At 73.5% G+C, this 46,339-nt stretch carries 43 protein-coding genes and 1 tRNA gene; 17 read left to right on the top strand and 27 right to left on the bottom strand.

Translation table 11 applies throughout. The annotated features are described in order from the left end of the window. Positions 1–176: 176 nt before the first annotated feature. Complete coding sequence (locus ABT014_RS31535) at positions 177–1,343, bottom strand: serine hydrolase domain-containing protein (RefSeq protein ID WP_350642784.1); 1,167 nt, start codon at positions 1,341–1,343, stop codon at positions 177–179. A gap of 468 nt (positions 1,344–1,811) precedes the next feature. On the opposite strand from ABT014_RS31535, the gene nhaA reads away from it, so the two are divergent. The 3 genes from nhaA to ABT014_RS31520 all read left to right on the top strand — a co-directional run bounded on the left by nhaA (position 1,812) and on the right by ABT014_RS31520 (position 4,840). Continuing rightward, on the top strand, positions 1,812–3,104 hold the full coding sequence (nhaA, locus tag ABT014_RS31530) for a Na+/H+ antiporter NhaA (protein WP_350642783.1): 1,293 nt from the start codon (positions 1,812–1,814) through the stop codon (positions 3,102–3,104). A gap of 175 nt (positions 3,105–3,279) precedes the next feature. Next, complete coding sequence (locus ABT014_RS31525) at positions 3,280–3,753, top strand: phage holin family protein (RefSeq protein WP_350642781.1); 474 nt, start codon at positions 3,280–3,282, stop codon at positions 3,751–3,753. Between the two features lie 121 nt (positions 3,754–3,874). Further along, the gene (locus ABT014_RS31520; protein ID WP_350642780.1) at positions 3,875–4,840 is read left to right on the top strand and encodes an alpha/beta fold hydrolase; all 966 of its coding nucleotides are present in this window, start codon (positions 3,875–3,877) and stop codon (positions 4,838–4,840) included. A gap of 473 nt (positions 4,841–5,313) precedes the next feature. Here the strand turns inward: ABT014_RS31520 and ABT014_RS31515 are convergent, their stop codons facing one another. Further along, positions 5,314–6,012, bottom strand: coding sequence for a metal-dependent hydrolase (locus tag ABT014_RS31515; RefSeq protein ID WP_350642792.1), 699 nt, complete (start codon positions 6,010–6,012; stop codon positions 5,314–5,316). A gap of 202 nt (positions 6,013–6,214) precedes the next feature. Beyond that, on the bottom strand, positions 6,215–7,399 hold the full coding sequence (locus ABT014_RS31510) for a MarP family serine protease (RefSeq protein ID WP_350642778.1): 1,185 nt from the start codon (positions 7,397–7,399) through the stop codon (positions 6,215–6,217). Positions 7,400–7,563: 164 nt separating this feature from the next. Here ABT014_RS31510 and ABT014_RS34630 point away from each other — a divergent pair, with 164 nt between their 5' ends. Beyond that, positions 7,564–8,607, top strand: a complete 1,044-nt coding sequence (locus tag ABT014_RS34630) for a DUF4389 domain-containing protein (RefSeq protein WP_502895134.1) — start codon at positions 7,564–7,566, stop codon at positions 8,605–8,607. A 25-nt stretch (positions 8,608–8,632) separates the two neighbouring features. On the opposite strand, the gene ABT014_RS31500 is transcribed toward ABT014_RS34630, so the two are convergent. Together ABT014_RS31500 and nth are read right to left on the bottom strand one after the other, a co-directional pair. Continuing rightward, a complete protein-coding gene (locus ABT014_RS31500; protein ID WP_350642776.1) occupies positions 8,633–9,358 on the bottom strand; it encodes an NUDIX hydrolase in 726 nt (241 codons plus the stop codon). Continuing rightward, on the bottom strand, positions 9,355–10,242 hold the full coding sequence (gene nth / locus ABT014_RS31495) for an endonuclease III (protein WP_350642775.1): 888 nt from the start codon (positions 10,240–10,242) through the stop codon (positions 9,355–9,357). The genes ABT014_RS31500 and nth overlap by 4 nt, the downstream gene beginning before the upstream one ends. Before the next feature lie 380 nt (positions 10,243–10,622). On the opposite strand from nth, the gene ABT014_RS31490 reads away from it, so the two are divergent. Continuing rightward, the gene (locus ABT014_RS31490; protein WP_033818547.1) at positions 10,623–11,297 is read left to right on the top strand and encodes a Crp/Fnr family transcriptional regulator; all 675 of its coding nucleotides are present in this window, start codon (positions 10,623–10,625) and stop codon (positions 11,295–11,297) included. A gap of 98 nt (positions 11,298–11,395) precedes the next feature. On the opposite strand, the gene ABT014_RS31485 is transcribed toward ABT014_RS31490, so the two are convergent. From ABT014_RS31485 to sp36, 5 genes are all read right to left on the bottom strand, one after another. After that, complete coding sequence (locus ABT014_RS31485; protein ID WP_350642773.1) at positions 11,396–12,217, bottom strand: MBL fold metallo-hydrolase; 822 nt, start codon at positions 12,215–12,217, stop codon at positions 11,396–11,398. Then, positions 12,214–12,405, bottom strand: a complete 192-nt coding sequence (locus ABT014_RS31480) for a hypothetical protein (RefSeq protein ID WP_350642772.1) — start codon at positions 12,403–12,405, stop codon at positions 12,214–12,216. The genes ABT014_RS31485 and ABT014_RS31480 overlap by 4 nt, the downstream gene beginning before the upstream one ends. A 106-nt stretch (positions 12,406–12,511) precedes the next feature. Then, positions 12,512–13,384, bottom strand: a complete 873-nt coding sequence (locus tag ABT014_RS31475; protein ID WP_350642770.1) for an NUDIX hydrolase — start codon at positions 13,382–13,384, stop codon at positions 12,512–12,514. Positions 13,385–13,472: 88 nt separating this feature from the next. Next, on the bottom strand, positions 13,473–13,943 hold the full coding sequence (locus ABT014_RS31470) for a RidA family protein (protein ID WP_350642768.1): 471 nt from the start codon (positions 13,941–13,943) through the stop codon (positions 13,473–13,475). Beyond that, the gene (gene sp36, locus ABT014_RS31465; protein WP_095874066.1) at positions 13,943–14,101 is read right to left on the bottom strand and encodes a Sp36 family protein; all 159 of its coding nucleotides are present in this window, start codon (positions 14,099–14,101) and stop codon (positions 13,943–13,945) included. Before sp36 ends, ABT014_RS31470 begins: the two co-directional genes overlap by 1 nt. A 160-nt stretch (positions 14,102–14,261) precedes the next feature. Between sp36 and bagA the strand changes: the two genes are divergently transcribed. Both bagA and bagB read left to right on the top strand, forming a co-directional pair. Next, positions 14,262–15,335, top strand: coding sequence for an ATPase BagA (gene bagA / locus ABT014_RS31460; RefSeq protein ID WP_350642766.1), 1,074 nt, complete (start codon positions 14,262–14,264; stop codon positions 15,333–15,335). Then, a complete protein-coding gene (gene bagB / locus ABT014_RS31455) occupies positions 15,332–16,507 on the top strand; it encodes an ATPase BagB (protein WP_350642764.1) in 1,176 nt (391 codons plus the stop codon). The genes bagA and bagB overlap by 4 nt, the downstream gene beginning before the upstream one ends. A gap of 157 nt (positions 16,508–16,664) precedes the next feature. Here bagB and ABT014_RS31450 read toward each other — a convergent pair whose 3' ends face one another. Beyond that, positions 16,665–16,988 (bottom strand): WhiB family transcriptional regulator, encoded by a 324-nt coding sequence (locus ABT014_RS31450; RefSeq protein WP_033817598.1) that lies wholly within the window; start codon positions 16,986–16,988, stop codon positions 16,665–16,667. Between the two features lie 400 nt (positions 16,989–17,388). On the opposite strand from ABT014_RS31450, the gene ABT014_RS31445 reads away from it, so the two are divergent. Next, positions 17,389–19,647, top strand: a complete 2,259-nt coding sequence (locus ABT014_RS31445) for a transglycosylase domain-containing protein (RefSeq protein ID WP_350642762.1) — start codon at positions 17,389–17,391, stop codon at positions 19,645–19,647. Between the two features lie 77 nt (positions 19,648–19,724). Here ABT014_RS31445 and ABT014_RS31440 read toward each other — a convergent pair whose 3' ends face one another. Then, positions 19,725–20,180 (bottom strand): GatB/YqeY domain-containing protein, encoded by a 456-nt coding sequence (locus ABT014_RS31440; RefSeq protein ID WP_350642761.1) that lies wholly within the window; start codon positions 20,178–20,180, stop codon positions 19,725–19,727. A 180-nt stretch (positions 20,181–20,360) separates the two neighbouring features. Here ABT014_RS31440 and ABT014_RS31435 point away from each other — a divergent pair, with 180 nt between their 5' ends. After that, positions 20,361–21,305 carry a metallophosphoesterase gene (locus ABT014_RS31435; RefSeq protein WP_350642760.1) on the top strand — a complete coding sequence of 315 codons (945 nt, stop codon included), beginning with the start codon at positions 20,361–20,363 and terminating at the stop codon, positions 21,303–21,305. Between the two features lie 111 nt (positions 21,306–21,416). After that, positions 21,417–21,490, top strand: a tRNA-Pro gene (locus ABT014_RS31430). A 115-nt stretch (positions 21,491–21,605) separates the two neighbouring features. On the opposite strand, the gene ABT014_RS31425 is transcribed toward ABT014_RS31430, so the two are convergent. Both ABT014_RS31425 and ABT014_RS31420 read right to left on the bottom strand, forming a co-directional pair. After that, positions 21,606–22,445: a nuclease-related domain-containing protein gene (locus tag ABT014_RS31425; protein ID WP_350642758.1), complete on the bottom strand. Its 840-nt coding sequence runs from the start codon at positions 22,443–22,445 to the stop codon at positions 21,606–21,608. 67 nt (positions 22,446–22,512) lie between these two features. After that, positions 22,513–23,463: a hypothetical protein gene (locus ABT014_RS31420; RefSeq protein WP_350642757.1), complete on the bottom strand. Its 951-nt coding sequence runs from the start codon at positions 23,461–23,463 to the stop codon at positions 22,513–22,515. 283 nt (positions 23,464–23,746) lie between these two features. Between ABT014_RS31420 and ABT014_RS31415 the strand changes: the two genes are divergently transcribed. Together ABT014_RS31415 and ABT014_RS31410 are read left to right on the top strand one after the other, a co-directional pair. Beyond that, positions 23,747–25,003 (top strand): SLC13 family permease, encoded by a 1,257-nt coding sequence (locus ABT014_RS31415; protein WP_350642790.1) that lies wholly within the window; start codon positions 23,747–23,749, stop codon positions 25,001–25,003. A 4-nt stretch (positions 25,004–25,007) separates the two neighbouring features. Continuing rightward, complete coding sequence (locus ABT014_RS31410) at positions 25,008–25,526, top strand: universal stress protein (RefSeq protein WP_350642755.1); 519 nt, start codon at positions 25,008–25,010, stop codon at positions 25,524–25,526. Positions 25,527–25,601: 75 nt separating this feature from the next. Here the strand turns inward: ABT014_RS31410 and ABT014_RS31405 are convergent, their stop codons facing one another. Then, positions 25,602–28,034 (bottom strand): PKD domain-containing protein, encoded by a 2,433-nt coding sequence (locus ABT014_RS31405; RefSeq protein ID WP_350642753.1) that lies wholly within the window; start codon positions 28,032–28,034, stop codon positions 25,602–25,604. A 369-nt stretch (positions 28,035–28,403) separates the two neighbouring features. Between ABT014_RS31405 and ABT014_RS31400 the strand changes: the two genes are divergently transcribed. Together ABT014_RS31400 and ABT014_RS31395 are read left to right on the top strand one after the other, a co-directional pair. Then, positions 28,404–29,465: a right-handed parallel beta-helix repeat-containing protein gene (locus ABT014_RS31400; protein ID WP_350642752.1), complete on the top strand. Its 1,062-nt coding sequence runs from the start codon at positions 28,404–28,406 to the stop codon at positions 29,463–29,465. Positions 29,466–29,511: 46 nt separating this feature from the next. Next, positions 29,512–30,597 carry a methyltransferase gene (locus tag ABT014_RS31395; RefSeq protein WP_502895133.1) on the top strand — a complete coding sequence of 362 codons (1,086 nt, stop codon included), beginning with the start codon at positions 29,512–29,514 and terminating at the stop codon, positions 30,595–30,597. Between the two features lie 73 nt (positions 30,598–30,670). On the opposite strand, the gene ABT014_RS31390 is transcribed toward ABT014_RS31395, so the two are convergent. The 8 genes from ABT014_RS31390 to ABT014_RS31355 all read right to left on the bottom strand — a co-directional run bounded on the left by ABT014_RS31390 (position 30,671) and on the right by ABT014_RS31355 (position 36,517). Then, positions 30,671–31,072 carry a hypothetical protein gene (locus ABT014_RS31390; RefSeq protein ID WP_350642750.1) on the bottom strand — a complete coding sequence of 134 codons (402 nt, stop codon included), beginning with the start codon at positions 31,070–31,072 and terminating at the stop codon, positions 30,671–30,673. 248 nt (positions 31,073–31,320) lie between these two features. Beyond that, positions 31,321–31,653: a TcmI family type II polyketide cyclase gene (locus ABT014_RS31385; RefSeq protein WP_350642786.1), complete on the bottom strand. Its 333-nt coding sequence runs from the start codon at positions 31,651–31,653 to the stop codon at positions 31,321–31,323. Between the two features lie 5 nt (positions 31,654–31,658). Beyond that, positions 31,659–32,114, bottom strand: a complete 456-nt coding sequence (locus tag ABT014_RS31380; protein WP_350642748.1) for an SRPBCC family protein — start codon at positions 32,112–32,114, stop codon at positions 31,659–31,661. Between the two features lies 1 nt (position 32,115). Beyond that, positions 32,116–32,370, bottom strand: coding sequence for an acyl carrier protein (locus tag ABT014_RS31375; protein WP_350642747.1), 255 nt, complete (start codon positions 32,368–32,370; stop codon positions 32,116–32,118). Positions 32,371–32,417: 47 nt separating this feature from the next. After that, a complete protein-coding gene (locus tag ABT014_RS31370; RefSeq protein WP_350642746.1) occupies positions 32,418–33,647 on the bottom strand; it encodes a beta-ketoacyl synthase N-terminal-like domain-containing protein in 1,230 nt (409 codons plus the stop codon). After that, the gene (locus ABT014_RS31365; RefSeq protein WP_350642745.1) at positions 33,644–34,909 is read right to left on the bottom strand and encodes a beta-ketoacyl-[acyl-carrier-protein] synthase family protein; all 1,266 of its coding nucleotides are present in this window, start codon (positions 34,907–34,909) and stop codon (positions 33,644–33,646) included. The genes ABT014_RS31370 and ABT014_RS31365 overlap by 4 nt, the downstream gene beginning before the upstream one ends. Beyond that, positions 34,906–35,346 (bottom strand): cupin domain-containing protein, encoded by a 441-nt coding sequence (locus tag ABT014_RS31360; protein ID WP_350642744.1) that lies wholly within the window; start codon positions 35,344–35,346, stop codon positions 34,906–34,908. The genes ABT014_RS31365 and ABT014_RS31360 overlap by 4 nt, the downstream gene beginning before the upstream one ends. A gap of 79 nt (positions 35,347–35,425) precedes the next feature. After that, positions 35,426–36,517 (bottom strand): SchA/CurD-like domain-containing protein, encoded by a 1,092-nt coding sequence (locus tag ABT014_RS31355; protein ID WP_350642743.1) that lies wholly within the window; start codon positions 36,515–36,517, stop codon positions 35,426–35,428. Positions 36,518–36,879: 362 nt separating this feature from the next. On the opposite strand from ABT014_RS31355, the gene ABT014_RS31350 reads away from it, so the two are divergent. After that, positions 36,880–38,547: an FAD-dependent oxidoreductase gene (locus ABT014_RS31350; protein WP_350642742.1), complete on the top strand. Its 1,668-nt coding sequence runs from the start codon at positions 36,880–36,882 to the stop codon at positions 38,545–38,547. 25 nt (positions 38,548–38,572) lie between these two features. Here ABT014_RS31350 and ABT014_RS31345 read toward each other — a convergent pair whose 3' ends face one another. The 3 genes from ABT014_RS31345 to ABT014_RS31335 all read right to left on the bottom strand — a co-directional run bounded on the left by ABT014_RS31345 (position 38,573) and on the right by ABT014_RS31335 (position 43,044). Then, complete coding sequence (locus ABT014_RS31345) at positions 38,573–40,078, bottom strand: MFS transporter (RefSeq protein ID WP_350642741.1); 1,506 nt, start codon at positions 40,076–40,078, stop codon at positions 38,573–38,575. A gap of 98 nt (positions 40,079–40,176) precedes the next feature. Continuing rightward, positions 40,177–42,378: an MMPL family transporter gene (locus ABT014_RS31340; RefSeq protein WP_350642740.1), complete on the bottom strand. Its 2,202-nt coding sequence runs from the start codon at positions 42,376–42,378 to the stop codon at positions 40,177–40,179. A gap of 129 nt (positions 42,379–42,507) precedes the next feature. Beyond that, entirely contained in the window at positions 42,508–43,044 is a 537-nt protein-coding gene (locus ABT014_RS31335) for a DUF6197 family protein (RefSeq protein ID WP_350642738.1), read from the bottom strand. A 149-nt stretch (positions 43,045–43,193) separates the two neighbouring features. Here ABT014_RS31335 and ABT014_RS31330 point away from each other — a divergent pair, with 149 nt between their 5' ends. Continuing rightward, positions 43,194–45,011: a S9 family peptidase gene (locus ABT014_RS31330; RefSeq protein ID WP_350642735.1), complete on the top strand. Its 1,818-nt coding sequence runs from the start codon at positions 43,194–43,196 to the stop codon at positions 45,009–45,011. Continuing rightward, positions 45,008–45,331, top strand: coding sequence for a hypothetical protein (locus ABT014_RS31325; RefSeq protein WP_350642733.1), 324 nt, complete (start codon positions 45,008–45,010; stop codon positions 45,329–45,331). Before ABT014_RS31330 ends, ABT014_RS31325 begins: the two co-directional genes overlap by 4 nt. 62 nt (positions 45,332–45,393) lie before the next feature. Here the strand turns inward: ABT014_RS31325 and ABT014_RS31320 are convergent, their stop codons facing one another. Further along, positions 45,394–46,179, bottom strand: coding sequence for an SURF1 family protein (locus ABT014_RS31320; protein ID WP_350642731.1), 786 nt, complete (start codon positions 46,177–46,179; stop codon positions 45,394–45,396). Positions 46,180–46,339: the final 160 nt, after the last annotated feature.

Below are 46,339 nucleotides of genomic sequence, written 5' to 3'. Positions count from 1 at the left end.
GCCGCGAGATCGGCGACACCACCACCCTCGCCGACACCACCGTCATGAACCTCATCCAGGCCCAACTCCCCACCACCGACAGCAAGAGCTGACCCCCACCACCACCCCGGCCGGCCCCCGCACCACCCCACGCGAGGGCCGGCCGCACCGGTGGGCACACCCACCGAGGAGCAGCCTCAGCCCGCAAACGCCTCCCCCGCGTCCACAGGTCCCACCAGCCCCAGCAGCGCCTGCTGAGCCAGCTGGGTGAACTTCCGGCGGGAGCACGGCTGGGTGTTCGCCATGACCACCAGCCCCACCTGCGCCGCCCGCCCGAAGCCGATGAAGGTGGAGCAGCCCCGGGTCGAACCTGCCTGGAAATGCAGCTCGCGTCCGTCGTGCTGCCGCTGGTTCCAGGCGAGGCAGATCCGTGTCCCGGAGCGCCTGCGAACCACTCGCGGCTCGCAGACGTCCCGCAGCGCCACCTGGAGACTGGCCGCGGCGCCGGTCCGTTCGGGGATCGGCACCACGTCGACCGCCAGGTGCGCCTGCAGGTACCGGAGCATGTCGTCCGCCGTGGAGCGCAGGGCGGCGGCGCCGGGCAGCGCCGGGATCCGGAAGGACGGCAGGCTCCGCCCGCGCCGGTAGCTGGTGATCTCCTCCGGGCCGGTGCCGCAGGAGGTGTCGATCAGCCCGAGCGGTTCGCAGATCCGGCTGGTGAGCAGGTCCTGGTAGCGCCGGCCGGCGGCGTTCGCCAGCACCAGGCCGAGCAGGCCGGTGCCCAGATGGGAGTACCGGACCTGGGCGCCGGGGGTGCCGCGGACGGGTGTCCTGGGCAGCGCGCGCAGCAGGTGGGCCGCGCTGAAGGTGGCGTACGGATCGGTGAACCAGCGGGGAGCGGCCGAGGCGGCCAGTCCGCCCGGGAGCCTCGGCAGGCCCGAGGTGTGGGTGGCGAGGTGGAGCAGGGTGATCGGCCGCTCGTGCGGGTAGCCGGGGGCCAGGCCCGCCGGGAGGTAGCGGTCGATCGGGTCCTCGTACCGGACCTCGCCGCGGGCGACCATGTCGGCCAGCAGCAGGGCGGTGAAGGTCTCGGTGACGGCTCCGAGTCCGAAGCGGGAGTCGGCGCGGACCGGGCGATCGGCCGCCCGGTCGGCGTAACCGCGGCAGGCAACGGTGCGCCGGTCCCCGCGGATCACCGCGAACGTGATCCCGCCGCTGGGCGGGACGGTGCCGAACAGCGGGCGCAGTCGCCGGAGCAGGTCCGGTTCGAGCTCGTCGCAAGGCTCGGCGGCGACGACGGCAGCAGGGTCGGCGGCCACAGCGGCGGTCACCACAGCGCCGACCACCACCGCGGATGTCGCCACGGCGGCGCGGATCGGTACGGGAAGGCAGCGGGCGGGCTGAGGTAACAGAGGCGGGGCACTCGGAGCGTCCTCGCCGCCCGACCAGCCCTCGCCTCCCGTCGGTATCGGTTCGGCTTCCTGATGTTGCATCAGATCCTCCGGGGGGACGACAAGGGCCGCCCGTCGTGGGCGGCACCTGCTGCTGACGCTAGGAAGGCCCCGCCCGTCCCGCATCCGGTCGAACCCGTTCGGGTCACCGGCCGCTCCGCACACGGAGGTTTCCGGCCAGGGCACGCCCGCCCCCGAAGTTCCAGGCCGCGCGGAGCGCCGTCGCGGATAAAATGCAACAAACCGGATATCGCAAGGGCCAGCCCGTAGACCGTTAGACTGTCAAAAACACATCAAGGTCTCTGAGGCGCGCCGGGAAGTCTGGTCGGCACTGCACCACCGGTGTACCCATCTGCCGCCCGCCCTCAGGAGGTCCCCGCCGTGGCCACGCCGCCGCCGACCGAGCGCCGCCAGTTCCTCGGTCTGCTCCCGCTCCCCGAGCGCCGGTTCATCGTCGAAACCCTGCGCACCGAAACCGCCGGCGGCGTCCTGCTGCTGCTCGCCGCGGTGGCGGCACTCATCTGGGCGAACGTGTGGCCGCACTCCTACGAGACGGTCAGCGACTTCACCATCGGCCCGTCCTCCCCGCTCCACCTCGACCTGAGCCTGGAGACCTGGGCCAACGACGGCCTGCTGAGCATCTTCTTCTTCGTCGCCGGCATCGAGCTCAAGCGGGAGTTCGTGGCCGGCGAGCTGCGCACCCCGAGCGCCGCGGCGCTGCCGGTGGTCGCGGCGGTGTGCGGGGTGGCGCTGCCGGCGATCGTCTACACGGTGGCCAACAGCGGCGCCGGCGGGCACCCGGCGGGCTGGGCCATCCCGACCGCCACCGACATCGCCTTCGCCCTGGGCGTGCTGGCCGTGGTGGGCACCCACCTGCCGGCGGCGCTGCGGGCGTTCCTGCTGACGCTGGCCGTGGTGGACGACCTGATCGCCATTCTGATCATCGCCGTCTTCTACAGCTCCGGCATCAAGTTCTGGGCGCTCGGGCTGTCACTGGCCGGCCTGGTGCTGTTCTGGTTCCTGCACCGGCGCGGGGTGCACGGCTGGTACCTCTTCGTCCCGCTGGCGCTGGTGATCTGGGGGCTGATGCACGAGAGCGGGGTGCACGCGACGGTCGCCGGTGTGGCGATGGGGTTGCTGCTGCGCTGCCACACCGAGGGGGACGAGAAGGAGTCCCCCGGCGAGCACATCGAGCACCTGGTCCGGCCGCTCTCGGCCGGGTTCGCGGTGCCGGTGTTCGCGCTGTTCGCGGCCGGAGTGGTGATCTCCGGGCCGGCCCTGCGCGAGGTGTTCACCCAGGCGGCCCCGCTCGGGATCGTACTGGGACTGCTGATCGGCAAGACGGTCGGCGTGTTCGGCGGCACCTGGCTGGCCGCGCGCTTCACCCGGGCGACCCTCAACCCGCAGCTGAAGTGGGCCGACCTGTTCGCGGTGGCGACCCTGGCCGGCATCGGGTTCACGGTGTCCCTGCTGATCAGCGAGCTGGCCTTCGACGGCGACGACGCGCTGACCGAGCGTGCCAAGGCCGCCGTGCTGGTCGGCTCGGTGCTCTGCGCGATGATCGCCACGCTGCTGCTCAAGCTGCGCAACCGGCACTACCGGCGGCTGTGGGACGAGGAGGAGCGCGACTCCGACGGCGACGGCATCCCGGACGTCTACCAGCAGGCGGACTGAGCCGACGGACCAGCACGCAGCGCCCTGACGGCTGCTCACCCGGGCCCGGCCGCTGTGCGCCAACCGAGGCCACTGTTCCCCCTGGGGCGGCCCCGGAGTGGTGCCTGACTGACCGGTAGGGGCATGATGCTGAGCTGTCGATCGAGTGAAGAAGCCACGCGAAGGAGAACCGCTGATGGCCGCAGGAACCGCAGACCCTGGCAACGTCCGGGCCCCCTACGAGGGCGAGCGTTCGGTGGGGCAGCTGTTCGCCGCGGCCACCGCCGACCTGTCCGCGCTGGTCCACGACGAGATCGCGCTCGCGAAGGCGGAGATCCGGGCAGACGTCAAGCGCGGCGTCACCGGCGGCGTCTCGCTCAGCGTGGCGGGCGTGGTGGCCCTGGCCGCCATCCCGATGCTGAGCTTCGCGGCGGCGTACGGCCTGCAGGCGCTCGGGCTGACGCTGGGCTGGTCCTTCCTGATCGTCGGCGGCGCCTACCTGGTGCTGGCGGGGCTGCTCGGGCTGCTGGCGATGCGCTCGTTCAAGAAGATCGAGAAGCCGCACCGCACCATCGAGGGCGCCCAGGCGACCGCGGACGTGCTCAAGAACGCCCGGCCGCGGCCGGCCACCAAGGAGGAGATCGACCGGGCGCTGGGCCGTATCCCGTAGCCGGGACGGTGCCTCGGCCGCCAGCGTCCGGAGCTCCGGCTCCGGGCGCCGTGGACCGCCGGCCGAGGCGTACGCGAGTGCCGGGCACGTCTGCGCCGCGCGGGTATGACAGGCTCTCGGTATGCCGCTGGACCAGAAGCCCGTTCCCACACCGCCTGTCACGCCCCGGCCCGCCGAGGCCGAGGCCGAGTGGAGCGTCCGCTCGGCCGGGCCGTGGGTGCACCGCGATCTGGCCGCCAACGGCGCCAGGTTCCACATCGCCGAGGCCGGCGAGGGCCCGCTGGTGCTGCTGGTGCACGGCTGGCCGCAGTACTGGTGGGCCTGGCGGCACCAGCTCACCGCGCTCGCCGAGGCCGGCTACCGGGCCGTGGCGGTGGACCTGCGCGGCATGGGCGGCAGCGACCGCACCCCGCGCGGCTACGACCCCGGCAACCTGGCGCTGGACATCACCGGGGTGATCCGCTCGCTCGGCGAGCGCCGTGCCCACCTGGTCGGCCACGCCACCGGCGGCACGCTGGCCTGGGTGGCCGCGGTGATGCGCCCTTCGGTGATCCGCAGCCTGACCGTGGTCTCCGCCGCGCACCCGCGCCACCTGCGCCGGGCGCTGCTGACCGACCGTCGCCAGATCGCCGCCTTCGACCACGTGCTGGGCTTCCAGCGCCCGTGGATCCCGGAGCGCCGGCTGGTCGCCGAGGACGGCGCCCTGGTCGCCGAGTACCTGAACGCCTGGACCGGCCCCAACCTGCCGGACCGCGAGGCCCTGACGGCCTACCGGAAGGCGATCCAGATCCCCAGCACCGCGCACTGCTCGATCGAGCCGTACCGCTGGCTGATGCGCTCGATGGCCCGCCCGGACGGCATCCAGTTCGCCCGCCGGATGAAGAAGCCGATCAGCGCGCCGACCCTGCACGTCCAAGGCGCCGCCGACCCGGTGCTGCTGGCGCAGACCGCGCTCGGGGCCGGCGAGTACGTCGAGGCGCCGTACCGCTGGCGGCTGATGCCCGGGGTCGGGCACTTCCCGCACGAGGAGGCACCGGAGGAGTTCTCGGCCGAACTGGTCAACTGGGTGGGCGAGCACAAGGACTGACGTCGCCTCGGGCCGGACGGCTGCGAAGGGCCACGGACGCCCTTCTCCGGGACCTGAGGCAGGTTCATATGACAATCGCACATGACAGATGGACAGTCGGGACGGTTACTCCGCTCGGCTCACGGGCATCCATCCAGGTATGACCTGGATGCCCGAAAGTGAGCGCCCCGCGCGCCGACACCGGCCCGGCAGCGGCTCGCAGCCCCAGTCCGACCGGTCCCAGCGTCCCGAGCGGGAGCACGGGGCCGAGTGGCCGTACGCAGGCGCCGGCCGCCAGCAGCTGGCGGGGGCAGGCCCGGGGGCGCGCCGGATGGGCATCCCGCGCATCCTGGGCCGCCGTGCGCGGTGGGTCGGGGCGCGACTGAGGCGCGAGCCCTGAGGGCCCGGGCGCGAGCCGTCGCGCCCGCGCCCCCGAAGCCGAACCCGTCCACCCGGCGCGGGCCGCTCGGCACGGCCCGCCCGGCGCGGTCGGCTCAGCCGAGCACGGTCGGCGACACCGCGGTGAACCAGAGCAGCACGAAGGTGGCGACCGTCATCACCGGGACCAAGAACTTGGTCTCCACGTCGTTGCCGCTGCGCTTGATCAGCACCAGTTCGTAGCGCTCCTTGTGCGGCCACAGCAGCGGCGCGCCCTTCTTGGTGAGGCAGTCCCCCAGCAGGTGCGCCAACGTGCCCAGGGCCACCGCGTACGGGAGCCAGCCGGGTGCGTTCGGCATCCACTTGTTCATGCCGGCCGTGCCGAGCGCGGCCATGCCCATGATGGTGATCCACGCCGTCGGGCCGTCACCGGGTGGGTGCAGCCGCAGCGCGCGGATCGCCATGGCCAGCAGGAAGAAGGTCAGCCCGAGGGTGAAGTTCCGCCCGAGGTAGCTGATCCCGGCCCAACTGCCCGCGCCCATCAGCGCGACGAACAGCAGTGAGTGGGTGGCGTGCCGGTGCCCGCCCGAGATCCACGCGACCAGCCGGCAGAGCAGCTTGGAGATCGGCCCGAGGAAGTTGGCGATGGTGCCGTCGTGGTGGTCCAGGTCGGGCAGCAGCGCCGCGCCCGCGCACAGCACCGTGCCCATCAGGATGTCGGCCGGCTGCAGGTGGGTACCGAGCAGCAGCGGCGGCAGGAACGGCGCCGAGCCAGCGTACAGCATCGCGCCACTGATCGCGTGCGAGTGACCCATCATGACGTCTCGCTGACCTCCTGTCGGACCCCGGCGCCGCCCCCGCTCCCCCGGCCGCCGAGCCGGACGGTCGAGCCGAACGGCCGAGCCGGGCGCTGCGCCGAACGAGTGAGCGTGGGCCGACGCTACCAGGGCGGCCGGACGCCCCGCGCGGGCCACGACGGAACGGATGACGACGAGCCCGCGCCCGCCCGAACGGGGGTCAGAGCGCGCAGCCCTCGGTGTCCACCCTGGCGGTCGCGGTGGCGCCCTGGACGGCGTCCTCCCGCACCTCGGCGGCGGTGAGCACGTACCCGGTGTCCGAGCTGTCCAGCGACTTGGCGAACACCACCCCGTAGACCTCGCCGTCGGGGGTGAGCAGCGGGCCGCCGCTGTTGCCCTGGCGGACCAGCGAGCGCACCGAGTAGACGTCGCGGACCACTTGGCCGCGGTGGTAGATGTCCGGCCCGTTCGCCTGGATCCGGCCGCGGATACGGGCCGGCTGGACGTTGAAGGCGCCGTTCTCCGGGAAGCCGGCGACGATCGCGCTGTCGTTGGTCCTGGCCTCGCCGGCGAAGTTCAGCGCCGGGGCGTTCAGCTTGGGGACGTCCAGGACGGCGATGTCGCGCTGCCAGTCGTAGCGGACCACCGTCGCGTCGTACAGCTGGCCGGTGCCGCCGATCTGGACCGTGGGCTCCCCGACGCCGCCCACCACGTGGGCGTTGGTCATCACCCGGTGCGGGGCGAAGACGAAGCCGCTGCCCTCCAGCGTCTTGCCGCAGGAGGTGGCCGTGCCGACCACCTTGACCAGGCTCTGCCGGGCCCGCTGCACGGCCGCGCTGCCGGCCAGCGCCGGGTCCGGCGCCTCCACCTCGGTGATCGGCTCGTGCTCGAAGGGGTTGAACACCTGAGGGAAGCCGCTGCGCGCCAACTCCTTGCTGAAGTCGGAGAACCAGTTCGGGGCGTCGTCCGGCAGCACGTCCTGGACCCCGCCGAGCACCGCCGAGGTGCGGACCTGCTTGGAGACGGTCGGCAGCGAGGTGCCCGCCAGTGCGGAGCCGATCAGCCAGGCGACCAGCAGCATCGAGATCACGTTGACCACCGAGCCGCCGATCGCGTCCAGCGTCCTGGCCCGGCGGCGGCCGATGTGCCCGCGCAGCTTCCAGCCGAAGTGCGTGGTCACGGCCTGGCCGATCGCCGCCAGCACGATGACCACCACCACCGCCACCACCGAGGCGGTGGTGCCCGGCCCGATGTGCCGCAGCAGCAGCGGCAGCAGCTGCACCGCGATCAGGCCGCCGCCGAGGAAGCCGAGGACGGAGAGCACGCCGACCACGAAACCCTGCCGATAACCGGAGACGGCAAAGCCCACCGCGGCGGCGATCAGCAGCAGATCCAGGACGTTCACCCGGATACCCTCCCATGTCCTCGGCGCGCGGCGGGCACAGTCAGGCCCGGTAGCCCGGTCGGGCCACTCGGCGGGCAGGGAGCGCACCGCCCTGGGAACGTCTGAGCAGAGATCCGTCAGGACCGGACACCGAGCCGACAGGACCCGGAACCAGGGAGGCAGGAATGTGGGATGCCAGTACCACCGCGGTGGAGGCCGAGTGGCTGCCCCCGCTGGACATCCCCGAGCCCGGCCCGCAGAACCGGTTCACCGTGTTCCTGCGGGCGCTCCTGGTCATCCCGCAGGCGATCGTGCTCTGGCTGCTCAGCATTGCCGCCTTCGTCGTCGCGGTGATCGGCTGGTTCGGTGCGCTCGCGCTCGGTCGGCTACCCGACTTCGCGTTCCGCTACCTCTCGGCGTACGTGGCGTACGACACCCGGGTCGAGGGCTACCTGATGCTGCTGGTCGACCGGTACCCGCCGTTCCAGCTCCGGCCGGCCGACTACCCGATCCGGATCGAGCTGCGGCCCGGCCCGCTCAACCGGCTGGCGGTGTTCTTCCGGCTGGTGCTCGCGATCCCGGCCGCGATCATCCAGAACGTGCTGGTCACCGGATGGTGGGTGATCGCCTTCTTCAGCTGGCTGGTGGTGCTGGTGCTGGGGCGGATGCCGCGGCCGCTGTTCGAGGCGACCGCGGCGGTGCTGCGGTACCGGATGCGGTTCGGCGCGTACCTGCTGATGCTGACCCCGGCCTACCCGAAGCGGGTGTTCGGCGACGAGGCGCCGCTGGTCGAGCCGCCGCTGCCGGCGGGAGCGGGCTGGCCGGGCGCGACGGGCCGGCCGGCACCGGGCCAGCCCGGAGCACCCGGAACGCCCGGAGCGCCTGGGGTACAGGGGACGCCGGAGTTGCCCGGCGCACCGGTGACCGGGGCGACCGCCTCCTCCGCGGGCGCGGCCGCAGGTGCCGGGGGCGCGGCCGGCGGCGGACCTGTCTGGGGCACGCCCCCGGCGCCCGGGCCGAAGACCGTCGGCGCACTCGGGTCGGCGACCCGGCCGCTCGTCCTCAGCGGCGGTGCCAAGGCGCTGATGGTGCTGTTCATCGTGGCCGGGGTGGCCTCGTCCATCGCCAGCTCGGTCAACCGCGACTACGACGACACCGACCACGAGGCGGCCGTCTCGGTGGTCCGCCAGCTGCCGGACACGCTGTACGCACTGACCGGCGACCGCTAGGCCCTCTCTTCCGGATCCTGGCGGATCAGACGGCGGGACCGCTGCCCGGCCCGGTCGCCTCCGCGCGGCTGCGGACGGCCGGCCCGAACGCCTCGTCCGAGAGCGCGACGGTGCGGGCGGTGTCCCAGGGCCGGGCCAGGCCGCTGTAGTGCAGGACCCGGTCGATCACGCCCGCCGTGAAGCCCCAGACCAGCCTGCCGGCCACCTCGAAGGCGGGCCCGGTGAAGCCGGACGGGTGCTTCAGCCGCGCCCGGTTGGCCGGGTCGGTGAGGTCGGTCAGCGGCACCCGGAAGACGGCGCCGGTCTCCGCCAGGTCCACCGGCGCCACCGGGGTCTCCCGCCGCCACCAGCCGAGCACCGGGGTCACCACGAAGTCGCTCACCGGGATGTACAGCGCGGGCAGGGTCGCGAAGACCTGCACCCCCGAGGGGTCGAGCCCGGTCTCTTCGGCCGCCTCCCGCAGGGCCGCCGCCACCGGACCAGGACCGGCCGGGTCGCCGTCCTCGGGGTCGAGCGCACCGCCCGGGAAGGAGGGCTGGCCGGCGTGCGAGCGCAGCGAGCGGGCCCGTTCGATCAGCAGCAGGTCGGGGCCGAGCGGCCCCTCGCCGAAGAGCATCAGCACGGCCGAGGGGCGGCCGCCCTCGGGCGGCGGCAGGAAGCGGCTCAGCTGCTCGGGGCGTACCGACTCGGCCGCCTGCCGGACCGGCAGCAGCCAGCCGGGCAGGCCCTCGCGCTCGACCAGCACCGTCATGCCGCCCCCTCCGCCGTCTCCGTGGCCTGGTCCGGCGTCGCGGCACCGGGGCCGGGCGCGGTGGCCCGGGCGGCCGCCTCCCCCGGGTAGTCGGCCGGCGGCCGCAGCCGCTGGCCGGGCTGGCCGCCGAGCTCGTACTTGAGCAGCTTGCGGGCCTTCTCCGGATCGGTCTCCCCCTCCCCGTACGCGGGGCAGAGCGGCGCGATCGGGCAGGCCCCGCAGGCGGGCTTGCGGGAGTGGCAGACCCGGCGGCCGTGGAAGACCACCCGGTGCGAGAGCATCGTCCACTCCGACTTCGGGAAGATCTCGGCCACCGCCGCCTCGACCTTCTCCGGGTCCTCCTCGGTGGTCCAGCCGAACCGGCGGGCCAGCCGCCCGAAGTGGGTGTCCACGGTGATCCCCGGCACGCCGAAGGCGTTGCCCAGCACCACGTTGGCGGTCTTGCGGCCGACGCCCGGCAGCGTCACCAGGTCCTCCAGCCGGCCGGGCACCTCGCCGTCGTACCTGTCCCGCAGCGCCGTCGACAGGCCGATCAGCGATCGCGCCTTGGCCCGGAAGAACCCGGTCGGCCGGATGATCTCCTCCAGCCGCTCCGGCTCGGCCGCCGCCATGTCGTCCGGCGTCGGATAGGCCGCGAACAGCGCCGGCGTCGTCTGGTTCACCCGCAGGTCCGTGGTCTGCGCCGACAGCACCGTGGCCACCAGCAGCTCGAACGGCGACTCGAAGTCCAGCTCCGGGTGCGCGTACGGGTACAGCTCCGCCAGCTCCCGGTTGATCTTCCGGGCCCGCCGCACCATCGCCAGGTGCGACTCCGGCTTCCTCGGCTTCACGGCCGCCTTCTTGGCGGCCGGCGCCGCCGCCTTCCGGACCTTGCTCTCTGCCATGCACGAAGGCTACGCCGGATCACCATTCCCGAGGCCGGTTTCCCGGGGCGGATCCGCCCGGCCGGCCACCCGCCATGACGCCAGGTCACCTCGCTACGGCGGCCCCCGGCCGGAGCGTGACCGGCTCACGGCCGGACCCGAGCCGTCGCTCTGCGTGATGGGCTCCACGGGAACACAGATCCTCGGAAATCGAACGGCAGTGGCGGATCCCTTGATTCCAGGGGCTCGGACCAGGCGTCGGGCGGCCGCAGGACCGGGCGGATGGGTACAAATGGACCCGTACGGTGTCCAGCAGGTCACCCCCTCCTCATATGATCGGAGTGACATGCGTCATCCTTGGTGGTGAGTAGCACTGCCCAGACACCAGCAGGAGGAAGCTCGTGGACGACGTTCTGCGGCGCGCCGCGCTCTTCGCGGCTCTCGACGACGACCAGGCTGCCGAGCTGCGGGCTTCCATGACCGAGGTGACCCTCGCCCGCGGTGAGTCGCTGTTCCACGAGGGCGACCCGGGTGACCGGCTCTACGTCGTGGTCGAGGGCAAGGTGAAGCTGCACCGCGCGTCGCCCGACGGCCGCGAGAACATGCTGGCCGTGCTCGGCCCCAGCGAGATGATCGGCGAGCTGTCGCTGTTCGACCCGGGCCCGCGCACCGCCACCGCCACCGCGCTGACCGAGGTCAAGCTCCTCGGCCTCGGCCACGGCGACCTGCTGCCGCTGCTGCACGCCCGCCCCGAGGTGTCGATCGCGCTGCTGCGGGCCATCGCCCGCCGGCTGCGCCGCACCAACGACGTGATGTCCGACCTGGTCTTCTCGGACGTCCCCGGCCGGGTGGCCAAGGCCCTGCTCGACCTCTCCCGCCGCTTCGGCGTCCCGTCCGACGAGGGCATCCACGTCGCGCACGACCTCACCCAGGAGGAGCTGGCCCAGCTGGTCGGCGCCTCCCGCGAGACGGTCAACAAGGCGCTGGCCGACTTCGCCGGCCGCGGCTGGCTGAAGCTGGAGGCCCGCGCGGTGGTCCTGATGGACGTCGAGCGGCTGTCGCGCCGCTCGCGCTGACCCGCTCCGCCACTACGGCGGACCGAAGGGCCCGTGGGAGGTCTCCCACGGGCCCTTCGGCGTCCCGGCACCCCGCCGGGAGGGAGCAGCGACGCGGCTCAGATCAGCCCGCGGTCCTCCAGGTAGCTCAGCTGGGCCTGCACCGACAGCTCGGCGGCCGGCCAGAGCGCCGGGTCGACATCCGCGTACACCCGGGCCACCACCTCGGCGGCGGTCCGGCAGCCGGCCTCCACCGCCGTCTCGACCTGGGCCAGCCTGTTGGCGCGGTGCGCCAGGTAGTAGTCCACGGCCCCGAGCGCGTCGGCCAGCACCGGCCCGTGGCCGGGCAGCACGGTGCGCACCCCGTGCTCGGCGGCCATGGTGTGCAGGTGGCGCAGCGAGTCGAGGTAGTCGCCGAGGCGGCCGTCGGGGTGGGCGACCATCGTGGTGCCCCGGCCCAGCACGGTGTCGCCGGTCAGGATGGCGCCGTCGGCGGGCAGGTGGAAGGTGAGCGAGTCCGAGGTGTGACCGGGGGTGCCGACCACCCGGATCTCCAGGCCGCCGACCTCGATCACCTGCCCCGGAAGCAGCCCCTCGTCGCCGAGCCGGTGCGCCGGGTCCAGGGCCAGCACCCGGCTGCCGGTGAGTTCGGCGAAGCGGGCGGCGCCCTCGGCGTGGTCGTGGTGACCATGCGTCAGCAGGGTCAGCCCGATCCGCCGGCCGTGCCGTTCGGCGGTCTCGACGACGCGCCGCAGGTGCCCCTCGTCCAGCGGACCGGGGTCGACGACCACGGCGAGGTCCGAGTCGGGCTCGGCCAGCAGCCAGGTGTTGGTGCCGTCCAGCGTCATAGGGGAGGGGTTGGGCGCCAGCACGCAGTGCGCCCGCGGGGTGGCCCCGCCGCCGACGGCGGCGGCGGGGTCGCCCGGGAGGAGACCGCTCACTGGCTTCCCTCGGTGGTGGCGCGCTCCAGATCGGCGCTGCGGCGGTACAGGCTGCGGGCCGGCAGCGGCCGGGTCAGCTTCCGGGGCGCGTACACGTCGGGCACGGAGGTGCCGGACTTGCTGCGGGGCGTCAGGCTACGGGCGGGCAGATCGTGCGCCGTCCGGCGAGCCACGTCGTTGTGGGTCATCGGCCGAGTTCCTTCCATGGTCGAGCCGGCCCGGCACCGCTGTGCCGAGTCCCTTCCCTACGTCCCGGCACCGCTATGCCGGGCCCCTCCAGTCGTCCCGGCACCGCTATGCCGGGAAGTCACCCTCGATGGTCAGCTCTTCATACCCAGACCATCGCACTGTCATACGATCACCGGCCACCTCGGCCGTGCCCAGTACCGGGCTGATCGTCCGGTGTTCCGCCGCCGCCAGCGCCTCGGCCGCCGTACGGGCCGTCAGCAGCTCGCGCAGGACGGTGACGGTCGGCGGCAGCATGCCGAAGCGGCCGGCCTGGTAGCCCTCGACCGCCTCGGCGGGCGACAGCCAGGCGACCCGGTCGGCCTCGCCGACCTGGACCGCCGCGTCCTGACCAGCGGGCAGCGCGGCCACGAAGAACCAGGTGTCGAAGCGGCGCTCCTCGAAGGCCGGGGTGGTCCAGCGCGCCCAGGCCGCCAGCAGGTCGCTGCGCACCACCAGCCCGTGCCGGGCCAGGAACTCCGCGAACGAGAACTCGTGCGCCTCCAGGGCGGCCCGGTCGGCGGTCCAGTCCCGGGGCTCGGCCATGCTCGCGGCGTCCGGGCCGGCCAGCAGGACGCCGGCCTCCTCGAAGGTCTCCCGCACGGCCGCGCAGACCACGGCCTGGGCCGCGTGCTCGTCCACCCCCAGCCGCTTCGCCCACTCGGCGGGCGTGGGGCCGGCCCAGCCGATCTCGGCCTCGGCGTCCCGGGGGTCGACGCCGCCGCCCGGGTAGGCGTACATCCCGCCCGCGAAGGCCATCGAGGTGCGGCGGCGCAGCAGGTACGCCTGCGGCCCGGCGCCCTCGTCAAGGTGCCCGTCGCGCAGCAGCACCACCGTGGCGGACGGCTTCGGCTCGACCGGTGCCAGTTCGCCGGCCGCGAGCGCGCGGATCCGGGCCGGCCACGAGGGCGGCATGGGCAGCGGCCTTGCACGATGATCCATGCCCGGATGGTAAACGCGTGGGGCCGGGGTTGGACAGACCCGACCCCGGCCCCACGCGGAAGATGGTCGACGGACCACCGGCGGACGGTCAGCCGGCGGCGCGGACCCGGACCTGGAACTCGATCTCGACCGGGGCGTCCAGCGGCAGCACCGCGACGCCGACCGCGCTGCGGGCGTGGATGCCGGCCGCGCCGAGCACCTCGCCGAGCAGCTCGCTGGCGCCGTTGATCACGCCGGGCTGGCCGGTGAAGTCGGGGGCGGAGGCCACGAAGCCGACCACCTTGACGACCTGCTCGATCCGGTCCAGGTCGCCGATCACGGACTTCACCGCGGCCAGGCCGTTGAGCGCGCAGATCTGCGCGAGCTGCTTGGCCTCCTCGGCGGTGACCTCCGCGCCCACCTTGCCGGTGATCTGGAGCTTGCCCGCCACCATCGGCAGCTGGCCGGCGGTCAGCACGTGGTCGCCGGACTGCACCGCGGGGACGTAGGCCGCGACCGGGGCGGCGACCGCGGGCAGGGTGAGCCCGAGCTCGGCGAGCTTCTCCTCGACCTTGCTCATCAGCTCTTCTCCCGCTTCAGGTAGGCGACCAGCTGCTCGGGGTTGTTCGGCCCGGGCACGACCTGGACGAGCTCCCAGCCGTCCTCGCCCCAGGTGTCCAGAATCTGCTTGGTGGCGTGCACGAGAAGCGGCACGGTGACGTATTCCCACTTGGTCATGGCGCTGACTCTAGCCTCCGGGCCGGGTGTGAGGTGGGACACACCGGGGCCATCAATCCGGGTACCCGTCGGGATGCTCCCGCCATCGACGGCGCTCGCTGGTTACGCTCACGGGGAGGGCACCAGCCGGTGCCGGTCGACGGACGGACGGAGACGGAGCGTGGCGAGCACCCCCGGCCCCGAGGAGCGCGGCCCGGACTGGGAGGGCGTGCGCCTGCATGTCGTCAGTGGCAAGGGCGGCACCGGGAAGACCACGCTGGCCGCGGCGCTCGCCCTGGCCCTGGCCGCCGAGGGCGGCCGGACGCTGCTGATCGAGGTGGAGGGCCGGCAGGGCATCGCCGAGCTGTTCGGCATCTCCGCGCTGCCGTACGAGGAGCGCAAGGTCGCCACCGTCAGCCGCGCCAGGCTCGGCCTGCCCGCCGCCGAGGGCGCCCGACCCGGCGAACTGTTCGCGCTGGCGATCGACACCGAGCAGGCGCTGCTGGAGTACCTGGAGATGTTCTACAAGCTCGGCCGGGCCGGCAAGGCCCTGCAGAAGGTCGGCTTCGTGGACTTCGCCACCACCGTCGCGCCGGGCGTGCGGGACGTCCTGCTCACCGGCAAGGCGTGCGAGGCCGCCCGCCGCAAGGGCGCGGACGGCCGCCGGGCGTACGACGCGATCGTCATGGACGCGCCGCCGACCGGCCGGATCACCCGGTTCCTGAACGTCAACTCGGAGGTGGCCGGGCTGGCCCGGTTCGGTCCGATACACAATCAGGCCCAGGCGGTGATGCGGGTGTTGAAGTCGCCGGAGACGGCGGTGCACTTCGTCACGCTGCTGGAGGAGATGCCGGTGCAGGAGACGGTGGACGGGATCGGCGAACTGCGCGAGGCACAGCTGCCGCTCGGCGGCGTGCTGGTGAACATGGTCCGCCCGCCGCTGCTGGACGCCGCCGCCGTCGAGGCGGTGCACGGCGACCACCGCGAGGAGGTCGCCCACGCGCTCGGCGAGGCTGGCCTCGGTGGCCGCTCCCGCAAGCCGGAGACCATCCGGGCCGCCGTCGAGCCGCTCATCGACCCGCTGCTGGACCAGGCCAGGGAGCACGCCGAGCGGGTCGCCCTGGAGCACGACCAGCGGGCCGACCTGCAGCAGCTGAAGCTGCCGACGTACGAGCTGCCGCTGCTCGGCGAAGGCGTGGACCTCGGCGGGCTGTACCGGCTCGCGGGCGAACTCAAGCGGCAGGGGGCGGCATGACGACCCGGTTGGAGATCGACGCGCTGATCGACGACCCGGCGACCCGGATCGTGGTCTGCTGCGGCTCGGGCGGCGTCGGCAAGACCACCACCGCCGCGGCGATCGGCCTGCGCGCCGCCGAGCGCGGCCGCAAGGCCGTGGTGCTGACCATCGACCCGGCCCGGCGGCTGGCCCAGTCGATGGGTCTGACCGAGCTGGACAACACCCCGCGGGTGGTCAAGGGCGTCGAGGGCGGCGGCGAGCTGCAGGCCATGATGCTCGACATGAAGCGGACCTTCGACGAGGTCGTGCTGGCCCACGCCGATCCCGAGCGGGCCAAGGCGATCCTGGAGAACCCGTTCTACCAGTCGCTGTCGGCCGGTTTCGCCGGCACCCAGGAGTACATGGCGATGGAGAAGCTCGGCCAGCTGCGCGCGGCCGAGCGCTGGGACCTGATCGTGGTGGACACCCCGCCGTCCCGCTCGGCGCTGGACTTCCTGGACGCCCCCGGCCGGCTCGGCTCGTTCCTGGACGGCCGGGTGATCCGGCTGCTCACCGCCCCGGCCAAGGTCGGCGGGCGGAGCGCGATGAAATTCCTCAACGTCGGCATGGGCCTGCTGACCGGCACCCTCGGCAAGATCTTCGGTGCCCAGCTGCTGACCGACATCCAGACCTTCGTCAGCGCGATGGACTCCATGTTCGGCGGCTTCCGCGAGCGCGCCGACCGGACGTACCAGCTGCTCAAGGCGCCGGGCACCGCGTTCCTGGTGGTCGCCGCGCCGGAGCGGGACGCGCTGCGCGAGGCGGCGTACTTCGTCGACCGGCTGGCCGCGGACGAGATGCCGCTGGCCGGGCTGGTGCTCAACCGGGTGCACTCCACCGGGGCGTCCCAGCTCACCGCGGAACGGGCACTGGCCGCTGCCGAAGCACTGGAGGAGAACGGTTCGCAGGCCGCCACCGTGCACGCCGAGACGCTGGCCGCGGGCCTGCTGCGGCTGCACGCGGAGCGGATGCAGATCATGAACCGGGAGCGGCGCACCCGGGACCGCTTCGTCTCGGTCTACCCGGACGTGCCGATCGTCGAGGTGCCGGCCCTGGCGGGCGACGTGCACGACCTCGCCGGGCTGCGCACCGTCGGCGAACGCCTCGGTGCGCCGGAGCCTGCGGCACAACGGTCGAACCGGACCGGCTGAGCCGGGACCGGTAACGGTCGCGGATGAGCGGCTCGGGCAGCAGACCCCCTCTGGTGCACCGGGCGGGACACGGGCGCCGGCCTCGCCGACATCCTTCCGTACCGCCCCCACACCTGCCGACTGCCCGTCAGCTCACATGCGGCCGAACGCGCGGGCCTCAGCCCGCCTGGGCGTAGTCCCGCAGGATCACGCCGGTGGCCAGCGACTCCTCGTACTCCGTCCGGGCCGTCTCCAGCAGCCGGCGCCAGGAGCCGACCGTCGGCCGGCGGCGCAGCAGCGCACGGCGCTCCCGCTCCGTCATACCGCCCCAGACACCGAATTCGACCCGGTTGTCGAGCGCGTCGGCCAGGCATTCGGTGCGGACGGGACACCCGCTGCACACCGCCTTGGCGCGATTCTGCGCGGCCCCCTGAACGAACAATTCATCCGGATCGCTCGTGCGGCAGGCCGCCTGTGCGCTCCAGTCGTCTACCCAGCCCATGCTGGCGCCGTCCTCTCCCGAATCGGGGCTCCCCCACGGCGGCAACGGCATATTCACCGCTGCCAGTTGAGGACGTTACGGAAGAACGGGACTCCGCAACAGCCCCTTCGGGCTCAATCTCAAATGACCCAATCGGACTATGGGTACCCAACACCTCACTCGTTGGAGTGATCGCAGGTCGCAGCCCTTGCCGACACTCCCGGAACAGCTATCGTCACACTCTGCTGTCAAAAACGAGGACGCACCCCTGCAGCATTCGCCGCAAAAAGCCACAAATCGGGCAAAGCTCATCACTCACACGAGTGGTGGAGATGTACACAGCGAAGCTGTCGCAGTCTTGTGACAAGCCTAGGCGAACACCTGCCCCCATGGAGGGGAATCCGGCACGTAGGGTTCTCCCATGGCACCTCAGCGAACCTCGGGATCAGCGCTCGACAAGGCGAGCCTCGGAGTCAAGTTCCTGGGCGGCAGCGTGCTGGCCGGCGTCCTGGTCGCCGGCATGGCCCTGCCGGCCGTCGGCGCGCTCGGGCTCACGGCCAAGGACACGGCCGACAGCTTCGACAACATCCCGGCCGACTTCAAGACCCCCACCCTCTCGCAGGCGTCGACCATCTACGACGCCAAGGGCGGGCTGATCGCCAAGGTCTACGACCGGGACCGCACGATCCTCACCGCGGACCAGATGGCGCCCGTCATGCGCAAGGCCCAGGTCGACATCGAGGACGCCCGCTTCTACGAGCACGGCGCCGTCGACCTGAAGGGCGTGCTGCGCGCCGCCACCAAGAACGCCGAGGCCGGCTCCGCCACCCAGGGTGCGTCGACGCTGACCCAGCAGTACGTGAAGAACGTGTTCGTCGAGCAGGCCGGCGACGACCAGCAGGCCTTCCTGGACGCCACCCGCAAGAGCCTGGGCCGCAAGATCCAGGAGCTGAAGTACGCCATCAAGCTGGAGGAGGACCTGACCAAGGATCAGATCCTCACCAACTACCTCAACATCACGTTCTACGGGCACCAGGCGTACGGCATCGAGGCCGCCTCGAACCGCTACTTCAGCAAGAGCGCCAAGGACCTGACCGTCCCCGAGGCCGCCATGCTCGCGGGTCTGGTCCAGAACCCCACCGCCTACGACCCGATCCTGCACCCGCAGGCGGCGCAGACCCGGCGGAACACGGTGATCGGCAAGCTGCTGGAGGCCAAGCACATCACCCCGGAGGAGGCCAAGGCCGCCACCGACGCCCCGCTCGGCATCAAGTACTCCGAGCCGCTGAACGGCTGCATCACCGCGCAGGCGGGGATGGGCTTCTTCTGCGACTACGTCCGCCGGGTGGTCAAGCAGGACCCGGTCTTCGGGAAGACCGCCACCGACCGGCAGAAGCTGTGGAGCCAGGGCGGCCTGAAGATCTACACCACCATCGACCCGGACAAGCAGGCCGCCGCCTTCAACGCGGTGACCAAGAAGGTCTACGCGACCGACACGGTCTCGGCCGCCACCACCATGGTCAAGCCCGGCACCGGTGAGATCCTGGCGATGGCGCAGACCCGGCCGTACGGCCTGGACGGCAGCAAGAACCAGACCGTCCTGAACCTCAACGTCGACGCCGCCATGGGCGGCGGCAACGGCTTCTCCCCCGGCTCGACGTTCAAGCCGATCCTGGCCGCCGCCGCGCTGGAGTCCGGCGTCCCGATCACCCAGGAGTTCCCGTCCCCGCACGACATGGACTACCCGTCCATGAGCACCTGCGACGGCACCTGGAAGAACAACAAGAGCGACCCGGCGACGGTGGAGAACGAGTCGGCCAGCGAGGTCGGGCCGTTCTCGCTCAAGGACGCGATGGCGAAGTCGGTCAACACCTACTTCGTGCAGATGGAGCAGCAGGTCGGGCTCTGCCCGATGAAGCAGATGGCCGACAAGCTCGGCATCAAGAACAAGTCCAACGGCAAGCCGATGGAGCAGGTCCCCTCCATGGTGCTGGGCACCCAGGAGGTCAGCCCGCTGACCATGGCCAACGCGTACGCCACCTTCGCCGCCCGGGGCCTGTACTGCAGCCCGATCGCGATCAGCTCGATGGTCGCCGCCGACGGCAAGAAGGTCGAGGTGCCGAAGGCCAACTGCAACCAGGTGATGTCCGAGAGCACCGCGGACGGCGTCACCACCCTGCTGCTCGGCGTGACCGAGAAGGGCACCGCGTCCGCCCTCGGCCTCGACGGCGGGCGGCAGATCGCCGGCAAGACCGGTACCACCGACAACCGGTACGCGGCCTGGTTCACCGGCTTCACCCCGGAGCTGTCGACCTCGGTCTGGCTCGGCGGCCCGACCGGGAACGTCTCGATGAAGAACATCAGGATCGGTGGCAAGCCCTTCAGCGCCGTCTACGGCGCCGACGGGCCGGGCCCGATCTGGCAGCTGGCGATGAACGACGCGCTGGACAACACGCCGAAGTCGAACTTCCACACCGTCAACATCCCGGTGCCGACCACCCCGACCACCCCGCCGACCGACGGCGCCTCCCCGCCCTCCGGGGACGCCGTGATCGGCGGCCTGGTGAACGGCGGCTTCACCTTCCCGCCGATCGGCGGGGACGGCGGCGGCATCGGTGGCAACGGTGGCAACGGGGGCAACGGCGGCGGGAACGGTGGCACCGGCGGGCGCCGGCACTGACCGGCCCCTCCACCGAACGCCCTGAGGGCGGCTCCCCCGAGTCCGGGGAAGCCGCCCTCAGGCGGTTGCAGGGGCCCTCAGCCGGCCAGCGCGGCCTTCACCGCGGCGGCCACCCGGCCGCCCTCGGCCCGGTCGCCCACCCTCGGGCGGACCAGCTTCATCACCGCGCCCATCGCCTGCGGTCCGGTGGCACCGGCGGCGGCCACCGCCTCGGCGACGATCGCGGTCAGCTCCTCGTCCGAGAGCTGCTTCGGCAGGTAGTGGGCCAGCACCTCGCCCTCGGCGCGCTCGCGGGCCGCCGACTCGGCGCGGCCGGCCAGCTCGAAGGCCTCGGCCGCCTCCCGGCGCTTCTTCGCCTCGCGGATCACCAGCTTGAGCACCTCGTCGTCGGAGAGCTCGCGCTTCGTGGTGCCGGACACCTCCTCCGCGGTGACCGCCGACAGAGTCAGCCGGATGGTGGAGGAGCGCAGCTCGTCCCGGGACCTGATGGCAGCCGTCAGGTCCTCCTGCAGCTGCTGCTTGAGCGTTGTCATGCCGATGAGTCTCGCACCTGACCGGGCCGAACGCCCCCGATTAAGCCCCCGGCCGAGCGCGGGCGGCGGGGCCGGGCGAGCACGGGCCGCGGGGCCGGGCGGGTGGGCCTGCCACCGCTCACCACCCGCACGACCACCTGCGGGTTCCGTCGCTGATCGCCCGTCTGAGAGCATGGGGTGATGCGACCGCTGTACTCCGTCCCGCTCGGAATCGCCGCCACCGGCGCCGCCTGCCTCGCCTACGCCGCCGGGTACGAGGTCCGCTCGTTCCGGCTCCGCCGGGTCGAGGTCCCGATCCTGCCGCGCGGGGCGCGGCCGATCCGGGTGCTCCAGCTCTCCGACATCCACATGGTCGCCGGACAGGGCAAGAAGCAGCGCTGGCTGCAGAGCCTGGCGGGCCTGCGACCCGACCTGGTGGTGAACACCGGCGACAACCTCTCCGACCCGCTCGGCGTGCCGGCCACGCTGGACGCGCTCGGCCCGCTGATGGACTTCCCCGGCGTCTACGTCTTCGGCTCCAACGACTACTACGGCCCCGCCCGCAAGAGCCCGACCCGCTACCTGAGCGCGCTCCGCAGCGGCATCCACGGGCTCAACAACCCGGACGGCACCAGCCGGCGCGGGATCACCGGCGCCGTGCACAACCCCTGGCAGAAGCTGCGCGACGGCTTCGACGCGGCCGGCTGGCTCAACCTCAACAACGCCCGCGGCCGGCTCACCCTGGCCGGCCTGGACGTCGAGTTCACCGGCCTGGACGACCCGCACATCCGGCACGACCGCTACCAGGACGTCGCCGGCGGCCCGTCCGCCGACGCCGACCTGTCGCTGGCCGTGGTGCACGCGCCCTACCTGCGGGTGCTGGACGCCTTCACCGCCGACCGGTACCCGCTGATACTGGCGGGGCACACCCACGGCGGACAGCTCTGCATCCCCTTCTACGGGGCCCTGGTCACCAACTGCGACCTGGACACCGACCGGGTGAAGGGCCTCTCCAGCCACCAGGCCGGCGGCCACCGCTCCTACCTGCACGTGTCGGCCGGCTGCGGCACCAACCGCTACACCCCGGTCCGGTTCGCCTGCCCGCCCGAGGCCACCCTGCTCACGCTCACGGCCGCCCGCCGCTGAGCCCCCCGTGACCTGCGGGGAAGCACCCCGGGGAATCGGATTTCGTCTCTCGGCGCGCGTCCGGTAGAGTTCTACTCGTTGCGCCGGAGACGGAAGCAACAACAGCAGGACCGGGGTGTGGCGCAGCTTGGTAGCGCGCTTCGTTCGGGACGAAGAGGCCGTGGGTTCAAATCCCGCCACCCCGACCCAGTAGTTGCAGGCAAGGGCTCTGCCGGAGAAATCCGGTGGGGCCCTTCCTCGTTGTGCGGGTGCGGGCGGGTGACGGTGCCTCAGGCGGGGGTGGGTGCGGCGCGGCGGGGCTCAGGCGGTCCAGGTGGTGGGGCGGCGGGCGATCGAGTAGATCTGCTCGACGCGGGCCGCCGGGAGCGTCGGTGACAGGTCTGACAGTGTGCGGCTCAGCTGATCGGCGTCGACCAGGAGCACCGTGGGGAGTGCGTTCGACACCACGATGCTGTCGGCCCCGACGACCGCGACCACCGGCCGGACGGTGACCGGGAAGCCGCAGTGCGCCGAGAGCCGGTGCGCCGCCTTGGCGGCCTCGCTCTCGCTGATCGGCACGTACCGGGTCGGGGCGCGGTTCACCGTGATGGCGCGGTCGCCCTGCCACAGCGCCGCCCCCCGGTGGTGCTTGGTGTTGATGGTGAACACCCCGGACGGGCCGATCACCAGGTGGTCGATGTCGATCCCGCCGGGCAGCTCGATGGAGTGGAGCACCCGCCAGCCCTGGCGGGCCAGTCGGTCCAGCCGGCGGCCGGTGACGACCTCGCCGCGCAGCCCGACCGCCCAGGGGCGGGCTGCGGTCATGCCGGCGGGTAAGCGGTGGGCCAGGAGCCGCTTCAGCGCGTTCGGTTCGACCGTCCTCAGGTGCCGGCGGAGGGCGTCGCCGGGCCGGTTGGCCGCCAGGTCGGCGCCCGGCGCCACCGGCGGGACGGTGGGCGGTGGAGGGGTCTCCCGAGCGGCGCCCGCGGCCCCGTGGGAGGTGACCAGGACGGTGATCGCCTCCCGGCAGCCCTCGTCGAGCACCACCGTGCGGCCCGTCACCAGGTCATGCCAGCCGACCGATCGGCCGTCCGCCGTGCGGTTCACGTACAGCCGGTCGTGGCCGTGCCGGCGCCACCGCTTGATCTCGTACCCGTCCATCCCCACCCCCGCGAGGAGCTACCCAGGGCGGTGGGCCGGTACACGCACGGAACGGGGTGAGTGGGGGTCAGCTCGGCGTGGTGGACCAGGTGACGCTCTTGCGCTGCATGGCACCGCCGTAGATGAAGTCGACCGTGGGCCGGTCGGCCGCCGCGTTCGGCAGGGTGTACTGGGTCTGCGAGCTGGCCTCCTGGCCGGGGGCCAGGGATTCGGGCAGGAACGTCGTCCGGCGGCTGCCGTCGAACACCTGCGAGGCGAGTGCGCCAGCGCCGTCCTTGACCGTGGGCAGCCTCGACCCCGAGAGCGCGAGCTGCTTGGAGCCGGTGTTGGTGACCGTGACCTTCACCTGGACGATCCGGACGTTCTCCGGCGGCGTGTACACGGTGGTGAGCGGGGTGTACGGCTCGAGCTCGGCCACCGAGACCTTGAGGCCGTCCGCGAAGGTGTAGGACCCGCCGAACACCAGGTGCCGGGCCTTCTCGTCCGCCGCCGCCTTGGCCTGCTCGGCCTCCAGCCGCGCCTTCTCCTTCGCCACCCGCTGCTCGGCGTGGGCGCGGGCCGCCCGCTCGTCCGCCGCCTGCCGGTCGTGGACGGCCTGGACCCGGGCCACCACGTACACCCCGCCGCCGGTCGAGACCGTCAGTCCGAGGAGCCCGAGGAGCACGCCGGCGAGGGCCATCGCCCGGTTGGTCGCCAGGCCCTTGCGGGCGTGGACCAGCCCGACGGCGCCGAGGACCACCGCGAGCAGGGCCGGCAGCCAGGAGATCCAGAACAGGACGACGGCCGCCGCGAGCGCGACGCCGACGATCCCGAGCACCAGGGCCGCGATGCCCGGCCCGTTGCGGGGCTGCGGAGCCGCCGTCGGGTACGGCGGCCAGTACGCCGTCCCCGGGTCGAAGGCGGCGCCCGCCTCGTGGCCCGGCACCTCGCCCCACCCCGCGGCCGGCGGTGCCCACGGGTTCGGGTCGGCCGGCTCCCCGGCGGACTGCGGGCTGTCGGGCGGGGCAGGAGTGGTCATCCGAGTCCTTCGAGCGCGTGGAGATGGCGGGGCGCCGTGCAGCCCCGACGCCGAAGTCTGTCCTGATCCCCCGGCAGCAGCGACCCGATTTCCGGAGGGCGGACAGCGGCCCGCCCGGATCACCCGACGGGTCGGCGACGACCAACCTACCGGTGGCTGCTGATGGTCCGTCTCCCCGGCCGATGCCGGGCCGGTCCCGCCCGCACGCACGGCGCCGGCACGCCCGGCCGCGGCTCTCTGGTTCGATGAGGGGTCGCCCCGTCCCCGCCGCAAGGAGTACACCCTGAACACGTCGTCCGCCGAGGCCCTGTCGGTGGGCCTGCTGCTGCTGGTGCTGGCCTGTGCCGTGGTGCGGCCATGGGGCTGGCCGGAGGCCGTGGTGGCGGTGCCGGCCGCCGCCCTGGTGCTGCTCACCGGTGCGATCACACCCGCCCACGCGGTGGCCGAGGCCCAGCGGCTCGGCCCGGTGATCGGTTTCCTGGCGGCCGTCCTGGTGCTGGCCCAGCTCTGCGACGACGAGGGCCTGTTCCAGGCCTGCGGCGCCTGGATGGCCCGGACCGCCGCCGGCCGGCCGCGGCGGCTGTTGGTCCAGGTCTTCGTGATCGCCTCGGTGGTCACGGCGGTGCTCAGCCTGGACGCCACGGTGGTGCTGCTGACCCCGGTGGTCTTCGCCACCGCGGCCCGGCTCGGCGCCCGCCCCAAGCCGCACGTCTACGCCTGCACCCACCTGTCGAACACCGCCTCGCTGCTGCTGCCGGTCTCCAACCTCACCAACCTGCTGGCGTTCGCGGCCAGCGGGCTGAGCTTCACCCGGTTCGCCGCGCTGATGGCGCTGCCGTGGCTGGTGGCCATCGGGGTCGAGTACGTGGTGATGCGCCGGTTCTTCGCGGTCGACCTGGACGCCGGGGCCGGTGGCCCGGACGACGGGCCGGCGCCCCGGATGCCGGTGTTCGCGCTGGCCACCGTCGGCTGCACGCTGGCGGGCTTCGTGCTCACCTCGGCGCTGGACGTGAACCCGGCGTGGGCCGCGCTGGCCGGCGCCCTCCTGCTGGCCGGCCGGGGGCTGGCCCGGCGCCGCACCACGCCGGTGGCGATCGTCCGGGCCGCCTCGCTGCCGTTCCTGGCCTTCGTGCTGGCGCTCGGGATCGTGGTCCGCGCGGTGGTCGACAACGGTCTCGCCGACGGGCTGGCGCACCTGGTGCCGCACGGCGGCACGCTGCCGGCGCTGCTCGGCCTCGCCGCGCTGGCCGCCGTCCTGGCGAACCTCATCAACAACCTGCCGGCCACCCTCGTCCTGCTGCCGCTCACCGCGCCCGCGGGGTCGGCCGCCGTCCTCGCGGTGCTGCTCGGGGTGAACATCGGCCCGAACCTCACCTACGCCGGGTCGTTGGCCACCCTGCTGTGGCGGCGGATCGTGCGCGAGCACGACACCGAGGTCGGGCTCGGCGAGTTCACCCGGCTCGGGCTGCTCACCGTGCCTGCTTCCCTGGCCTTGGCGGTGGTGGCACTGTGGGGGTCCGTGCAGCTCGTCGGAGGGTGATGCCGTGACCGTCCTCGTCTGGGTGGCCGAGGGGACCTGGCCCGCCTGCGTGGACGCGGCCCGCGCTCACGCGCCGGCCGGGTCCGGGTTCGTCCTGCTGCACGTCAGCGGCCTGGACGTGCCCGGGGCCGCGCACGGCGCGTTCGCCGGGCTGCTCGGGCGGGGCCACCCGGCGGGGCACCGCGCCGGCGCGGGCTGGGGAAGCGATCCGGGCACCCGGGTGGAGGAGCTCGCCGCCGGTTCCGGCCGCCGCCTGCTCGCGGCCGCCGCCGACCGCCTCGGGGCGCCCTGCACCCGGGTGGAGCGGACCGGCCGGATCGAACGGGAGGTGGTGGCCGCGGCCGCGAGCGCCGAGCTGCTGGTCCTCGCCCGCGACGGCGACCGCAGCCACCTGGGGCCACGGAGCCTCGGCCCGGCCGGCCGCTTCGTGGTCGACCACGCGCCGTGCCCCGTCCTGCTGGTCTGGCCCGAGCCCGCGCCGGGCATCACCGACCTCCCGCCGCCACCGCCGAACCACCGGTAGGCGCGGCCCCGAACGGCGGCAGCCGGCCGGGACGGAGCGGGTGCCCCGTCCCGGCCGGCTGCCGGCGACCGTCCGTCAGTTGTACTGGGACAGCACCTGGAAGACCGAGTCGGCCTGCCCGCCGTAGGCGTTGCAGAGCGCGAAGGTCCCGCTGCTCGCCCGGTAGATGCCGTAGGTCGTCCGGCCCTTGCCGAGCCAGTCGCCGACCACCGGGGTGTCGCCCTTCGTGCCGTACGTGGCCGTGGAGACGCTGCCGTTGTCGTGCCGCAGGGCGAAGGTGTTGGTGTCACCCGCGTTCCGGCCGGGCCGGAAGATGCCGAACTGGGCGTGGCCCACGCCGTCCCAGTCACCCACCAGCGGCACGTCGCCCGGGTCGCCGAAGGTCAGCGTGGTCACGCTGACGTCGTCGTGGCGGACCAGGAGCGTACGGGTGCCGGGGCGGTAGACCGCCAGCTGGTCGTGGCCGTTGTGGTCCCACGCCCCCGGCACCGGGATGTCACCCGGCTGCCCGAAGGGCACCTCGACGGAGGACCCGTTGGCGAGCTGCAGGACGAAGCTGCTGGTGCTCGGCCGGTAGACGCCCAGCTGTGCCCCGCCGTTGCGGTCCCAGCGCCCGACGACCGGGAGGTCGCCGGCGGCGCCGAAGTTCCAGTAGATGGCCGCGCGACCGGTCACCTTCTGGTAGCTCACCGCCCAGGTGCCCCGGTTGAACACGGCCACCTGGCTGGTCGGCCCGCCGAAGTAGCCGATGACCGGCACCCCCGGGACCGGGCCGCCGACACTGGTCACCTCCGAGCGGCTCGCGGAGCGGCCGTGGTTGTCGAGCACGGTCTCGGTGACCGTGAACAGGCCGGAGCTCGGGAAGTCGTGGACCAGGTTGGTCGGGCGCGTCCCGGTGCTGACCACCGCGGGCGAGCCGTCACCGAAGTCGAAGGTGTACTTGAGGACCGGCCAGGCGCTGGAGGTGGAGTCCGTGAACGTCATCCGCGGGACGGTCCGGTCGGTCTGGTTCGCCGAGAACGACGGGGTGAGGTCGCTGACCGGGGACAGGGTCACCGAGGCGGTCGCCTTGCGGGTCAGCCCGGCGCTGCTGGTCGCGGTGAGGGTCACCGTGTAGGTGCCGGCGGCCGCGTAGTCGTGGTTCAGGGTGAAGTCGCCGGTGGGCACGGTGGTCATCGGCGCGCTGCCGTCGCCGAAGTCCAGCACGGCCGAGGCCATCGACCACCCCGGGTTGAGGCTGCCGCGGACGGTCGCCTGGAGCGGGTGCCCGTCGGCGCTGTTGGTCGACACCGCCGCGGTGACCGCGATCGGGTCCTGGATCTCGGTCGCGCCGCGGTCGTAGTAGCCGTTGCCGGTACCGGTGTTGGCGACCTGCGGCTGGTCCGTCCGGGGGTTGCCCCGCAGGTCGGTCTCCAGCTCGCCCTCGGCCCTGGCGTCGGCCGCGTCGGTCGATCCCGCGAGCGCGGCGGGGACGGCTACGCTGCCGTACCAGACCAGCTTGGGGTCGATCGCGGTGTCCTGCGAGCCCTGCCCGGTGGCCTGGAACGCAGCCGGGGTGTCGTAGGACGTACCGCCCCAGGTGTACCCGGCGTGGCCGGCGGCCGGGTGGACGACGTTGTAGTCGGCCTTGGTGTTCGCGGTGGACCCGGTGGAGACGGCCAGTTCGGGCGCGGGCGTCGCCGACTTGCACCGGCCGTCGCCGGTGAGGATGTTGTTCTTGATCGTGGAGCCGGCGGAGTCGCCGGCCAGCACGATGCCGCTCCCGCAGCTCTGCAGCACGGTGTTGCTGGTCACCACGGTGCCCGGCGCGTCGGTGACGACGATCCCGTCACCGCGACCGGCGCTCAGCTGGTTGGTGCTGACGACCGCCCCGGAGACCCCGGCGTCGACGGCGATGCCCGCGGCTCCGCTGCCGTCGAGCACGTTGCGGGTGACGGAGGTGGCCGTGGTGTGTCCCGTCAGCCGGATGGCGGGCGTGCTCGGGCCCCCGGTGGCGCCCGGCGAGCCGGCCGAGCCCGTCATGTTCCCGTCCACCGTGATCCGGTCGGAGTCCTTGACGAGCACGGCCTCCTGGAGGGTCTCGAAGTAGAGGCCGGTCACCACGACGTCGTGGACGCCGTCGAGCACGAAGCCGTGCGGGGCGTTCTGGGCGTTTGCGTCCCCGCGGTCGAGTCCCACCACGACGCTCGGCTCGTTCTGGAAGACCACGCCCTTGAAGGTGATGGGGTTGCCCTGGGCACCGGAGTGCTTGACGACGACCTGTTCCTGGTACGTGCCGAACTGCGCGATCTGGACCGTCTGCCCGGGGCGGGCCGCGTCGGCCGCCGCCTGGACGGTGCAGTAGGGCTGTGCCTGGGTGCCGGTACCCGCGTCCGAGCACCGGGCGGAGCTCGAGTTGTCGACGTAGAGCACGGCGGCGTCGGAGTGCGCCACCCCCGGCAGCGCGGAGCCGGCGATGGCCGAGCTCACGATGGCTGCGGCGATCCCGACACGGCGACTGATGGTCACTGTTGATCCCCCAGAGTCTGAAGCGACGCCGCCTGTCACCTGACGGGAAGAGACCGAAAAGCAGATCATCCCTACGGCGCGCGGACAGCAGTATCCACGAGGCCTTCGCATCCCCACCATCGAGGGTCCCCACGGGGACCTGCGGATCCCCCGGCCCGCACCCCGGCCCACCCCCGTACCGGACCCGTCCGCGGCACCGCACCACCACCCCGCCGCCGGCCGTTCACCGACGGGCTCCGGACGGACACGCTGAGTGGCGGGCCACCGTGATCGCCCATAGCTTCGATCTGGCGGCCGTGCACCCTGCCGGGCGCCCGCGCGCCGCAGCCCATGCACCCCACCGGACACCGGAAAGCAGGTCACCGCCCCATGCCCACGCGACCGATCCACTACTGTGCGGGCCTCACCGCAGCCCTCATCGCCGGCCTGGGAGCGGCACCCCCCGCGCACGCCGCGACGTGGCACCTGGTCCGGCCGGGTGAATCGATCCAGCAGGCGGTCGACGCCGCCGCCCCCGGCGACAGCATCCAGGTGCTGGCCGGCACCTACCGGGAGAGCGTCCTGGTCACCACCCCGGGCCTGACCATCCGCGGGATGGGCCACGCCACCGTGATCACCCCGGCCGAGCAGCCCGCGGGCAACTCCTGCGCCGCGGCCGGGAACGGACTGTGCGTCGCCGGCACCGAGGCCCAGCCGCTCACCGGCGTCCGGATCGAGGCGCTCACCGTCCAGGGCTTCGCCAAGAACGGCGTCTCGGCCACGATGACGGACGGGCTCCAGGTCCGCGGCACGCTGGTCCGGGACAACGGCCAGCAGGGCATCAGCCAGGAGAAGTCCACCCGCGCCCAGCTGATGGACAACGAGGCCACGGGCAACGGCCAGGCCGGCGTCTTCCTGGCCAACGCGGTCGACGCCGAGGGCGGTGCCATCGACACGCGGGGGACCGTGATCAGCGGCAACCGGCTCACCGGCAACCGGATCGGCGTGGTGGTCCGCCGCGCCCGCGAGCTCGCCGTCGAGCACAACGAGATCTCCGGCAACTGCGGCGGCGTCTTCGTGGTCGGCGACGAGGGCGTCCCGCGCGCCGGCGCGCTCACCGTCAGCGGCAACCACGTGTACGAGAACAACCAGTACTGCCCGCCCAACCCCCGGCTGGACTTCATCCAGGGCACCGGCATCCTCGTCACCGGCGCCGAGGACACCCGGGTGACCGGCAACCGGGTCGAGGACAACACCGGCGCGTCGCCGATGTCCGGCGGCATCGTGCTGTTCCGCAGCGTGGTGGGCACCCCGAACTCCCGGATCTCGGTCGAGGACAACGTCGTGCTCCGCAACGGCCCGGCCGACCTGGCCGACCGCGACGCCGCCGGGACGGACAACACCTTCGCCAAGAACACCTGCCGCGTCTCCGAACCGGCCGGCCGGTGCTGACCCGCCCGGGCACCCACCGGGCGCCCACGATGAGAGAGGTCGCCCGATGACCACCGCAGAACGCACCACCGCAGCCCGCACCACCGCAGCACCCACCACCGAAGGCGCCCCCGGCCCGTCCCCGCAGGCCGCGATGCGCCTGCGGGAGCTGGTGTTCGGCGCCGCCTGCGCCGCGGCCGTCCGCGCCGCCGCCTCGCTCGGCATCGCCGACGCGCTCGGCGAGCAGGCCATGACGGTCGACCAGCTGGCCACCGCCGTCCAGGTCGAGCCGCGTCCGCTGCGCCGGCTGCTGCGCGCGCTGTCCTGCTACGGCGTCTTCACCGAGACGGACGACGACCGCTACGCGCACACCGACATGTCCCGCCAGCTGCGCGAGGACGCCCCGAACAGCCTGCGCCACATCGCCCTGTGGTGCACCGAGCCGTGGACCTGGCAGGCCTGGCCCCGCCTGGACGAGGCCGTCCGCACCGGCCGGAACATCTTCCCGGACCTGTACGGCAAGGAGTTCTTCGACTACCTGCACACCGACGGCGCCGACTCGGCCAAGGTGTTCAACCAGGCGATGACCAGCTCCAGCCGGCAGTCCGCGGCCGACCTCACCGCCTACCTGGCCGACCTCGACGGCGTCTCCAGCGTGGTCGACATCGGTGGCGGCCAGGGCCACGTGCTGGCCAGCCTGCTGGAGAAGCACCCGCACCTGCACGGCACCCTGCTCGACCTGCCCCAGGTCGTCGAGAACGCCGACCCCCGGCTGCGGCCGGGCGGTGCGCTGGCCGACCGGACCCGGCTGGTGCCGGGCGACTGCCGGGTGGAGATCCCGGTCCGGGCCGACCTCTACATCATCAAGAACATCCTGGAGTGGGACGACGAGAGCACCCGCCGCACGCTGCGCAACGTGCTCGCGGCCGCCCGCCCGGGCGCCCGGCTGGTGGTGGTGGAGAACCTGGTCGACGACAGCCCGTCGATGCGCTTCACCACCGCGATGGACCTGATGCTGCTGCTCAACGTCGGCGGCGCCAAGCACTCCCGGGAGAGCATGCTCGCGCTGATGACCGAGGCCGGGCTGCTGGTCAGCGACGTCCGGCCGGTCAACCCGTACCTGCACGCCTTCGAGAGCACCGTGCCCGCCTGATCCGGCGGTGCAACGAGGTCCGGCCCGTCGGCACCCGCCGACGGGCCGGACCTCTGTTCATGCCCGCCCGGGCTCAGAGCGCGGCGCCCCCGAAGCGGCGCCGGCGCAGCAGCACCGCACCGACCGCCACCCCGCCGCTCAGCAGCACGAACGCGGCCGCGCCGGGCCCGTCCACCGGCGCGGTGCCCCCGCCGCCGGCGTGCACCCCGCCGGTCGGCCGCGGGTGCTCGGGGGCCGGCTCCGCGGCCGCCTCGGCGTCGTCAGCCGCCTCGCCGGCCGCTTCGGCGGCGGCCCGCGCCTGCTTCTCCTGCCAGGCCTGCTGGCCCTCCGGGCTGGCCGCCTTGGCCTGCTTCTCCTCCCAGGTCAGCACCGGACGGTCGGACCCGGAATCCTCGGCGTGGGCGGCGGCCGGTACGGACAGCAGGACGGTGGCGGACAGCGCCGCCCCGGCGAGCAGAGCACGTGCGATGCGCATGGATGGTCTTCCTCTCGGCTGCGGTGCGCTGCCGACGCTGCGTCAGCTCTGGTTTCGCACCGGCACTTTCACCACCGTCCGTCACCCCCGGGCGGCCTGCCACCGGGGTGCGACGTCAGGGTCACGCGCGGCCGCCGAACGCACCAGCACCGAACGAACCGGCCCCGAACGGACCGGCCCCGAACGCACCGGCTCCGCGCGCCCGGATCGGGTGCGCGGAGCCCGGCAGGTCCCCACCGAGGGTGGTGTCACGCGCTCCCGGCGCGCTCCCAGCGGTAGAACTCGCGTGCCATCGCGTCCTTCGGCTCCCGCCAGGTGACCGGGTCGTAGGCCTGGACGTACGCGGTGAGCCGGCGGCTGACGTCGCGGAACTCGGGGTGGCCGGCGAGCTCGGCGACCGCGGGGCCGGGCGGGCGGTCGGCCTCGATCAGGTGCATGTAGAGGTCGCCGAACTGGAACAGGCTGCGGCCGGTGACGCCGATCAGGTGCGGCAGCTCGCCGCGGTCGGACTCCCCGAAGACCTCCGCGATGCCGGTGGCCGAGTCCGGCTTCATCCGGGCGACGATCAGGGTGCGGTGCAGCTCGCTCATGCGTTGGCCACCCGCTTCTCCACCTTGTCCCGGATCAGTTCCATCTGGATCCGCGAGTTGCGGTTGATGTGGTTGGTCATCGCCGCGTCGTCGACCGGGGCGGTCGGCTTCATGGCGAAGTCCTGGATCCAGCGCATCCGGGTGCCGTCCGGCGCCTCGGCGTACTCCCAGCGGATGTCCATGAACTCGAACGGGCCGGGCTCGACCCGACGGGCCCGGACGGCGAGGGCGTGGCGGTCGGTCTCGCGCTCGGAGACCCAGCTCCAGACCGTGCCGTTCTCGTCCGGGTGCATGGTCAGGCGGAAGGTGGTCCGCTGGCCCTCGCGCTCCAGCACCTCGACGGTGGCGTACTCGCTGAACAGCTGCGGCCAGTTCTCCAGGTCGTTGGTGATCTCCCAGACCAGGTCGACCGGGGCCGCGATGAGGATCTCGTTGTCGGTGTGTCCGGGCATGTCAGGCTCCTGTCTTCACGGACGCGTTGACGGCGTCGAGGAACTGCTGCGGGGTCTTGGCCATCTCGGCGCCGGGGGCGATCTGGGCCTGGTAGCGGTTCTCCAGCTCGCCGACGATGCCGAGCAGGCCGAGCGAGTCGACGCCGAAGTCGTCGAAGGTGGCGTCCGGGTGCTCGATCGCCCCGGGGGCGATGGTGATGCCCGCCCGGCTCTTGATCAGCGCGACGAGCTCTTCGTGCGTCAGGTGGTGGTTCATCAGGGTGTTCTCCTTGTCGGATCGGTCGGGCCGCCCTCGGGTCCGGATCAGGGCCGGCGCAGCACCAGGGCCGCGTTGGAGCCCATCAGCCCGCGGCTGAGCACCAGGGCGGTGCGCAGTTCGCCGGTGCGCGGGTAGCCGGTCACCAGGTCCAGGTCGTGGCAGACGTCGGTGACGTTGGGGGTGGGCGGTACCAGGCCCTGTTCCATCGCGAGCACCGCGGCAGCCGCGTCGATCAGCGGTGCGCCGCAGTACGCCCGGCCGATGCCGGCCTTGGGCGCGGTGACCGGGACGCGGGTGGCGTGCCCACCGAGCGCGTCGGCGATGGCGAGGGCCTCGGCGCGGTCGGCCTCGGGGACGCCGAGGGCGTCCGCGAAGACCACGTCGATCTCGTCGGGGGCGCAGTGCGCCTCCTCCAGCGCGCCGCGGATGGCGTGCGCGAGCCCCTCCCGGGACTCCGCCCAGCGCGAGGCGCCGGTGAAGGTGGCGGCGTGGCCGGCCAGGACCGCCCGGATCCGGGCGCCCCGGCGGCGGGCCGCGTCCTCGGCCTCGGCCACGAACATCGCGCCGCCCTCGGCGGGCACGAAGCCGCCGGCCTGCGCGCTGAACGGCAGGTAGGCCCGGTCGGGGTCGTCGGCGAGGCTGAGTTCGCGGTAGCCGAGCTGGCAGACCATCGAGTACGGCGCCAGCGGTGCCTCGGCGGCGCCGACCACGAGGGTGTCGGTGCCGCGCCGGATGGTCCGGACGGCGTGCGCGAGGGCGTCGAGGCCGCCGGCCTCGTCGCTGGCGACCACCGCGCACGGGCCCTTGAAGCCGCCGCGGATCGAGATCTGGCCGGTACTGGCGGCGTAGAACCAGGCGATCGACTGGTACGGGCCCACGAAGTGCGGGCCCTGGCCCCAGAGGTTCTGCAGCTCGCGCTGGCCGAACTCGCCACCGCCGGAGCCGGCCGCGGTCACCACGCCCACCGCGAACGGGTCCGCGGGGTCTGCGGTGAGCCGGGCGTCCTCCAGCGCCAGGTCGGCCGCGGCCATCGCGTAGTGCGTGAAGCGGTCGGTCTGGACGAGGTAGCGGCCCTCGATGGCGGCCTCGGCGTCGAAGCCGTGCACCTGGCCGGCCACCCGCAGGGGCATCTGCTCGCAGCCCTCGCGGGTGATCGGCCCGAGCGCGGTGGCACCCTCCCGGGTGGCCTTCCAGAAGTCGTCGGCGCCGACGCCGTTGGGCGCGATGACGCCGACGCCGGTGATCACGGCACGGCGGTCGGTCCGGGTGGTCATGCCGTCACCCCCTCACGTCGCAGGACGACCGCGGACTGGAAGCCGCCGAACCCGCTGCCGACCGACAGCACGTTGCGCAGCGGGAGCGAGCGGGCGGTCCTCGGCACGTAGTCGAGGTCGCACTCCGGGTCCGGGGTCTCGTAGTTGGCGGTCGGCGGGACGACGCCGTTGTCCAGCGCCAGGGCGCAGGCGACCAGTTCGATGGCGCCGATCGCGCCGAGCGAGTGCCCGACCATCGACTTGATCGAGCTCATCGGCGTCTCGTAGGCGTGGGCGCCGAGCGAGCGCTTGACGGCCGCCGTCTCGTGGCGGTCGTTCTGCTTGGTGCCGGAGCCGTGCGCGTTGACGTAGTCGATGTCTCGGCTGTCGACCCGCGCCTGGTCGAGCGCGCTGTCGATGGCCTCCGACATCTCCCGGCCCTCCTGGGTGAGGCCGGTCATGTGGTACGCGTTGCCGAACGTCGCGAACCCGCTGACCTCGCAGTAGATCCGGGCGCCCCGGCGGCGGGCGTGCTCCAGCTCCTCCAGGATCAGGACGGCGCCGCCCTCGCCGAGCACGAAGCCGTCCCGGTTGGCGTCGAACGGGCGGGAGGCGTGCGCGGGGTCGTCGTTGCGCTCGGAGGTCGCGTGGATGGCGTCGAAACAGGCCACCGTGATCGGGGAGATCGGCGAGTCCGAGGCACCGGCGACGCACACGTCGGCCCGGCCGTCCTGGATGCTCTGGTAGGCGTAGCCGACCGCGTCCAGGCCGGAGGTGCAGCCGGTGGAGACGGTCTGGACCGGTCCGTGGGCACCGCTCCGCTCGGCGACCGCGGAGGCGAGCGTGCTCGGGGCGAACGCCCGGTGCAGGTGCTGCTCGGCCTTGCGGTGGTCCACGTCCCAGCGTGCGCCGCCGGCGCTGACCAGGGCGTAGTCGTGCTCCAGCCGGGTGGTGCCGCCGACCGCGGTGCCCAGCGAGACCCCGATCCGCCACGGGTCCTCGGCGGCGAGGTCGAGGCCCGAGTCGCGGACCGCCTCGGCGGCGGCGACCAGGGCGAACTGGACGTAGCGGTCGGCGCGGGCGATCTGCTCCGGGTCAAGCCCGCAGGCGAGCGGGTCGAAGTCGCACTCGGCGGCGATCCGGGAGCGGAACCCGGTGGGATCGAACAGGGTGATGCCGCGGGTCGCCGTCCGGCCTGCGGTGAGCAGGTCCCAGAAGGCGCGGACGCCTACGCCGCCGGGGGCGACGATGCCGATCCCGGTGACCGCGACGCGCCTGGTCACGAGTTCACCCGGGCGTGTTCCGGCGGCGCGGCCCGGTGCGACTCCCCGGCGTGGGTCTCCTCGGTGTCCACGTGGCCGAGCTCCGGCCGGGGGGCGAGCGGGCCGAGGTGGAAGACCATCCGGGCCTCGGTGTCGCCGACGTTGCGGAAGCGGTGCTTCATGTTGAGCGGGATCATCAGCCCCTGCTCGGGGCGCAGCCGGTGGGCGACCCCGTCGAGGTCCACCTCCAGGTCGCCGCAGACGACGTAGACGAACTCCTCGGAGTACGGGTGGTAGTGCTCGCCGATCCGGTCGCCCGGCTGGACGATGGCCAGGCCCATGAACCCGCTGGTGGCGCCCACGGTGGTCGGGGTGAGCATGGCGCGCAGGTCGCCGCCGCGGCGGCGGTTCGGCTCGGCCTCGTCGACGTGCACGATGCGTGGGAACTGCGTGGTCATGGTGCTTCCTCCAAGATGGCTGGCTGGAACGGCTCCTGAGCGGCCGGTGGCCGCTCGGAGCGCGGGCTGACGGGCGGGATCAGGCGTCCTTCGAGGTGCGGTCGGTGACCAGGTCCATCCGGCACTCGCCGAGGAATCCGGCCAGCCCGGCGGCGTCGTCCAGGTCGTGGCCGGCCGGCTCGACCAGCCGGGCCAGCAGGCCGGCCACCCGCGGGCCGTCGACGCCGAGCGCCAGGGCGGGCACGGACTCCGCCGGTGCCAGCAGGTCGACCACCCGGACCACCATGTCCTCGCGCTGGAACAGCGTGGCGGCCACCAGCGCGCTGCCCGGCTCGGCCACCGCCTGCTGGTCCTGGCGGGCCAGCAGGCCGGCCACCGCGGCGCCGCAGCCGCTGCGCACGGGGTAGGCGAGCGCGTACCGGGTGACCTGCGCGGACGGCTGCTGCGGGGCGGCGACGTGGTGCACGGCGGGCAGCGCGGCCCGCATGAAGAAGGCGCGGGCGGACTCCGGGTTGTCGAGGTCGCGGGCCTCCTCCAGGTACGGGTTGACGGCCTCCTCGACCGCGCGGACCTCCGGCTGCACCGCGACGTGGCGCAGCGCGGCGCCGAGGTCTCCGGCGACCTCGACGGCCCGCACCACCCGGTTGCCGCGCAGGAAGAGCGAGGTGCGCAGGAGGCGGGTGTGGTCGTCCACCCGGGCGGCCGGGGAGCGGTAGCCGGCGAGGATCTCGGCGACCTTGGCCTCGCTGCCGGGCTTCACGGTGAAGGTGAGCGCGTGCCGGACGGTGCCGTCGGTGACCGGGGCGGGGCCGTCGAAGGTCCGGTCGCCGGCGGTCTCCCGCATGATGTTGTACCGCAGCGAGCGGGTGTCCCGGACGCAGCCGTGCAGCGGCTTGACCATCTCGCGGTGGGCCTCGCTGTCGACCCACGCCAGGAACGGCTGCGCGCTCTCCCACTCGCTGGTGATCAGCCACTGCGAGGGGTCCTCGATCGACTGGCAGAGCTGGTCGCTGACGTGCCCGGGGACGGCGGCCACCTGGTGGCGGAGCTGCTCGTAGGCGTCGAGGAAGCGCTGCTGGGTGCCGTCCATGATGTCGCAGAACAGCACCACGCGAAGCCGCGAGGTGGTGAGGGGCTGGGGCCGCGATACGGGTTCGGTCAGGGTCGTCATGATCCACTTTCTCCTTGGGAGGGACGGGCGGCCGTCGCGGCCCGGTACGCCTGGCGGGTGGCGGTGCGTCCGGCCCGGGGCCGGGCGGATCCGCCCGGACGGCGTGCGGCCGGTTCCGCTGCGGTGTTCTGATGCGGCGTCCGATCGGACGCCCGGTCAGGTGGCCGACCGGCCGTCCGAGGCCGCCGGGTCGCCGCCCGTGAGGCCTGAGCTCGATCGTGGGCCGCCGACCCGTGCGGCGCGAGGGCTGGAAGCCATCCGAGCGAAAACCACGGACATGACATCCCTCGCCGAGCGTCCGGGCCGTCGGCGCCGGAGTCTGTAACGGAGACGCATGGTCCCGTAGAGATCTGGAGCAATCGATGAATTCGAAGGTCAGCGACCGGGTGCCGGTCCTCGTCGTGGGCGGCTCGCTGGTGGGGCTGTCCGCCTCACTGTTCCTCGGCCGCCTGGGTGTCCGGCACCTGCTGGTCGAGAAGCACGCGGGCACCTCGCACCACCCGCGCGGCCGTGGCAACAACGTCCGCACGATGGAGCTGTTCCGGGCCGCGGGCGTGGAGCAGGCGATCCGCGAGGCGGCTTCGGTGCTGGCCGAGAACCACGGGATCCTGCAGGCCGACACCCTCACCGGGGCGGACCAGGAGTGGCTGTTCAAGGAGATCGACCCGGGTGGCGCGCTGTCCCGGTTCAGCCCGACCGGGTGGTGCCTGTGCAGCCAGAACGACCTGGAGCCGGTGCTGCTCCAGCACGCCCGGGCGCTCGGCGGCGATCTGCGGTTCGGCACCGAGCTGATGGAGTTCGAGCAGGACGCCGACGGGGTGACGGCGGTGCTGCGCGACCGGGCCACCGAGGAGCTGCGCACGGTGCGCGCCGACTACCTGATCGCCGCCGACGGCCCGCGCAGCCCCGTACGGGAGCGGCTGGGCATCGGCCAGGAGGGTCCCGGCGACCTGTTCCACAACGTCAGCATCACCTTCCGCGCGAAGCGGCTGGCGGACGTGGTCGGCGACCGCCGCTTCATCGCCTGCTACCTGACGAACCCGCAGGGCGACGGGGCGCTGCTACCGGTCGACAACCAGGAGCAGTGGGTCTTCCACGCCCCCTGGCACCCGGAGCACGGCGAGCCGCTGGAGGACTTCACCGACGAGCGCTGCGTGAACCACATCCGCACCGCGGTCGGCGTGCCGGACCTGGAGGTCGAGATCACCGGGAAGGCGCCGTGGCACGCGGCCGAACGGGTGGCCCGCAGCTACCGCGAGGGGCGGGTCTTCCTGGCCGGCGACTCGGCCCACGAGATGTCCCCGACCGGCGCGTTCGGCTCGAACACCGGGATCCAGGACGCGCACAACCTGGCCTGGAAGCTGGCCGCGGTGCTGGCCGGCTGGGCCGGCCCCGACCTGCTGGAGACGTACGCCCAGGAGCGCCGGCCGGTGGCGCAGGCGACCGGGGCGCGGGCCTCGGCGCGCTCCGCCGAGCACCGGCACCCGGGCTACGCCGCCGTCCCGGGGGTGGGCCGGCAGAAGAACGTGCTGGCGGTCGCGCTCGGCTACCGCTACCCGGTGGGGGCGGTGGTGGGGACGGATCCCGAGCTGTCGCCGGTGCCGGAGGGCTTCGAGGCGAGCGGTGACCCGGGCACCCGCGCCCCGCACCTGTGGGTGCGCCGGGCCGGGGTCCGGCTCTCCACGCTGGACCTGTTCGAGGACTCGATGGTGCTGCTCGCCGGGCCGCAGGGCGGTGCCTGGACGGCCGCGGCGGCGCGGATCGCGGCGCGCACCGGGATCCCGCTGGCCGCGTACCGGATCGGGGCCGAGCCGGAGCACGAGCTGGCGCCGGAGGCCGGGCCGGAGTGGGCCGAGGCCTACGGCAGCACGGCCGATGGTGCGGTGCTGGTCCGCCCGGACGGGTTCGTGGCCTGGCGCTCGGACGAGCGGGGCCCGCAGGCCGGGGCGGAGCCGGCCCAGGCGCGGGCGGCGCAGGCGGAGGCGGTGCTGGAGGAGGCGCTGCGGGCGGTGCTGCACCCGGCGGGCTGAGCCCGGGCGGCGGCGGGCGTGCGGTTCAGCGCTCGTCGCCGCTGAGGCTGCCGGTCCGGGTGGACTCGGCGGTCCCGGTCGCGGCGCGCTGGCGGGCCCGGCCCGCCAGCGCGTCCGCGAGGGTCACCAGCAGGGCCAGCAGCACGAAGCCGAGCGCGACCAGCAGTCCGCGCTGGAAGGCGCCCGCCCAGTCCCCCGGGTGGGCGCCGACCTGGGAGAAGAACACCGAGCCGACGGCCGCGATGCCGACCGCGGAGCCGATCCGCTGCGCGGTCTGCAGGACGCCGCCGGCGCTGCCGGCCCGGGCCACCGGGACCCGGCTGAGCGTCAGGGTCTGGTTCGGGGAGACCACCAGGCCGCTGCCCACGCCGGCGAGCAGCAGCGGCGCGGCGGTCGCCCAGCCGACCTCCCGCCCGGACCACAGGTGGACCGCCAGCGCCGCCGCGGACAGGCCGGTCACCACCAGGACCAGGCCGCAGGTCACCACCAGTTGCCCGTACCGGTGCACCATCCGCCCGCCGACCGTGGCGGCCACCGCCGAGCCGAGGGCGAACGGGGTGATCGCCAGCCCGGCCAGCAGCGCGCTGTAGTGCCGGCCGCTCTGCAGGTAGAGGCTGAACACGAAGAAGATCGCGGTGAAGCCGGCGAAGTAGACCAGGGAGAGCAGCACGCCCAGCGAGTAGGAGCGGGCCCGGAACAGGCTCATCCGGACCACCGGCTCGTGGTCGCGGCCGTAGCGCAGCTCCCAGCCGGCGAAGGCGACCAGCAGCACGGCGGCGGCGATCAGCAGCAGCCATTTGGCGTCGCCCTGCCACTGCTGCTCGACGAAGGGCAGCAGCAGGAGCAGGGTGCCGGCGCCGAGCAGCAGGACGCCGACCGGGTCGAAGTCGCCCCGGCGGCGCGGGCCCGGCACGGCGGTCCGCTCGGCCGGCTTGCCGGGCAGCAGCCGGTAGGCGGCGGGCAGCGCGATCAGGCCGATCGGGAGGTTGACGTAGAAGACCCACCGCCAGCCCTCGGCGGCACCGAACGCCTGGATCAGCAGGCCGCCGAGCAGCGGGCCGACCGCGGTGGAGACGCCGATCGTGGTGCCGAGCATGCCGAACGCCCGGCCGCGCTCCTCCCCGGCGAACAGCTGCTGGATGAAGCCGGAGACCTGCGGCACCAGCACGCCGCCGGCCAGCCCCTGGACCAGCCGGGCGCCCACCAGCCAGCCCTCGTTCTGGGCCGCCCCGGCGACCGCGCTGGCGGCGGTGAACAGGGCGAGCCCGGTCATGAAGACCGCGCGCCGGCTGCGGGCGTCCCCGAGCCGCCCGGCCGGCACCAGCACCAGTCCGAAGGCCAGCGCGTAGCCGGAGAGCACCCACTGCAGGCCGCTGTCCGACATCCGCAGCCCGGTGCGCACGGACGGCAGCGCGACGTTGACGATGCTGATGTCGAGCAGGGTCATCGAGCCGGCCAGCAGGCACACCGAGAGGGCCTGCCAGCGGCGCTCGGAGGCCGGGCCGGCGTCGGTCGGGGCGGGTGCGGTCACGGTGCGGCCTTTCGGGGGTACGGCCGTCGGGGGGTGCGGCCATAGGGGGGTGCGGCCTTCGGGGGTACGGCCGTCGGGGCCGGGGTGGTGGCGGGCCGTCAGCCCTCGGGGCTGAGGTGCGGCAGCAGCCGGTCGAGCCAGCGCGGCGTCCACCAGGCCGACTTGCCGAGCAGGGTCATCACGGCGGGGACGAGCAGCAGGCGCACCACGGTGGCGTCGACCAGCACGCTGACCGCGAGTCCGAGGCCCAGCATCTTGATGACGATGTTGTCGCTGAGCACGAACGCCGCGAAGACGGAGAACATGATGAGCGCGGCGCAGCTGATCACCCGGGCGGTGATCTCCAGCGCGTGCGCCACGCTGGCCTTGCTGTCGCCGGTCCTGGTCCAGGCCTCGTGCACCCGGGAGAGCAGGAAGATCTCGTAGTCCATGCTCAGGCCGAAGACGATCGCGAACATCATCATCGGCACGTAACTCTCGATCGGCACCTTGCCGTTGACGCCCAGCGCCGGCCCGCCCCAGCCCCACTGGAAGACCGCGACCACCACGCCGTACGAGGCGGAGATCGACAGCAGGTTGAGCACGGCGGCCTTGAGCGCGACCAGCGGGCCGCGGAAGACCACCAGGATGATCAGGAAGGCCAGGCCGACCACCACCGCGATGATCAGGGGCAGCCGGGCGGAGACGATGTCGAGGAAGTCGACCTGCCCGGCCGTGCTGCCGGTGACGTAGCCGGTGGCCGGGGTGCCCGCCAGCGCCTTCGGCAGGACGGTGTCGTGCAGGTTGTTGACCAGGTGGGTGGTGTTCTCGTCCTGCGGCACGGTGCTGGAGTAGACCGTGCCGAACAGCACCTCGCCGTCCGGGGTCTGCTGCAGCGGGGTGACGCTGGAGGCGCCCGGCAGGCCGGTGATCGCCTGCTGGACGGTGGCCTGCTGGCCGGCGCGGTCGCCGGCGGCCACCGAGGTCTGGTCGATCACCACCGTCAGCGGGCCGTTGGAGCCGGGCCCGAAGGCGTCGGTCATCAGGTCGAAGGCGCGGCGGTCGGTGAAGGAGGTCGGGTCGGCGCCGTCGTCGATGTGGCCGAGCTGGATCGAGAACAGCGGGATGGCCAGCACGCCGATCACCACCAGGCCGCCGATCAGGAAGGTCCACGGCCGGAACTCGACCCGGCGGGCGTACCGGTGCCAGAAGCCCTGGCCCTCCTCGCCCGGGGCGCCGGAGGACTCCGCGACCAGGGTGCGGACCCGGAAGCGGTCGATCCGGGGGCCGAGCAGGCCGAGCAGCGCCGGCAGCAGGGTGAGCGCGCCCAGCACCGCGGAGACCACGGTCACGGCGGCGGCGAGGCCGAGCTTGGAGATGAAGGTGACGCCGGAGGCGGAGAGGCCGCTGAGCGCGACGATCACCGTGCAGCCGGAGACCAGGACCGCCCGGCCGCTGGTGGAGACGGCGCGGCCGGCCGAGAAGACCGGGTCCATGCCGTCCATCAGGTCCTGGCGGTGACGGGTGATCAGGAACAGCGCGTAGTCGATGCCCACCCCCAGCCCGATCATGGTGGCGAGGGTCGGCGAGACGGTGGCGAAGGTGGAGAGCCTCGCCAGCAGTCCGAGGCAGGCCAGGCCGACGATGACCCCGATCAGCGCGGTGACCAGGGGCAGGCCGGCCGCGATCACGCTGCCGAAGCCGATCAGCAGGACCAGGATCGCCACCGCGAAGCCGATCGCCTCGCTGGTCCGGTCGTCCGCCGGGGGCCGGGCGAGTTCGCCCAGCGAGCCGCCGTACTCCACGTCCACGCCGGCCGCGCGCAGCGGGGCGACCGCGTCGTCGACGCCGGTCAGGTAGGGATCGCCCAGGGTGCTGGGGTTGGAGTCGAAGCGGACCGTGATGAAGGCGGTCTGCCCGTTGGCGGACAGCGGGCCGGTCGCCGAGGAGGGCACCGAGAGCGGGTTCTGCACGGAGGAGACGTGCGGCAGTTGCTGGAGGGCCGTGACCACCTGCGAGATCTGGCTCTGGAAGGTGCTGAGCGGCTGGGCGTCGTTCAGCACCACGGGCGAGCTGTAGCCGCCGATCGAGGGGTCGTGGTCCTGGAGGACGTTCTGGCCGATGCTGGACTGCGTCCCGGGGAGCGCGAAGTCGTCCGAGTACTCGCCGCCGAACAGCCGGTTGACCGCTTGCAGGCCGCCGAGCGCGACCAGCCAGACGAGGATCACCACCAGCCAGTGCCGGGCGCACCAGGATCCGAGCCGCCAGAGCACCCCGGTGCTGTTCTCGGGGGCGGCGGGCGTGCGGGGCGGGACGGACATGCGCTCTCCCGGACGGCTGCGGCACCGACCCCGCGGTCGGCGCCGGACTCGGTCGTTTTTCCGACCATACGTACCGTCAGGACGTGCCCCGCCGTGACACACTCCGCCGGACGGGTGGCCCGGTCGCGGTCAGATGCCGAGGCTCGCGGCCCGGGTGGCCGCCTGGTCGAGCAGCCGGTGCACGTCCGCCTGCGTGGTGCCGGCGGCGTCGTTCCAGGCGTCCGGGGAGCTGACCGGCCGCCCGGTGGCGTGCAGCACCTCCATCACCTGGGTGCGGGCCCGGCGGGCGGTGTACGGGGTGCCGTAGCCGTGCGCGAGGACGGCGGCCTGGGCACCGAGCAGGCAGACCCGGCCCTGCTGGTCCCACATCGCGCCCTGCAGCCAGCCGTGGGCGGTCAGGTAGCGGGTGGTGAGCCGCAGGTGGCCGGCGACCGTGACCTCGACCGGACGGGCGGGCCGGCGGGCGAGGCGGTCCAGCACCGTCCGGCGGGGCAGCGGGTACCCGGCGTACCAGGGCAGCAGGGTGCGGCCGAGCGGGCAGACGTACGGCAGCGGCGGCCGGGCCGGGCCGGGCAGCGAGGCCAGGTACGCCTCCACCTCGGCGGCGAGGCCGGAGTCGGCGACGGTGAGCGTCAGCCGGTCGCGGCTCGGCAGGGTGACGGTCATGAATGCGCTCCCTTTGTCCCGTTTTGGTGGCATTCATTGATAACCCGGGCGCCCGTGGACGGCTCGTCAGGGCCGGCGGCGCCGCGTGTCCGGTGACGGTCCGTGCCGCAGCGTTCCGCTACCCGTCGCGGATCGGGTTGGATGGGGACATGAGCGAGGAGACGAGCGCCGTACCGGCGTGGGAGCAGCGGTTCCGGGCGGCGCGGGTGTCACTGCCGGACTGGGCCGAGGACGCCCCCGAGCGTGCGCTGTACGTGTCGAACGCCACCGGGACCTTCGAGGTGTACGCCTGGGACCGGTCGGCCGACAGCCACCGCCGGGCCACCGAGCGGCCGAACGGCACCACCGACGCCGAGCTGAGCCCGGACGGCGAGTGGATCTGGTGGTTCGACGACACCGACGGCGACGAGCTCGGCGTCTGGCGCCGCCAGCCGTTCGGCGGCGGCCCGGACGAGGAGGCCGTGCCCGGCGTGCGCGCCGCGTACTCGACCGGCCTGGCGCTGGGCCGGGACGGCACCGTGGTGGTCGGCACCTCCGGCGAGGAGGAGGGCACCGAGGTCTACCTGCGCCGTCCCGGCGCCGACGCGGCCGAGGTGGTCTACCGGCACGCCGAGTACGGCGGCATCGGCGACCTCTCGTACGACAGCTCCCTGCTGGCCGTCGAGCACACCGAGCACGGCGACGCGATGCACGCCGCGATCCGGGTGATCCGCACCGCGGACGGCGCCACCGTCGCCGAACTGGACGAGGTCTCCGACCGCCCCGACCCGCGCGGGCTGGCCTGCCTGGGTTTCGCCCCGGCGGTGGGCGACACCCGGCTGCTGGTCGCGCACCAGCGCCGCGGCCGCTGGGAGCCGGTGGTCTACGACCTCGCCGACGGCACCGAGACCGAACTGGTGCTCCGCGACGAGCAGGGCCAGGAGTTCCCGGGCGACCTCTCGGCCCAGTGGCGGCCGGGCGCCGACGCCCTGCTGATCGAGCACGAGTACGAGGCCCGCAGCGAGCTGTTCTCGTACGGGCTCGCGGACGGCCGGCTGACCAGGCTGGACACCCCGCGCGGCACGGTCGCCGGGGCCACCGCCCGTCCGGACGGCACGGTCGAGTTCCTCTGGTCCTCGGCCGCCGAGCCCTCCGCCGTCCGCTCCACCTCGGGCGCCGTGGTGCTGCGCGCCCCCGGCCCGGTGCCGCCGGGCTCGGTGCCGGTCGAGGACGTCTGGGTGGACGGGCCGGGCGGCCGGGTGCACGCGCTGGTCCAGCGCCCGGACGGGCCGGGCCCGTTCCCGACCGTCTTCGAGGTGCACGGCGGCCCGACCCACCACGACAGCGACTCCTTCGCCGCCGGCCCGGCCGCCTGGCTGGACCACGGCTTCGCGGTGGTCCGGGTCAACTACCGCGGCTCCACCGGCTACGGGCAGGCCTGGACGGACGCGCTGCGCGAGCGGGTCGGCCTGATCGAGCTGGAGGACATCGACGCCGTCCGCGCCTGGGCGGTGGCCTCCGGGCTGGCCGACCCCGCGCGGCTGGTGCTCTCCGGCGGCTCCTGGGGCGGCTACCTGACCCTGCTGGGGCTGGGCGTGCAGCCGGAGCACTGGACGCTCGGCCTGGCCGCCGTCCCGGTCGCGGACTATCTGACCGCGTACGCGGACGAGATGGAGGCGCTCAAGTCGCTGGACCGCACGCTCTTCGGCGGCACCCCGGAGGAGGTCCCGGACCGCTGGCACGCCTCCTCGCCGCTCAGCTACGTCGAGCGGGTCAAGGCGCCGGTGTACATCTCCGCCGGGGTGAACGACCCGCGCTGCCCGATCCGGCAGATCGACAACTACGTGCAGCGGCTCGGCGAGCTGGGCAAGGTCCACGAGGTGTACCGGTTCGACGCCGGGCACGGCTCGCTGGTGGTGGAGGAGCGGATCAAGCAGCTCCGGCTGGAGATCGACTTCGTCCGCCGCCACCTCGGGGAGCTCGGATGACCCGGCCCGGCCGCGGCGGCGCCGCCCTGGCGGTCGCCGTGGTGCTCACCGTGCTGCTGACCGCGAGCGGCTGCGCCTCCGACGACTACTCCGACTGCGCGCAGGCCTTGGCGGCCCCGGAACTCGCGCTGGCCAAGAGCAGCAAGGGCGGGAGCAGCGGCGGGAGCAGGAGCAGCGGGAGCAAGAGCTCCTCGAAGAGCTCCAAGACCAGGACGGTGCACCACCACACCACCTCGCGCAGCGGCAGCAGCGACGGCGGGGGCTGCGGGACGGCCCCCACGCCGACCCCGTCGTTCGGGCTGCCGAGTCCCAGCCGGTAGCGGGCCGCGCCGGGGTCGGGCCCGTGAAGGGTCCGGCCCCGGCGGGCGCCTCCCGCCGGGCGTTACGCCGGTTCCAGGCCGAGCGCCCGGTCCTCGGCGGCCTCCGCCTCGCGGCGGACCAGGCGGAACCACATGAAGACCACGAAGCCGGCGAAGACGAACCACTCCAGGGTGTAGCCCAGGTTCTGGAACGCCCGCAGGCTCAGCCCCCCGCCGCCCTGCGGCTGGACCGTCGGCACCGCGGCCAGCCCGGCCGGCGGCTCGTCGGCGGCCAGCCAGCCGTCGTACACGGGGTAGGGCAGCACGTTGAGCAGGGTGGCCGGGCCGATGGTGCCGAGCTGCCCGGTGGGCAGGCCGCCGGCGACCGCGCCGCCGCTGCCGGCGTTCTCGGGGGCCTGGAGCCGGCCGGTCACGCCGACCGGGCCGCCGGGCGCCGCCGGCACGGCCGGTGCGCTGCCGGGCTGGCCGGCGGCCCAGCCGCGGACCACCGCGACGGCCCGGCCGTCCGGGGTGCGCAGCGGGGTCAGCACGTAGTAGCCGGCGCGGCCGTCCACCGTGCGGTCGGGCACCAGCAGCTGGTGGGCGGTGTCGTACTCGCCGGTGACCCGGACCGTCCGGCCGACGGTTTCGGTGCTCACCCTGGCCTGCGCGCCGGCCAGCACGGAGTCGAGCGGGGCGGCCGGGGCGGCGGCGGCCGCGGTGGCCGAGCCTGCGAGTTCGCGGTGGGTGCCGAGCCGGTCCTCGAACCGCCCGAGCTGCCAGGAACCGAGCAGCAGGCAGACCACGATGGCGACCAGGCCGACGGCGGTGCCGCCCAGCCAGCGCGGGGTCAGGAGAAACCGGTACACACCCCCCACGGTAACCAGTCCTCACGCCGCTCCCGCCGCCGGGTCACGCGGTCCCCGGCGCCGGGGCGCTAGGGCTTGTCTGACAATTCGCGTCGGATGAGCGCGCGGCGGTGGGCGCCCGGCTGGGCGTGCCGGCGAAGCGTCCTCGTACTGGACGTAC

Source organism: Kitasatospora sp. NPDC094015 (assembly GCF_040304075.1).
Classification (GTDB): Bacteria; Actinomycetota; Actinomycetes; order Streptomycetales; family Streptomycetaceae; genus Kitasatospora.
The sequence above is the reverse complement of the archived record's forward strand: the minus strand, read 5'-3'. Positions and strand labels throughout refer to the sequence as shown.

Excerpts from the sequence above, each read along its gene's own strand:
- ABT014_RS31475 (WP_350642770.1), bottom strand. The coding sequence starts at position 13,384 with ATGGATCATCGTGCAAGGCCGCTGCCCATGCCGCCCTCGTGGCCGGCC.
- ABT014_RS31325 (WP_350642733.1), top strand. The coding sequence starts at position 45,008 with ATGACCCGGCCCGGCCGCGGCGGCGCCGCCCTGGCGGTCGCCGTGGTG.
- ABT014_RS31515 (WP_350642792.1), bottom strand. The coding sequence starts at position 6,012 with ATGGGTCACTCGCACGCGATCAGTGGCGCGATGCTGTACGCTGGCTCG.
- ABT014_RS31375 (WP_350642747.1), bottom strand. The coding sequence starts at position 32,370 with ATGAACCACCACCTGACGCACGAAGAGCTCGTCGCGCTGATCAAGAGC.
- ABT014_RS31470 (WP_350642768.1), bottom strand. The coding sequence starts at position 13,943 with ATGAGCAAGGTCGAGGAGAAGCTCGCCGAGCTCGGGCTCACCCTGCCC.
- nth (WP_350642775.1), bottom strand. The coding sequence starts at position 10,242 with ATGGCAGAGAGCAAGGTCCGGAAGGCGGCGGCGCCGGCCGCCAAGAAG.
- ABT014_RS31445 (WP_350642762.1), top strand. The coding sequence starts at position 17,389 with ATGGCACCTCAGCGAACCTCGGGATCAGCGCTCGACAAGGCGAGCCTC.
- ABT014_RS31400 (WP_350642752.1), top strand. The coding sequence starts at position 28,404 with ATGCCCACGCGACCGATCCACTACTGTGCGGGCCTCACCGCAGCCCTC.
- bagB (WP_350642764.1), top strand. The coding sequence starts at position 15,332 with ATGACGACCCGGTTGGAGATCGACGCGCTGATCGACGACCCGGCGACC.
- ABT014_RS31425 (WP_350642758.1), bottom strand. The coding sequence starts at position 22,445 with ATGGACGGGTACGAGATCAAGCGGTGGCGCCGGCACGGCCACGACCGG.
- ABT014_RS31335 (WP_350642738.1), bottom strand. The coding sequence starts at position 43,044 with ATGACCGTCACCCTGCCGAGCCGCGACCGGCTGACGCTCACCGTCGCC.
- ABT014_RS31370 (WP_350642746.1), bottom strand. The coding sequence starts at position 33,647 with ATGACCACCCGGACCGACCGCCGTGCCGTGATCACCGGCGTCGGCGTC.
- sp36 (WP_095874066.1), bottom strand. The coding sequence starts at position 14,101 with ATGACCAAGTGGGAATACGTCACCGTGCCGCTTCTCGTGCACGCCACC.
- ABT014_RS31450 (WP_033817598.1), bottom strand. The coding sequence starts at position 16,988 with ATGGGCTGGGTAGACGACTGGAGCGCACAGGCGGCCTGCCGCACGAGC.
- ABT014_RS31520 (WP_350642780.1), top strand. The coding sequence starts at position 3,875 with ATGCCGCTGGACCAGAAGCCCGTTCCCACACCGCCTGTCACGCCCCGG.
- ABT014_RS31435 (WP_350642760.1), top strand. The coding sequence starts at position 20,361 with ATGCGACCGCTGTACTCCGTCCCGCTCGGAATCGCCGCCACCGGCGCC.
- ABT014_RS31330 (WP_350642735.1), top strand. The coding sequence starts at position 43,194 with ATGAGCGAGGAGACGAGCGCCGTACCGGCGTGGGAGCAGCGGTTCCGG.
- ABT014_RS31420 (WP_350642757.1), bottom strand. The coding sequence starts at position 23,463 with ATGACCACTCCTGCCCCGCCCGACAGCCCGCAGTCCGCCGGGGAGCCG.
- ABT014_RS31380 (WP_350642748.1), bottom strand. The coding sequence starts at position 32,114 with ATGCCCGGACACACCGACAACGAGATCCTCATCGCGGCCCCGGTCGAC.
- ABT014_RS31500 (WP_350642776.1), bottom strand. The coding sequence starts at position 9,358 with ATGACGGTGCTGGTCGAGCGCGAGGGCCTGCCCGGCTGGCTGCTGCCG.
- ABT014_RS31340 (WP_350642740.1), bottom strand. The coding sequence starts at position 42,378 with ATGTCCGTCCCGCCCCGCACGCCCGCCGCCCCCGAGAACAGCACCGGG.
- ABT014_RS31525 (WP_350642781.1), top strand. The coding sequence starts at position 3,280 with ATGGCCGCAGGAACCGCAGACCCTGGCAACGTCCGGGCCCCCTACGAG.
- ABT014_RS31480 (WP_350642772.1), bottom strand. The coding sequence starts at position 12,405 with ATGACCCACAACGACGTGGCTCGCCGGACGGCGCACGATCTGCCCGCC.
- ABT014_RS31355 (WP_350642743.1), bottom strand. The coding sequence starts at position 36,517 with ATGACGACCCTGACCGAACCCGTATCGCGGCCCCAGCCCCTCACCACC.
- ABT014_RS31440 (WP_350642761.1), bottom strand. The coding sequence starts at position 20,180 with ATGACAACGCTCAAGCAGCAGCTGCAGGAGGACCTGACGGCTGCCATC.
- ABT014_RS31350 (WP_350642742.1), top strand. The coding sequence starts at position 36,880 with ATGAATTCGAAGGTCAGCGACCGGGTGCCGGTCCTCGTCGTGGGCGGC.
- ABT014_RS31390 (WP_350642750.1), bottom strand. The coding sequence starts at position 31,072 with ATGCGCATCGCACGTGCTCTGCTCGCCGGGGCGGCGCTGTCCGCCACC.
- ABT014_RS34630 (WP_502895134.1), top strand. The coding sequence starts at position 7,564 with ATGTGGGATGCCAGTACCACCGCGGTGGAGGCCGAGTGGCTGCCCCCG.
- ABT014_RS31395 (WP_502895133.1), top strand. The coding sequence starts at position 29,512 with ATGACCACCGCAGAACGCACCACCGCAGCCCGCACCACCGCAGCACCC.
- ABT014_RS31360 (WP_350642744.1), bottom strand. The coding sequence starts at position 35,346 with ATGACCACGCAGTTCCCACGCATCGTGCACGTCGACGAGGCCGAGCCG.